Below are 55,449 nucleotides of genomic sequence, written 5' to 3' on the forward strand. Positions count from 1 at the left end.
GGCCGTGATCCACCGCTCCGCCACGTCCTCGCGGATGCCGAGCTGGGTGACCATGGCCACGGCCTCGCCGAGCGGCCGGGGCCCGTCGGTGAACAGCTGGCGCGTCTTCTCCCGCAACTCCTCGGCCCCGCCCGCGATCAGCCAGCCGTCGGCCTGCTCGTACCCGGTCAGCAGCGTGCGCACGAACCGCCAGGCGGGGATGCCCAGCGTGCGCAGCTCGGCGCGATGCCACGGCACCGCCGCCGCCAGGTCGTCGGCGGGCACCGCCGAGCCCAGCCGGCCGCGCAGCCAGGTGACGTGCGCGACCAGGGCGACCGCCTCCGGCCCGCCCAGCCAGGCCTCCACGTGGTCGCGCAGGTCGCGCTCGATCTGCCTGATCCGCTCCCTCGTCACCGAGAACCGCTGCGCCAGCTCGTCGAGCGTGGCCCGCTGCACCGCGTAGAGCCGGTCGCGCGCGATCGCCCGCTGCCGGTCGTCCAGCGCCGCGAACAGCCCGTCGACCAGGTCGGGCAGCGGTTTGTCGGGGCGGGCCGGCGTGGGTTCGGGCGCCGGTTCGAGCAGCCGCTCGAGCACCCCGCCGAACAGCTTCTGCACCACGTCCTTGCCCAGCGTCTCAGGTGTCCGCTCCGCCTCGGCCGGGTCGGAGAAACGCAGCAGCGGCAGGATGTCGCCGACTAGCAGATGGCCCCAGCAGGTGACAGCGAGATCGGCGAGACGGCCCGCCACGGCCTGCGTGCCCACGATGGTGCACGCGCGGTCGAGGGGGATCGCCTGCCACCAGGCCTCGGGCAGTTGGGGATCCTCCGCGATCGGTGCGATCTGCCCAGGGGAGGTCCAGCGCAGGGGTGGCGCGAGGTCACTCAGGCTGAGGTTCATTGACGTCCAACCGGCGAAGGGAAGATATCCGCAGTTCAGAGTATGTGATCAGAGCTACAGAAAGGGGCTACCTCTTCCCGAATGGGATATGTAGAGCATCGAGCGCGCCCTCGTGCACGCGACGTACAGCATGCCCCGCTCCCGCTGCAGAAGTCGTGCGCGGGCGCCGGGATCCACGGGTGGCGTCTCGGGCACGATACCCTCCGCCACGCCGATGAGGGCGACCCGCTCGAATTCGAGCCCCTTCAGGTTCTGGAACGTCGACACCCGGACATCGAGATCGGCCAGAGCCTGCCTGGCCGCGCGCACCAGTTGAGGCGTGCGGGCGCCCACCGCGATCTGCCCGGCGGGCACGCCCTCCTCCAGCCAGGACGCGATCGTCGTCGCCAGCCCGGCCAGCTCCGCCTCGGCCGAGTCGTAGACCCGGATCAGCGGCTGCTCGCCGTTGCGCGTCGCGCGGAAGCCGTACAGGCCGGACATGCCCTTGACCAGCCCGTCCGCCGGCCCGCCGCCGCGCAGCCGGACACCGAACGAGAGCAGCTCCTGCGGCAACCGGCGCGAGACCCACAGCGAGTGCAGGCTCGCGGGGATGCCCACCGCGCCGAGCGCCACGCGCGTGTCGGTCACGCGCTGGTGCGGGTCGCCCACGATGAACAGGTCGTCGTGCGTGCGCGGCACCGCCGCGCGCAGCAGCCGCCACTGCGCCGGGCTGATGTCCTGAGCCTCGTCCACGATGATGTGACGGTACGGCTTGCGTCCCGGCTCCACATCGTCGAGTAGATCTCCCGTGGTTCTCGAAAGCAGCCGGAGCGCCTCGTCGGTCAGCTCGGCCAGGGTCCGCGCCCCGGGGCCGACCAGCACGGGCCGCCGGCCCTCGGCGTGGGCCACGATCCGCAGGGCCAGCCGCTCGGCGTTGTCCACCTCGACCCGCTTGCGCACCGCCTCGTCGCCGAGCAACCGGTCGAGCCTGGCCGACAGCTCCTCGCCCAGGCTCTGCGAGTAGGTCACCAGCAGCACCGGCCCCTTGCCGTTCGCGGCCAGATGGGCGGCGCGGTGCAGCGCGAGGAGCGTCTTGCCGGTGCCCGCCCCGCCGATGACCAGCACGGGGTGGTCGTAGCGGGCGGCGCGGGCCAGCCGGTGCTGCGTCGGATACAGGAACACGCACCAGGCGGGCGAGTCCAGCACCCGCTCCAGCTCCAGCTTGTCGGCGACGAACACCGCCCGGTCCGGGCTGCGGCGCAGCGCCGCGTGGAAGTCGTCGCCGTCGATCGGGCCGGGCTCGCCGTCGTAGGGGCGGTAGCCGTCCAGCTCCCGCCACGCGTCGGAGAGCGACCCGCCGCGCGCCAGCACCGCGAGCGGCGCGTGCTGGGTGGGCGGGAGCAGCGGTTCGAGCGCCTCCACGTCGGCCTCGGTGGTGATGAGCCGCACCAGAGGCAGCGCCCGCACGTCGATGCCGAGGGCGAGCAGGTCGCCGTCACAGATCGGGTCGAACAGCCGCGAGGCGCCCGCCGACCTGCGCAGCGCCGGCTCCACCCGGTCCAGCGCCTCGGCGTCCCACTCCTCGACCACCCCGATCACCGGGTTGATCCCGTAGCGGTGGCGCCGCGCGTGCGACCAGGCCTCCGGGTCGGGCAGCACCGTGAGCAGCCAGTAGACGTCCCGATCGCGCACCACGACGCCGCGGAGCCCCTCGGCCAGCCGCAGGGTGGCGACCCGCGCGTCCCGGGCGCCCCTGACCCGCTCGGGGTGCGGGCCCCCGGTGACGTTGAGCAGGAAGCGGCGGAGTGCGACCACGGTGTCCCTGCGCACCGGCTGGGCCAGTGCGCTGAGCTCCCTGGGGAACTCCGGGCCGATCGCGAGCCGCGGCACGGCTCAGTCCAGCAGGACGAGCAGGTCGCGGTCACCGCGTTCGCGGAGCCTGGTGAGCAGGTCGGGCAGGGCGACCGGGCCGGTCATGCCGATCCTGGTGGCGATCACCCTGGCGGCCTGGTCCTTGGTGCCGCCCGGAGCCGTGTAGCCGACCAGCCGGAGCGCCTTGGTGATCTTCTCGGCGCTCTGCGCGGCGACCGGCAGGTGCCTGGCCCGCAGCACCCCCTCGTCCGACAGCGTGAGGAACAGGTGACCGCCCTCCTTCGCGCCCACGTCCACGAGCAGCCGCTCGATGGACTCGAGCACCGGCCTGCCGTGCCACGTCATGTTCAGCTCGCCGGCCGCGCTCCTGACCGTCCGGCTCTCGCCGGGGGACAGACCCAGGTACGCGGCGAACCCGGTCGGCAGCGCGCACTCGCCTCCGGCCAGCTGCTCGGCCGTGACGTCGATGCGCAGCCACCACCGCCCGTCCGGCTGGCGGAAGCAGCGCCGGGTCTGGGAGACGTCCTTCAACGGCTGGTACGGCTTCGCCGGCTCCTCGCTCGGCCCCCCGTTGCCCTCCACGGGCGTGGCCGGCGCGAACGCCTGGAACAGCGGCGCCGGAGGCGGTGCCCCGTTGGCCGGCACCGGCTGGCCGAACGCGGACGGCACATCAGGCCGCACCCCCGGCTCCTCCTCGGCCTGCGCGCGAGCCGGCAGAGCGGCCGGCGGGTTGGCAGGCGGGTTGGCAGGCAGCGTGGCCAGCACGAACTGCCAGGCCGGCACCTCCAGCGCGCGGATCTCCTTCGCGTGCCAGGACGCCGCCCCGATCAGCCGCTCCTTGGGCGCGGCCGGGCCGATCGACCTGCGCAGCTCGTCCAGATGCGCGCGGTACGGGGCCGCCTCGTCACTGGCCAGCCACTGGTCGAGGCGGGCCCTCAGCCGCGTCTCGGTCGCGGCGATCTCCGCGGGGGGCACGGCGAACAGCTTGGCCAGCTGGTCCACCGCCGACGGCTCGTCGGTGAACACCCGGTTCTGCGCCACGGCCCAGCTCTTGTCGTCCAGCCCGGCGAACGCCACCTCGATCAGCTCGGCCAGATCCCGCCCCGCCTCGCCGCCTCCACCGGCGCCCCCGGACTCCGCGCCGTCGGCGGCCTCCGGCTCGGGCGCCGAGCCTTCGGCCAGTTCCGCCCGACGCTCCTCGGCGTCCGCGTCCGCGACCATCCCGGGCGCGGCCTCGGCCGCCTCGTCCGCGAAGCGCTCGTCCTGTCGCAGTGCCTCGGCGGCCTCGTCCCCGGCGTCTTCGGCCGGTCGGTGTGCCCTGGCGGCTTCGTCTCCGGCGTCTTCGGCCGGTCGGTGTGCCCTGGCGGCTTCGTCTCTGGCGTCTTCGGCCGGTCGGTGTGCCTCGGCGGCTTCGTCTCTGGCGTCTTCGGCCGGTCGGTGTGCCTCGGCGGCTTCGTCTCCGGCGTCTTCGGCCGGTCGGTGTGCCCTGGCGGCTTCGTCTCTGGCGTCTTCGGCCGGCTCGTGTGGCTCGGCCGGTTCGTCGATGGGGGGTTCGGCTTGAAGCCGGGCCGCCGCTTCCGGTGAGACGGGCGCGCCGTCGGCGTGCGGCTCGGCGGGTTCGGCGGCGAGGTCGGCCGGGGAGGGCTCGTCGCCGAGGGTGCGGAACCGGGGGCGGAATACGTTGGCGAGCCCGTCTCCGGAGCCCTCGGCCAGAGCTGCCTCGCCGGACCCGTTCCCGAGGTCCTCGGGCGATCCGTCGATGCCCAGGGGGCGCTGCGGGGTCGCCGAGGGCGCGTCGGCGTCCACCGCGAGCTGCGGCTCGGAGGCGTCCTCGGCCAGGGGCTCGGCGTCGGCGTCGAGCACCGGCTGCGACTCGTCGGTGGCCGGTGCGAGTGCCACGATCTCGGCGTCGGGCGCCTCGGAGGCGCCGGACTCGGCGGGCGGCGGAGCAGCCGCGGCGGGGGAGGGCACGAGTCGTACCAGGACGGAGGAGAACAGCGTGGTGAGCACGGGGCGCGCCTGGATGAACGGCTGGTCGACCAGCTCCCTGCCGGTCAGGGCGAGCAGCCCGGCCCAGGAGCCCACCCGGTCGAGCGCGATCGCGACCTGCGGCTCGTCGGCCTCGTCCGGGTCGAGCACGTGCAGCGCGGGCAGGACGTCGCCGACGGAGGCGGCGGGCCAGTGCTCCAGCGTGATCTCCGTGAGGAGCTCGGCCAGCGACTCCGGCCCGATCGCGGCGAGGACGAGCGGCATGGGCAGGCTGCGCCACCAGGCCGGCGGGAGATCCGGCTGCCCGGTGAGGAGCGTGATCGTGGACGCGTCGCTCCACCTCAACGGTGGTACGAGGTCGCTCAGGCAGAAATTCATCCCGTTCCGTTCACCAGCCCCTCACTCCGCCGAAGCGGTGCAGCCATAATCTCGCCGCCCACGGAACAGACCATAGTCTGGCAAAACGGCCCCACGCATCATGGACCGACGCATCAACGCCGTACAGCGGCGAAGCGCAGACGTACGTAGTCGGCCATCCAGCCGGTCTCCCTGCGCAGCGCCGGCGCGGCCAGCTCGTTGACCCGCCGGAGCAGGGGTTCGACGATATCCGGCGGCAGCCCTTCGAGCACCGAGGAAGCGAACATGCGCACCCAGTCGGCGGCCCCGCCGGGGCACTCGTCGAGCGGGGTGGGCCGGTCGAAGTATTCGAGCAGCCGCACGACGAAGCCTTCCCGTTCCAGGCGCCTGGCGTACTCGGCGGGGGTGGGGAAGTACCACGGCAGGTCGGGCTCGCGCAGCCCGTATTCGCGCCAGGCCGTGAGCATGGCGGCGGTCAGCTCGGCGCAGTTGCCGGCCCCGCCCATCTCGGCCACGAACCTCCCGCCGGGCGTGAGCGCCTCGCGCACGCTGGCGATGACCGCGCCGGGGTCGCGGCTCATCCAGTGGAGGGCGGCGTTGGAGAAGACGGCGTCGTAGGCCTGGGCGACGGTGAAGTCGTGGCCGTCGCCGACGATGAAGTCGAGGCCGGGATACTGGGCGAGGGCCTTCTCGATCATGGCGGGGGAGCCGTCGATGCCGAGCACGCGGGCCCCGCGGGAGGCGAGCTGGGCGGTCTGCACGCCGGTGCCGCACCCGAGGTCGAGCACGCGCTCCCCTGGCCGCGGGTCCAGCAGGTCGACGAGCGGGGCGCCCTGGGCGGAGACGTAGCCGAAGCTGCCGTCGTAGGCGCGACTGCTCCACCGCTCCAAGCTCGGTGTGTCATAGCGCAAGACGATCAGCTCACATTCGTCAGACATCGGGCCCCCGTGGCCGTGCTGTCCATTCACTTTAGAGGCTGAAAGTCCCTATGACATACCAAGTCACATCGGTCTCATCCGCCGCTCTTTGTCCATTCCTTCTTCAGGTAGGACTTCCCGGCGTCCGTCTGCGGGATCGTGAGCAGGATGGGCGGCCCGGGGGCCACGGGCAGTCTGGCGGCCTGCTCGGTGTCGAGCGTGCGCCGCATGAGCATGGCCTCACCCCGGACGGGCCGGGCGAAGCCCTTCTGCAGGAGGTTCTGGCCCTCGTCGGAGAAGACGAACTCCTGCCAGAGCCGGGCCGCGGCGGGATGCGGCGCGTGCTTGCTGATCGCCTGGACGTGGTAGGCGCCGAGCGGCGCGTCCTTCGGGATCGTCACCTTCCACGCGTCGGGGTCCTGGGCGCTGCGGGCGGCGTTGAGGTGGTCCCAGCCGACGATCACGTTGGCCTTGGCCGGCTCGGTGAGCCGCCCCTCCCGCTTCAGCCTGCCGAACAGCTCCACCCCGCGCTGCGGGCGTGGCGTGCCGTGCAGCAAGGAGGCCGCCATCACGCCCTCGAAGGCGCCCATGGACCGCAGCGGGTCGCCGTCGAGCGCCACCACGTAACCGGGCTTGGCCAGGTCGGCGAAGGAGGCGGGCGCCGACACCCTGCGCGGGTCGTAGCCGATCGACATGTAACTGCCGTAGGCGGCGTACCAGGCCCCGGACGGGTCCTTGACGTCGTCGGGCAGGTCCTGCCAGCCCTGCACCTTGTAGGGGGCGAACTTGCCGGCGTTGGCCACCGCCACGTCCAGAGTCAGGTCGAACACGTCGGGCTTCAGCTGCCTGGCCGCGTCGATCTCGCGCTGGCTGCTGGCGGCCGGCTCGAGCTCGTTCACCTTGACGCCGTACTTCTCGGCGAAGGTGTCGATGATCCCGCCGTAGTTGACCCAGTCACGCGGCAGGGCGATGACGTTGAGCTCGCCCTCCTGCTTGGCGGCCTCGGCGAGTCGTTCCAGGCTGCCGAAGCCCTCCTTCATGGAATTGGCCTTGGCGTTGACCGGAGGCAACGGCTTGGACTCTGTGGTCGACGCGCCGCATCCGGCGCTGACGAGGATGGCTGCGGCAGCGGCGCAGGTACGTACGGTCACGCACTGAATACTTACTGTTACGAAGCCCCAGGTCGAGGAGGCGCGGCGGGAACGACTCGGGCCGCTACCAGCGACTCTTCGGGGATCTCCACCAGCGTGCCATCTCTTTTACGAACTTTCAGCACCCCGCCGTCCCATGCTTCGAGGATGCCCACCGCGTCGCGGAACCCCGCGGGATCGCGTCTGCGCGTGGTGATTCGCGTCCCGACGTCTGCTGCTGTGATGCTGATCACGAAGCGAGCGGCCACGAGTTTGCCACCCTCCGTTCCGGCCAGTTGGCAAGCACGGCAATACTAGGGCGTAGCAAACCGCGGTCAGAGACATGCCATGGTGGCGGAGAAGAAGGAGCTCGAGGTGACCTACGTCATCGCGCAGCCTTGCGTGGACGTCCTGGACAAGGCGTGCATCGAGGAGTGCCCCGTCGACTGCATCTACGAGGGCGAGCGCATGCTTTACATTCACCCCGACGAGTGTGTGGACTGCGGCGCGTGCGAGCCAGTTTGCCCCGTCGAGGCCATTTTCTACGAGGACGACCTTCCCGAGCAGTGGAAGGAGTACTACCGGGCCAACGTCGACTTCTTCGAGGACCTCGGCTCGCCCGGCGGCGCGTCCAAGGTCGGCAAGATCGAGAAGGACCACCCGGTGGTGGCGGCGCTGCCTCCGCAGGGCGAGGGCCACTAGTCGCACACGGAGTGGGCCGCCCCTCGGGGCCGCCCACCCGCGGGTCTTCCCGGCGCGACATCGGGAAGACGCGGTGGGCCGGTTCTTCCCCGCCCTCGCGTCCCGCCGCACACCGAGATCCTGGAGCCTCGTGAACACCCTGCCCGACTTCCCGTGGGACCGGCTGGAGCAGCACAAGGAACGTGCCGGCGCGCATCCCGACGGCATCGTCGACCTCTCGGTCGGCACCCCCGTTGACCCGGTGCCGCAGTTGGTCCAGAACACGCTGGCCGCGGCCGCGAACAGTCCCGGCTACCCGCTGACCCACGGCACCAAGGAGCTGCGGGAGGCCGCCGCGGGCTGGCTGCGCCGCAGGCACGACGTCACCGTCGACGCGAGCGACGTGCTGCCGCTGATCGGTTCCAAGGAGTTCGTCGCCTGGCTGCCGACCTATCTCGGCGCCAAGCGGGTCGTCTTCCCCGAGCTGGCCTATCCCACCTACGAGGTGGGAGCCCGGCTGTCCGGGGCGGCGCCGATGGCCTCCGACGGCCTGCTCGCGCTCGGCCCCCAGCACGTGGACCTGGTCTGGGTCAACTCCCCGGGCAATCCCACGGGCCGGGTGCTGCCACCCGAGCACCTGCGCAAGGTGGTGGCCTGGGCGCGCGAGCGCGGCACCGTCGTCGCCTCCGACGAGTGCTACATCGAGCTGGGCTGGGAGGAGCAGCCGGTCTCGATCCTGCATCCCGACGTCTGCGACGGCTCCCACGAGGGGCTGCTCGCGGTCCACTCGCTGTCAAAACGGTCCAACCTGGCCGGATACCGGGCGGCGTTCGTCACGGGCGATCCCGCTCTGGTGCGGCGGCTGCTGCATGTGCGCAAGCACGCGGGCATGCTGATGCCGGGCCCCGTGCAGGCCGCGATGACGGTCGCGCTGGGAGACGACGAGCACGTCGACGCGCAGCGCGAGCTCTACGCCGCCCGGCGCGCCCGGCTGCGTCCCGCGCTCGAACGGGCGGGCTGGCGGATCGACCATTCCACGGCAGGTCTGTACTTCTGGGCATCCAACGGAGAAAACGCCTGGGATCAGGTAAGCAAACTCTCCGAAATCGGTATTTTGGTCGCACCAGGTGATTTCTACGGACCGGCAGGTAAGCGACACATCCGCATAGCCATGACGGCCACTGACGAAAGGATCAGTGCGGCGGTGCGCCGCCTCCAGTAGGATCCCCCGTCATAGTCGGCTCGCAATTGCGGGCAAACATAAATTGATAAGGGCGTTTGCCGAGGCAGACCGTGAGTGGAGCGAGCTGATCGATGAGCATGACCTCCATGGTCGTACTCGGGCTGAGCATCGCCACCGTCCTCCTGCTGCTGGGAGCCTTCTTGGCCACCCTGCGACAGGACAGGAAGGACCGCACAGCCGCGCCGCCGGTTGAGGTCGCTCCCATCGAGACCCCGCTACCGGCGCCGGTGAGCGTGGCGGGGCATGCCGGGTCCGACTACGCCGATCCCCGGACCATCCAGGTCGGCGACCGGATTCACGTCCACGGCTCGCCCGCGCGCGTGCTGGGCGCGATGTTCATGTCGTGGCAGGGCCAGCAGTGGACCGAATACCTGCTGCGCGACCGCACCCGCCGCTTCCAGTGGCTGTCGGTCGAGGTGCGTCAGGGCCTCACCCAGGGCGATCCGCCGCACCTGGAGGTGCTCCTCTGGACCGAGGTGCCCACCCAGGGCATGGTGCCCGCCAAGAGCATGCTGATCATGGAGGGCGTCGAGTTCTTCCCGATCGAGCGGGGCACGGCCGCGTTCAGGTGCGAGGGCGACACGGGCACCCCCGAGCGCGGGCTGCTCGACTTCGCCGACTACCGCGCCTCCGACGGGCGGCTGCTCTCCTTCGAGCGGATCCAGGGCAGGTCGTGGACCGCCAGCTACGCCCGGCCGCTCCCGCCCGGCTCGATCGACATCGTCAGCCGCGCGTCCTAGGACAGCTCGACCCGCCGGTCGCCCGCCTTGCCGCCCGACCGCCAGCCCTCGACCTCCAGGTCGTTGGACCAGGTGGCCCCGCTGAACCCGACCCGGCTCAGGCCGTATTTCTGCGCGTGGGCCACCGACCACGCGGCGATCAGCCAGCCGCGCCTCTTGGTGGTGATGGTGGTGTCGCCGAGCGCCCGCGCCAACTGGCGGCGGGCCTCGCCGGTGCGCGCCACGGGCGCGGCGGTCTGCCCCTTGGCCGGTGGATACCAGCAGTGCACGGCCTTGGGGACCCGGCCGGTGAACGCCGCGGCCAGGATCTTGGCGTCGGTCTCGTGGGGGGCGTAGGCGTAGCCGCCGGCCGAGCGCTGCACCGCCTGCGCGGCCTCGGCCAGCGGGATGGTGCGGTAGTCCTTGACCTTGACCAGCGCGGCGAAGAACTTGTTCGTCGAGTAGACCGGGTCCATGATCTGTTTCTTCCGGCCCCATCCCTGCGACTCGCGCTGCTGGAACACGCCGACCGAGTCGCGGTCGCCGTGGTCGAGGTTGCGGAGCTTCGACTCCTGCAGCCCCGTCGCGTAGGCGATCACCACGGCCCGCTCGGGGAGCCTGCGCCGCGCCGCCACGGCCGCGATGGTGGCCGACACCTGCGCCTGCTCGAGGTCGAGGCCGAGCGCCCCGTCGGGGGTCCGCACGGCGCAGAAGGCCTCGGGCACGGCCAGCGGCTTGGCTTTCTTGAGCAGCGCGTACAGACCCACGGAGATCCCCACCGCGAGCACGAGAACGATGACCGCGATGGTGAAGACTCCGCGGGAGAAGCGCAGGCGCACCCTGAAAAACCTACCCGGCCAGATAGGCTCCGTGGCCATGAGTCACCAGAGCACCTCGTCACCGATCCCGCAGGCCGTCGACGCCCTGTGGGAGCGGCGCGCGGAGCTGTCGCCGAGCGACGCCGAGGCGCGTGCCGTGGTGGTCGGCGCGATCGACCTGCTCGACACCGGCAGGGCCCGGGTCGCCGAGGTGTCGGGCGGCGAGGTGGTCGTCGACGAGCGGGCCAAACGCGCGATCCTGCTCGCGTTCAAGGTGCTCGGCCTGGCCAGGTCACAGGTGGGCGACTTCCAGCACCACGACCGGCTGCCGCTCAAGACCACCTTCGACGGGGTGCGCGTGGTCCCGGGAGCCATCGCGCGCTGGGGCTCCTACGCGGCGCCCGGCGTGGTGCTGATGCCGTCGTTCACGAACATCGGGGCCTACGTCGGCGCGGGCACGATGGTCGACACCTGGGCCACGGTCGGCTCCTGCGCCCAGATCGGCAGCAACGTGCACCTGTCGGGTGGGGTGGGCATCGGCGGCGTGCTGGAGCCGCCCAACGCCGTGCCGGTGGTGGTGGAGGACGACGCGCTGATCGGCAGCCGCGCGATGATCGTCGAGGGCGCCCGGGTCGGGCGCGGCGCCGTGGTGGGCGCGGGCACGATCCTGTCGGCGACGATCCCGGTGATCGACGTGCTGACGGGCGAGGAGCTGACCCGCGGCCGGATCCCCGACTGGTGCGTGGCGGTCGGCGGCACCCGCCAGAAGGAGTTCCCCGGAGGCACGTTCGGCCTGCCCTGCGTGCTGGTGATCAAGCGCCTGGGTCCGGGGCAGCGGCACGACAAGGCGGCCCTCAACGAGGTGCTGCGCGAACACGGAGCGAATACCTGATGCTGGACCTGACACAGGACGTACGGTCGCTGACCGCGGCGATCGTGGACATCGAGTCGGTGAGCGGCGCCGAGAAGACGCTGGCCGACGAGATCGAGCGGGCACTCGGCGCGCTGCCGCACCTCGAGCTCGACAGGTCGGGCCAGACCATCGTGGCCCGCACCTCGCTGGGGCTCGGCGAGCGCGTGCTGATCGCCGGGCATCTCGACACCGTGCCCGTGGCCGCCAACCTGCCGAGCCGCGTCGAGGGCGACCGGCTCTACGGCTGCGGCACCTCCGACATGAAGGCGGGGGTGGCGGTCGCCCTCAGGCTGGCGGCCACCGTGCCCGCGCCCAACCGCGACGTAACCTTCCTGTTCTACGACTGTGAGGAGGTCGAGGCGGAGCGCAACGGGCTCACCCGGGTGAGCCGCGAGCACCCCGCCTGGCTGGCGGCCGACTTCGCGGTGCTCATGGAGCCGACCGACGGGGTGATCGAGGGGGGCTGCCAGGGCACGCTGCGGGCCGAGATCCTGGTGACGGGCAAGCGGGCGCACAGCGCCCGGTCGTGGCTCGGGGTCAACGCCATCCACGGCATCGAGCCGGTGCTGGCCAGGCTCAACGCCTACCAGGCGCGGCGGCCGGTGGTCGACGGGCTCGAATACCACGAGGGCCTCAACGCCGTGCGGGTCGACGGCGGCGTGGCGGGCAACGTGATCCCCGACGCGTGCGTGGTGACGGTCAACTACCGGTTCGCGCCGGACCTGTCGGTGGAGGAGGCGCGGGCGCACGTACGGGAGGTGTTCGACGGGTTCGGGGTCCGCTTCGTGGACGAGGCGCCCGCCGCCCGGCCCGGTCTCACGCATCCGGTCGCCGCCGCCTTCGCCGCGGCGGTGGGCGGCGTGCCCCGGGCGAAACTGGGCTGGACCGATGTGGCGAGGTTCTCCACCTTGGGGGTTCCGGCCGTCAACTACGGGCCGGGCGATCCGAACCTGGCGCATCAGCAGGGGGAGTACGTGTCGCTTTCCAAGATCGTGGAGAGCGAGCGGGCGATGCTCGACTGGCTCACAACATGAAAGTGGCTTTCCTCGCCGGCCATTTGGCGGGGAAAGCCACTTTCAGTCCCGAGCAGCACCCTCGGCAGTTAGACGCAGGGGGGTCGAAATTCGGTTCCTGCTTCTTTCAAGATTTTTTGCGACCTTGACACGAGGCGTCCACCTGCGGTTATACCTTCCATGATGTTCTGCGGGGGCTCACACCCGCCGACCCGCGCGGGGTGAGCGCACAGGGCGACAGGCGCCGCCGACGGCCCCCGGCCGAGACCCGGGAGCCCGGGAAGAGGACTAGCGTGATCCGCATGGAGAAGATACGTCGCGAACGCCGTCAGGGGCAGGCCGTGGTCCGTGGCGCGCTGGTCCCCGAATCCACCCACGATCAGCGGCTGCTCGACCGGCAGGGCCCCGCCGACTGGGTGCACATGGACCCGTGGCGGGTGCTGCGCATCCAGGCGGAGTTCGTGGAGGGGTTCGGGCAGCTCGCCGAGTTGCCCAGGGCGGTCACCGTCTTCGGCTCAGCGCGTTCGGGCAGAGACACCGCCGACTACGCGATGGGGGTCGCCCTCGGCAGGACCCTCGCCGAGGCCGGCTACGCCGTCATCACCGGCGGCGGCCCGGGCACCATGGAGGCGGCCAACCGGGGCGCGACCGAGGTCGACGGCGGCATCTCGGTGGGGCTCGGCATCGAGCTGCCGTTCGAGCAGCGCATGAACGACTACGTCGAGCTCGGCATCGAGTTCCGCTACTTCTTCGTACGCAAGACGATGTTCGTGAAGTACTCCTGCGGCTTCATCGCGCTGCCCGGCGGCTTCGGCACCCTCGACGAGCTGTTCGAGGCCCTCACGCTGGTGCAGACGCGCAAGGTCACGTCGTTCCCCGTGGTGCTGCTGGGCACGGAGTTCTGGGGCGGGCTGCTCGACTGGGTCAAGGGGCACCTGCTCGGCACCGGCAAGATCGCCGTCCACGACCTCGACCTGATCACCGTCACCGACGACGTGGAAGAGGCCGTACGCGTCATCGTCGACTCCGACCGCGCCCGCTCCAAGCAGCACCGGGAGGACCGGCAGGCCACCACGTCGCAGATCGCCGAACCACAATAGGCTGACGCTTTGTGAATGTCTGCGTCTACTGCGCCTCCAGCCAGAAAATCGACCCCAAGTACGTGACGCTGGCCACGGAGGTCGGCACCGAGCTCGCCGGGCGTGGCCACACCCTGGTGAGCGGCGGCGCCACCGTCTCCTGCATGGGCGCCGTCACCAAAGCGGCGAGAGCGGCGGGCGGCCACACCATCGGCGTCATCCCGCAGGTCCTGGTCGACGTCGAAATCGCCGACCGCGAGTCCGACGAGCTGATCGTCACCGCCGACATGCGCGAACGCAAAGGCGTCATGGACGCCCGCTCCGACGCCTTCCTCGTGCTGCCCGGCGGCATCGGCACGCTGGAGGAGCTCTTCGAGATCTGGACGGCCCGGGTTCTCGGCATCCACGACCGTCCCCTCGTCATCCTCGACCCCTGGGGCCTCTACACCCCGCTGCGCCGCCTCGTCGAGGGCATGTACGACGAGGGCTTCACCAGGGCCAACGTGTTCGACGCCATCGCCTGGACGACCACGGTGGAGGCCGCCTTCGCCCACCTGGAAGGCCGGCCGGCACCGGTCCGCCCCTCGGTGGAGGAGCTCAGCGAGGCCGTCGACTGACCCTTCAGGCGAGACCGCGACGGGTGAGGGCCGGGGGGCGGCGACCGGCGAGCGACTCGGTCATGTCCAGGGCGAGCCGTACTTGATCGGGATGTTCCGTGACGAACACCCGCGCACCATGCCAGCAGTAGATCGCGGCCGCCGCGAGCGCCGCGTCGAGCTGGGCGGGCAGTGTGACCAGCACGGTCGCGCCCGCCCGCGCCAGCGCGGCCGCCTCCGCCGGCGAGCCCGCCGGAGTCCAGGAGGGGTCCAAAGGCGCACCAGGCGCGACAAGTGCGGGACTCATGCCCCGATGGTATGAGTACGATGCCAATGTGCTGGTCATACTCGCCATCGCCGCGCTCGCCATCCTGGCCTGCGTCGTGCTGGTCTCCCTAGGCAGGGGCGGTGAGCTGACCGAGTTCCCGCCTGACGTGCCGCCTCTCGACCTGCCTGAGCCGGGTCAGCTGACAGCGGTCGACTTCATGGCGTTGCACCTGCCGGTCAACCTCGTCGGCTATCACACCCAGAGCGTCGACGAGACCCTGCGCCGGGCCGCCAGCGCGATCAGCGCCCGTGACACCAGGATCGCCGTCCTGGAGCAACGGGTCTCGGAGCTCCTGTCGAGCCGGCTGCACGCGCGCCAGGAGGTCTACGCGGCCCCTGGCGGCGGCCTGCGCACCGACCACGAGCCGGAGGCGCCCGCGGCGCCGATGCGACTGCCCGAGGCGGGCGACCCCATGCCGTCCTTCGATCCGGCCGCCCTCGCGCCGTTCGCCGCCGGCCCCGAGCGGCCGGCCCGCAACGGCGACGCGACCGCCACACCCGAGCCCACCTCCCCGTTCGCCCCCCCTGACACGTCGGCTGGTTTGTCGGGCGTCCCGGACGCCCCGGCTGGCCTGTCGGGCGTCCCGGCCGACAACGCGCCGCACGTCTCCGTCGGCCTGTCGGGCGTCCCGGCTGACGTGCCGGATTCTCCGGCCGACGAGGTGCCGGACGGCGCGGCTGGCCCGTGGGATACCCGAGTTGATGTGCCGGAGGCTCCGGCCGAGGGTGGTGTGCCCGATGTGAGCGGGTCTGGTGCGCGGAACGGCGACGCCGGTGATTCCCGGGGCGCCGTTCCGGGTGATGAGGCGTCGCGCGGCGAAGGGGACGAGCGGTCGTGACCGAGGTGGTCCGTTGTGCCTGGGCGGGCATGGCCGACCCGCTCTACCTCGCCTACCACGACGACGAGTGGGGCCGGCCGGTCCGGGGTGACGACCGCGTCTTCGAACGGGTGTCGCTGGAGGCGTTCCAGTCCGGGCTGTCGTGGCTCACGATCCTGCGCAAACGGGAGAACTTCCGCGCCGCCTTCGACGGGTTCTCGATCCCGAAGGTGGCCGCCTACACCGAGTACGACGTGGACAGACTCCTCGGCGACGCGGGGATCGTGCGCAACCGCGCCAAGGTGGAGGCGGCGATCAACAACGCGCGGGCCGCGCTCGACCTGCCCGGCGGGCTGTCCGAGCTGGTGTGGCGCCACGCCGACCCGGACGCGCCGGTGCCCAGGACGATGTCCGACATTCCCGCCGTCACCCCCGGCTCGGTGGCGCTGGCCAAGGAGCTGAAGAGGCGCGGGTTCAGGTTCGTCGGCCCCACCACGGCCTATGCGCTGATGCAGGCCATCGGCCTGGTCAACGACCACATCGAGGGATGCGTCGCGCGGGTCAGCGACTGAACTCCGTCACGAGGCGGCGCGCCGGGCACCGGGGTGACCGGCGCGGTGTGGCGGGCCCGTTGGACCTGCGGCATCGGGCCGGCTCCGGCCAAGGCGGCCGGGGCCGTCAGCGGCCGTGGAAAGCGGGGCGCTCCTTGGCCAGGAAAGCCTTGGTCGCGTCCTGGTGGTCGCGGGTGGCGACGCACTCGTCCTGCAGGTCGGCCTCGACGAGCAGGGTTTCGGGCAGCGAGTGCGACGCCGCGTACGCCAGCGCCCGCTTGGTGGCCGCGTAGGCCAGGGTGGGGCCCTGCGCCAGCCGTACCGTCAGCTCCTGGGCGGTCTTCAGCAGGTCGTCGGCGGGCACCACGCGGGTGACCAGGCCGAGTTCGAGGGCGCGAGAGGCGTCGAACGCCTCGCCGAGCAGCATCAGCTCGGCCGCCCGCCCGGCGCCCACGAGGCGCTGCAGGGTCCAGGAGGAGCCGGAGTCGGGAGCCAGGCCGATCCCCGCGAACGCCATCGCGAACTTGGCCTTCTCCGAGGCCACCCGCAGGTCGCAGGCGAAGGCCAGCGCGGCGCCCGCGCCGGCGGCGACGCCGTTGACGGCGGCCACCACCGGCTTGGCCATGGTGGTGATCAGCTCGACGATCGGGTTGTAGTGCTCGCGCACGGTGTTGGCCAGGCCGCGGCCGGACTCCAGGTTGGCGCCGTGCTCGCGTAGGTCCTGGCCGGCGCAGAAGGCCCGGCCCGAGCCCGTCAGCAGCACCGCCCGGACCTCTGGGTCATCCGCCGCACGGCGCAGCGCCTCCAGCAACGCGGCCTTCACCTCGGCCGTCAGCGAGTTCATCGCATCGGGCCGGTCGAGGGTGATGGTGGCGACGGCGTCGGTCACGTCATAGCGGATCACGATAACTCCCTGTCGACGAACGCGGCTGCGGCGGGCAGCAGGCGGGCGGCCTCCTGCTCGAAGTAGGATCTGGCCTTCTCCCCCGGCCAAGCGGGGGGCAACAGCTCGGGGGGCAGGCCGGGGTCGCGGAACAAGAAGTTGCGCCACCCGTGCACCAGTCTGCTCCTGGTCGCGAAGACCTGATCGGCGGGGGCCCCACGAGGGAGCGCCCCGATCAGCGTGACAGCCTCCGACAGCCAGTGCTCGTACGCCTCGCCGATGGCCGTCAGGTCCCACGCCCGGGCCACCAGCTCGTGAGAGTCGCCCTCCAGGGCCGCGTCGAACCTGTCGGCGCGCACCCCCTCGCTGTCGAGGAGGTTGTCCAGTTCGAGCGAGGAGCGCGGGCCGATCCAGGTGGTCTCCGACAGCGAGGCGTAACCGAGGAAGGTGAGGTCGGCCCTGAGCCGGTCTCTGCGCGGCCGGTCCCTCACGGGCTCGAGGACGATCAGGTGCCAGCGGCCGTGCCAGCTCGGTGTTCCGGCTCGGTAAATTCTCAGTGCGGCCTCGTCCAGCCGCCTGACGCACTTGGGAGTGAGCCCGTAGCCGGCGCCCTGCGGCAGCCTGACCGGCCGCAGCCAGCCCTGCCTGACCATCCGTGAGACGGCCGTTCGCACGGCTGGAGGGGCGATTTCCAGGGGCTTCATCAGGCGTACGAGAGCGGCCACGGACGCCTGCCCGCCACGCGTGCGCAGGTGGTCTCCGTAGAGGTCGAAGAGGGCGGCGCGAGCATGCACGAGGTCCAGTTTGGCCGCCTTGGCCACCATGGACAACGCATTCTGGGAGGAGATCGTTACCCATGAGGGCTCTCGATGCGGGAGAATAGGACATCACAGAAGACGTGAATGCGCCGCCCTCCCTAACGGGCGGTCGAAATCGCGGGCCGCGGGAGCCCAAGGCAGGAAGGGATGCACGCATGGCGGCGATGAAGCCGCGGACCGGCGATGGTCCGCTCGAGGTCACCAAGGAAGGGCGCGGCATAGTCATGCGGGTCCCTCTGGAGGGTGGCGGCCGGCTCGTCGTGGAGATTTCCGCCGACGAGGCAAAGGCGCTCGGTGAGGCGTTGAAGAACGTCGTCGGCTGAGAGCTCCCGAGACAACCTGACCCACGGCCCTGGCGTTCCGCGCCAGGGTCGCTGACGTTCGAGGAGAATGTTTCCGTGCCCATTGAGACCACTGCGTCGGTGGTCACCGACCTTCCCGCAGCCGCCGAGCTGCTGGCCGTCCCCTACTCTCATGACCTGACCCCTTCCCGCGCGCTCGACCTGCCGATGCCGGTGGCCGACCTGCTGGCGCACTACGAGGCCAAGGGCGAGCCGGGCGAGATCGTGGAGGTTCCCGTGGCGCGCCAGGGCGGCGTCGGCCGGGTGCTGCTCTACGGCGTCGGCGACGGCTCGCCGCACGCGCTGCGCAAGGCCGCGGCGGCCCTCACCCGCAAGGTCAAGGGGCGCGCGGAGCTGGTCGTGGTGGTGCCCGACGGCGACGCCGCCGCGTTCACGGAGGCCGCGCTGCTCGCCGCCTACTCCTTCCGCATCGGCGCGCCGGGCAAGGCGCCCGTCCGCGCGCTGAAGCTCGTCGGCGCCGACGAGCCGTCCGTACGTCGGGCCCGGAGCGTCGCCCAGGCCGTGGCGCTCGCCCGAGACCTGGCCAACACCCCCTCGTCCGTCAAGAACCCCGCCTGGCTCGCCGAGCGCGCCGCCGAGCAGGGGGTGCCCGCGCGGATCTGGGACGAGGAGCAGCTGCAGGCGGGCGGTTTCGGCGGCATCCTGGCCGTCGGCCGGGGATCGGTCAGCCCGCCCCGGCTCATCCAGCTCTCCTACACTCCGGCCGAGCCCGCCGACCGTCACGTGGTGCTCGTGGGCAAGGGCATCACGTTCGACTCGGGTGGCCTGTCGCTCAAGCCGACCGAGAACATGAAGACCCAGAAGACCGACATGGCGGGCGGCGCCGTGGTGATCGCCGTCCTGGGCGCGCTGGCCTCCCTGGGCGCGCCCGTACGAGTCACCGGCCTGATCGCCGCCGCCGAGAACATGCCCTCCGGCACCGCCCAGCGGCCCAGCGACGTCATCACGCACTACGGCGGGCGCACGGTCGAGGTGCTCAACACCGATGCCGAGGGCCGGCTGGTGCTGGCCGACGCGCTCGCCTACGCCGACGCCGAGCTCGACCCCGACATGGTCGTCGACGTCGCCACGCTCACCGGTGCCATCACCGTCGCGCTCGGCCGCAACGTCGGGGCCGTCTACTCCACCGACGACACCCTGGCCCGGCAGCTCGTGGACGCGGGGCAGGTCAGCGACGACCGGCTGTGGCGCATGCCACTGATCGACGACTACGCGCCGGCGCTGGAGTCGTCGCTCGCCGACCTGTCCAACGTCGAGGCCGGCTCCACCTTCGGGGCGGGGTCCATCACGGCGGCGCTGTTCCTGCGGGAGTTCGCGGGCAAGCGGCCGTGGGCCCACCTCGACATCGCGGGTGTGGGGCGCAGCACCGTCGACGAGGGCGTCCTCAGCAAGGGTGCGACCGGGTTCGGGGTGCGGGTGCTGCTGGAGTGGCTCACCCGGCCGTGACCGGCGGGCGTACGGGCCGCTAGTCGGCGATCTTGACGGCGGCGAGCAGGCCGTCGCCGAGCGGCATCAGCAGCGAGCGGAGCCGGTCGTCGCCCTGTACGAGCTTGCCCAGCTCGCGCAGGGCGACCGTGTCGGGGTCGCGCTGCGACGGGTCGGCGACGCGGTTGTGCCAGAGGACGTTGTCGAAGGCGACGATGCCGCCGACGCGCAGCAGCCGGACGGCCTCGGCCAGGTAGTCGGCGTACTCCTGCTTGGCCCCGTCGGCGAAGACCAGGTCGTAGCCGCCGTCGGAGAGCCTGGGCAGCACGTCGAGCGCGCGGCCCGCGATGAGCCGCACGCGACCCCCGGAGAACCCGGCCTCCGCGAACGCCTGCCTGGCCAGCCGCTGGTGCTCGGGCTCCACGTCGACGCTGGTCAGCGTGCCGTCGGGGCGCATGCCCCGGAGCAGCCAGAGGCCGGAGACGCCGCAGCCGGTGCCGATCTCGACGACGGACTTGGCGTTGACCGCCGTGGCCAGGAAGCAGAGCGCCGCCCCGCCTCCGGGAAGGATGGGCACGGCACCCATCTCCAGCCCGCGCTGCCGCGCCGCGTGCAGGATCTCATCCTCGTGATGGAACTGCTCCGCATAGGCCAGAGTGGCCTCTACCGGACTGGTCATCGGCCTCCTCCCCCCACTTTCGTGCGATTGGTCACCGGTCGCAGCCTAGGGGAGACACGCCGGGACGGGAACTCAGGAGCGCCCTCCGGCGTTGCAGGTTTAAACGGGCTTTGCCGGTCCGGAAGGCAGGCAGTACGCACGAAGGGACGAAACCAGGCACTATGGCGGTAGCGGTGGTCCCAGAGAGAGGAGTGCTGGTGGACGATAGCGACCACCAGGCCGATGCTCCCGTGTCTGATTGGACGCCTCCCACCTGGGAGGAAGTGGTGCGGATTCACTCCGCCCGTGTGTATCGACTGGCGTACCGGCTGACCGGCAATGTCCATGATGCCGAGGACCTCACCCAGGAGGTCTTCGTCCGGGTCTTCAGATCGCTGTCGAGTTACACGCCCGGCACGTTCGAGGGCTGGCTGCACCGGATCACCACCAATCTGTTCCTCGACATGGCGCGGCGCAAGCAACGCATCCGGTTCGAGGGGCTCGGCGACGACGCCGCCGAACGGCTGCGCGGTCGCGAGCCGTCACCGGCGCAGGCCTTCGACGACGCCCACTTCGAGCCTGACATCCAGGCCGCGCTCGACGCGCTCACGCCCGACTTCCGGGCCGCGATCGTGCTGTGCGACATCGAAGGCCTGTCGTACGAGGAGATCGCGGCCACGCTCGGCGTCAAGCTGGGCACTGTCCGGAGCCGTATCCATCGTGGTCGGGCGCAGTTGCGGGAGGCGCTCGATCACCGGGCACCCCGTAATTCACAACTCCCCCCGCCAGCATTCCCGTCGGGGACCCGTGGGGAGGAAGTCTGATATGTCGCATCTTGGAGAACGTGTATCCGCGCTTGTGGACGGTGAGCTCAACCACACCGAACGCGAGCGGGCCCTGGCCCATCTGACCTTCTGCGCTGAGTGCAGACGCGAGGTCGAGTCGATGCGGGCGCTGAAGTCGCGTCTGCGGTCGCTCGACGACATGGTCATGCCGGCCGACCTCACCATGTCACTGCTGCGGATGTCGGAGCCGGGTGGCCCGCTTCCGCCCCGGGAGCGGCCTTTCCCTACCCGGACGTTCGGCGGGGTGCCCATCCCGGGCCCCTACAGCATCGCCCCGCCGGACAACCGCCCGCGCAGAGACGCGACCAGCGGCGCTTCCGGCCCTGGCCGTGGGGCTAGGCGGCGGTCGACGTACGTCGCGGTCGGCGTGGTCTCCGCGGCCGTCGCGCTCGGCACCTTCTTCGCCGCCTCGGGAGTGGGGCAGGGCCATCCCACCCCGCCGGCCGAGCTCTTCAACCAGCACCGGCCCGCGACTCCGCAGGTCACCACGCCGCCGATGCCCACACCCTGACCTGGGGCCTGTTAGCTGGGATACTCAATTGGCGTAGTCGGCGGTGACGGGGGCATACGATCTGGGTTCGGGTTTTGTCAGGTGTACCCATTTTTCGGGGGCATCCTTGACAATTGCTTTACGACCCTCGTATGCCGATCGCGCCAGGATTGCGGTGTCCGAGCAAGGAGTGGTGAGAGTTAGATGACCGACGAGACGCGCCCCACCGAAGGACGCACACCGTCGGACTTCCCCGGCTCACAGGGGCGACCGGAGTTCCTGCCCGCTGATGAGCACCCGGAGCAGCCCGGTTGGGGAGCCGAGACGACCTCGTTCGGTCTCTGGAGCGATCCGTCAGGCCGTTCCGCCGGCACGGAGATCCCCGGGCCGCTCGGGCCGCCCGAGCGGCCCTACGGCGCCGCCTCCTACGGTGACGATCCGGGGGCTCGCGCGCCCTACGGCGACCCGTCCGGTCCGCAGCCCACCCAGGCTTCCTTCGGTGACCCGTCCGGCCCGCAACACGCTCAGGGGGGCTTCGGCGACCCGTCGGGCCCGCAGCCCACCCGCGCCTACGAGAGCCCCTTCTTCGGCACCTCGGCCGGCCCGCCCCCCTACGGTGGCGAAGTGCCTCCGCCACCCCCGCGCAGTGCGCTCGGGATGGGGCCGGGATGGGCGCCGCCTCCCGGGCCGCCGGGCGCGGCCACGGCCAGGCGCGGCCCGAGCGTCGGCCTGATGGTCGTCCTGGCGGTCGTCATCGCCCTGGTGGCCTCCACGCTCGGCAGCGTCGGCACCTACCTGCTGACCAGGTCCGGCAACGGCACCGACCCCTCCTACAGCCTCGGTCCCGCTCCCAGCGGCGCCGTCAACAGGGCCCCCGACTCGGTGGCCGGCGTGGCGTCGCGCGTGCTGCCCAGCGTCGTCTCGCTGGAGGTCGGCAACGGCAGCAACACCGAGGGCGCGACCGGCTCCGGCTTCCTGATCAAGAACGGGTACGTGGTCACCAACAACCACGTGGTCGCCATGGCCGCCAAGGGCGGCGAGATCCGGATCATGTTCAACAACCGCAAGACCACGACCGCCCGCATCGTGGGCCGCGACCCGGGCTCCGACCTGGCGGTGGTCAAGCCGGAGGAGACGTTCGGCACCCCCGAGATCACCCTCGGCAACTCCGACCAGGTGGTCGTCGGCGACCCGGTCATCGCGGTCGGCTCGCCCCTGGGCCTGTCCGGCACGGTCACCACGGGCATCGTCAGCTCCCTCAACCGCCCGGTCATCGCGGGCGACGAGAGCGGCACCTCCGCCGAGGAGCCCGCCTACATCAGCGCCATCCAGACCGACGCCGCCATCAACCCCGGCAACTCGGGTGGCCCGCTGGTCAACGGCAAGGGCGAGGTCGTGGGGGTCAACTCCGCGATCGCCACCCTGAGCCGTTCTCTCGGCAGCCAGAGCGGCAGCATCGGCCTCGGCTTCGCGATCCCGGTCAACCAGGCCCGCCGCGTCGCCGAGGAGCTCGTCACGACCGGCAAGGCCAAGCGCCCCAAGATCGGCATCGTCCTCGATCGCGACTACAAGGGCGAGGGCGTCCGCATCACCACGGACCGGGTCGACGGCAGGCAGCCGGTCGACGCCAACGGGCCGGCGGCCAAGGCGGGTCTCAAAGAGGGCGACATCCTGGTCGAGATCGACGGGCTCCGCCTGCAGGACGGCAACGAGCTCATCGCGCTGGTCCGCAGCAAGGCGCCCGGCTCCCAGATCACCGTCAAATACCTGCGCAACGGTGAGGAGCGCACCGCCACCCTCACCGTGACGGCCGACGACGAACCCGTCGCCACCCCGTCCTGATCCCCGGGCACCAGACCCGTCACCGGCCTGGACGGAGCCGCTCTGGTTTGGGATCGTCAGCGTGAGCGGGCGACCGACCTGTCCCGGCTAGCCCTTAGTCTGGGATTGACCCGGGGTCGTCCCCGGTGCGATTTCACTGCGGTAGGAGCTCACCGTGTTCGGACTCGGCTGGATGGAGATCGGGGCGCTGATCGTCATCGCGCTGCTCGTCTTCGGGCCGGATAAGCTGCCCCAGGTGGCGTCGCAGGCGGGCGAGACGCTGCGCAACCTACGCCGGATGGCCACCAACGCGCGCGAAGACCTGCGCGCGGGGCTGCCGCCGGAGTTCTCCAACTTCGACCCGGCCGACCTCAATCCGCGAAACTTCGTCCGCAAGCATCTCCTGGACGACGTGGAGAACGACTGGAACGGCAAGCCGCGCGAGCTGGAGCCGGCCACGGCGCCCCACACCGCGGTGGCGGAGCCGGTCGACGAGCTGGGCTACGGCGAGCTCCCGCCGTACGACTCGGAGGCGACCTGATCTCGGGCGGATCCTGACGAGCACGGCAGGTCGGGGAAGCACGGCGGGCCCGCTCGAGGACGAGCGGGCCCGATGCGCGCAGATGTCAGCAGGGTGTCAACGGTTGGGCGACAGGCCCAGCTGCATGCCCTTCATGCTGGAGGAACGCTTGCTGAGGGCCGCCGCGATCGAGCGGAGCTCGGCCGCGGCCGGAGTGTCGGGATCGGTCAGGACGAGAGGCTTGCCCTCGTCGCCGCCCTCGCGCAGCCGCAGGTCGATCGGGACCTGACCGAGCAGCGACACCCGGGAGCCGAGCGTGCGGGTGAGCGCGTCGGCGACCGTCTGGCCGCCGCCCTCGCCGAAGACCGAGATGCGCTCGTCGCAGTGGGGGCACGGCAGCCAGGCCATGTTCTCGATGACGCCGGCGATCTGCTGGTGGGTCTGGGCGGCGATCGAGCCCGCCCGCTCCGCGACCTCGGCGGCGGCCATCTGCGGCGTGGTCACCACGAGGATCTCGGCCGACGGGAGGCGCTGGGCCACCGAGATCGCGATGTCGCCGGTGCCAGGAGGCAGGTCGAGCAGGAGGATGTCGAGATCGCCCCAGTAGACGTCGGCGAGGAACTGGTGGAGCGCGCGGTCGAGCATGGGCCCGCGCCAGACCACCGCGTTGTTGCCCTCCGGCTTGAACATGCCGACCGAGATGACCTTGATGTCATGCGCCACCGGCGGCATGATCATGTCCTCGACCTTGGTCGGCCGGTCGGAGACGCCCAGCATGCGCGGGACGCTGTGGCCGTAGATGTCGGCGTCGACGATGCCGACCTTGAGGCCGCCTGCGGCCATGGCGACGGCCAGGTTGACCGTCACGGACGACTTGCCGACACCGCCCTTGCCGCTGGCGACCGCGAAGACGCGCGTCAGCGAGCCCGGCTGGTTGAAGGGGATCTCCTTCTCCGGCCCACGATCGCCGCGCAGCTTGGTCTGGAGCGTCTTGCGTTGCTCGGTGCTCATGACGTCGAGCTCGATCTCGACACCTGTGACACCGTCGAGGGCGACGATCGAGGCGGTGACGTCGCGGCGGATGGTGTCCTTCATCGGGCAGCCGGCCACGGTGAGGTAGACGCCGACGCGTACGGCACCGTCGGGAGCGATGTCGATGCTCTTGACCATGCCGAGATCGGTGATCGGGCGACGGATCTCGGGGTCGATGACGGTGGCGAGAGCTGCCGTCACCTGTTCCTGGGTTGGTGCCATCGAAGTCTCGGCACGAGGGGAGTGCCGTCCCTCCTTTGTCATATATGTAGGACAGGCGCTGCACGCCAGTGAGGATGCCCCTCCATGGTATGAACCAGTGCGCCGACACGGTTAATCCGTGCTGTTTAGGTGCCCGTGCAACGTTCTAAGGTTACTCCGTGACTCTTCTGCACGACGAGAGCCTCACCGTCGAGGAGTTGACGGTCTGGCGGCTGCTGCAGCGGGCCCAGCTGCGGATCACCCGCCATCTCGAGGCCGAGCTGCTCGTCGCCCATGACCTCCCTCTGGCCTCCTACGACGTGTTGCTGCAGCTCGCGGAGGCGCCCGAGCGGCGGCTGCGGATGAACGACCTGGCGGGCAGGGTGCTGCTCTCGCGCAGCGGCCTGACGAGGCTGATCGACCGGCTGCAGCGTGACGGGCTGGTGGTGCGCGAGGCGTGCGCGAGCGACGCGCGCGGCCTGTACGCCGTGCTGACCGACGCCGGAGCCGCCCGGCTGGCCCAGGCGACCCCCACCTACCTGCACGGGATCAGGAGCCAGTTCCTCGACCTGCTCGGCCCCGGCGAGATCGAGCGGATCCGCGCGATGCTGACCAGGCTGGCGGAGCTCGACCTCACCGACGCTCCCTGAGCTCCTCCAGCAGCCGCTGCACCTCCGAGTGGAGAAAGTCACGGGTGGCCACCTCGCTCAGGGCCATCCGCAGCCCGGCGATCTCGCGGGTCAGATACTCGATCTCCGCCTGGTTGCGATCGGCCGCGTCGCGGTCCTGCTCGTACTGCACGCGGTCTCTGTCGGCCTGCCGGTTCTGCGCCAGCAGGATGAGCGGCGCGGCGTAGGACGCCTGCAGCGACAGCATGAGCGTGAGGAAGATGAACGGATAGGGGTCGAACCGGAGGGGTGCGGGAACGAAGACGTTCCAGGCCCCCCACACCGCGACGAACACCGTCATGTAGACGAGGAACCTGGCCGTGCCGAGGAAGCGGGCGATCCGCTCGGCGAGGCGGCCGAACGCCTCCTGGTCGTAGTGCGGGCGCAGCGTGCGACGCAGCTCGCGAGGCTGGTCGAGGCGTTCGCCGGCCGTCACGGGTGCAGCCTTTCGCGCCAGTCTCTCGGCAGCATGTGGTCGAGCACGTCGTCGACGGTCACCGCGCCGACCAGCCGGCCCAGCTCGTCGACGACCGGAGCCGCCAGGAGGTTGTAGTTGGCCAGGTAGGAGGCCACGTCGGGGAGCCTGAGGTCGGGCTTGATCGGATCGATCGAGGGATCGATCGCGGCCCCGAGCAGTGTCGAGGGCGGATCGCGCAGCAGCCGCTGGAAGTGGCTCACGCCCAGGTAGGCCCCGGTCGGGGTTTCGGTGGGCGGTCGTGTCACGTAGACCTGGGCGGCGATCGCGGGTGTGAGGTCCTTGAGCCTGATGTGCGCGAGCGCCTCCGCGACGGTGGCGGTCGGCGGCAGGATCACGGGCTCGCTGGTCATCATGCCGCCGGCGGTGTCGGCGGGGTAGGTGAGCAGCCGCCGCACGGGGGCCGCCTCACCCGGCTCCATCAGCGCGAGCAGCCGGGCGGCCTCGTCGGCCGGAAGGTCGTGCAGCAGGTCGGCGGCGTCGTCGGGGTCCATCTCCTCGAGGACGTCGGCGGCCCGCTCGGGCTCCAGGGTGCTGAGGATGCCGATCTGGTCGCGGGGCGGCATCTCCTCCAGCACGTCGGCGAGCCGGTCGTCGTCGAGGGCGCGGGCGATCTCGAGGCGCCGCTTGCCGGGCAGCTCGTGCAGCGCACTGGCCATGTCGGCGGCGCGCATCGACTCGAAGGCGGCGATCAGCCCGGCCGCCCCCTGGTCCTTCTGCAGCACGTCGAAGCCGGACACCTCGTCCCAGTCGACGACCTTGGCGTCGCGCCGCCGCCTGCCGCGGTAGACGGCCACGCTGGTAATCTCCCAGGCTGAGGGCTTCGTCTCCTCCATCGCCACGTCATAGACGGTCATCTGCTGGCCGCCGACGGTCACGGTGAGGTCGAGCATCTCGCCGATGACGAGCGTCTCGCTGGCCCGTTTCTCAAACCTGCGGACGTTCAGCTTGCCGGTGAAGATGACCGCGCCGGCCTCGATGCCGCGCACCCGGGTGATGGGCAGGAAGACCCGGCGGCGTGGCTGCACCTCGACCACCATGCCGTGGACACTCGGCGGGCGGGAGCCGCGCAGGCCGACGACGACGTCCCTGATGCGGCCGATCTGGTCGCCCGCGGGGTCGAAGACCGAGGTCCCGGCCAGGCGGGCCGCGAAGATCTTCACGTGAGCAGGCTAACAGTGGCGAGGCATTGCGCCTGGAACACCCAGCGTGTCAGGATCAAACGTTTCAAACGGTGCTTACTCAGGATGGTGCTGCATGAGGAATGCGGGTCTCGCGATCGCGCTGGCCTCATCATGGTGTTTCGCCTTCTCCGGGCCCATGGCGAAATACCTCATCGCGGCCGGGCTGACCCCGATCGAGGCCGTCTGGTGCCGCATGGCGGGGGCCGGACTGCTGTTGCTCGCCGTTCTGGCCGTGTTGCGGCCGGCGGCGCTGCGGATCCCGCGCCCCCGGCTGCCGTTCTTCGCGATGTACGCGATCGTGGCCGTGGCCGGAGTGCAGTCACTGTACTTCGTGGCGATCACCCGGCTGCCGGTGGGGATCGTGCTGCTGCTGGAGTTCATGGCACCGGTCATGGTGGTCGTCTGGGTGCGGTTCGTCCGCGGCATCCGGCTGGCCCGGGCGGCCTACATCGGGGCCGTGGTGGCCGTGCTGGGGCTGGGCATCGTCGTGGAGGCCTGGGACGGGCTGCGCCTGGACGGGCTCGGCCTCCTGCTGGGCCTGGTGGCCGGGGCGTGCTGTGCCGGATATTTCCTGATGAGCGATAGCTTCGGCGACGACGTCGACCCGCTCGGCCTGATCGCCTGGGGCATGGCCGGAGCCGCCACCGTGCTCCTCCCGTTCGCCCGGCCCTGGGGCATCCCGTGGGAGTCGTTCACCGTCTCGGTCGCGCCCCAGGGCGGGATCACGCTGCCGGTGCTGGGGGCGTACCTGTGGATGGTGCTGATCGCCACCGTCACGGCGTACATCCTGGGCGTCAACGCGGTGCGGCGGCTCTCGGCGGCCGTGGGGGCCACGGTGGCGTCGCTGGAGGTCATCGGCGGCGCCGTGGTCGCGTGGGCGCTGGTGGGCGAGACGCTGGGCGCCTTCCAGATCATCGGCGGCCTGATCGTCCTGTCGGGGGCCCTGGTGGCGCAGACCGCCTCGACCCGCCGCTCCCCGGCGCCGGTGCTGGAGATGGCGGAGCCGGTGCGGGTGAGCTGAGACCCGCGGCCGCTCAGTTCGCGAGCGTTCAGGCCGCGGGGGTGAGCCGCAGCACTGTGGACTCCCGCGCCCACCGGTCGGTCAGGTGGACGCTGTCGGGGGCGTTGAGGCGCTCCTTGGCCAGCGCGGCGACGGCGTCGGGCTCGGCCGCCTGGTCGACCACCCGGACCACGGCCTCGAACTCGACCAGCCGGGCGCCGTTGTCCTTGCTGCGCAGCGTCACGCGCACCCGGTCGAGGGCGTCGAGCCCCGGCAGGACCTGTTCGCCGCCCCCGGTGACGAGGTAGATGCCGCCGTCGTACCAGGCGTGCCAGGCCAGGCGCGGACGGTCGAGCGTGAGCCAGAGGATGCCCGACTTCTTGGCGCCCTCCTCGATGGCCGCGGTGTTGTCGCTCACAGCAAGACTGTAACCCCGGCCCGGGTGCTTCGGAGCGCCCCCGTTAACGTGTGCGCATGCGCTCTCGTCGTTCTGTTCTCGCGGTGCCCGGCAGCAACCCCCGGTTCCTGGAGAAGGCCCAGACCCTGCCCGTCGACGAGGTCTTCCTCGATTTGGAGGACTCGGTCGCGCCGATGGCCAAGGAGGAGGCGCGCAAGAACGTCGTGACCGCGCTGCGCGAGGGCGACTGGACTGGCAAGACCCGCGTGGTCCGGGTCAACGATCTGACCACGCAGTGGACCTATCGCGACGTGATCGAGATCGTGGAGGGCGCGGGCGAGCACCTCGACTGCCTGATCCTGCCCAAGGTCCAGGACTCCACCGAGATCGTCTGGCTCGACACCCTGCTCACCCAGATCGAGAAGACGATGGGCTTCGAGGTCGGCCGCATCGGCATCGAGGCGCAGATCGAGAACGCCCGCGGCCTGGTCAACGTCGACGCCATCGCCGGGGCGTCGCGGCGGCTGGAGGCGCTGGTGTTCGGCCCCGCGGACTTCATGGCGTCGGTCAACATGCGCACCCTGGTGGTGGGGGAGCAGCCGCCCGGCTACACCGAGGGCGACGCCTACCACTACATCCTGATGCGGCTGCTCATGGCGGCCCGGATGCACGACCTCCAGGTCATCGACGGCCCCTACCTGCAGATCAAGGACGTCGAGGGCTTCAGACGGGTGGCCCGGCGAGCCGCCGCGCTCGGCTTCGACGGCAAGTGGGTGCTCCACCCGCTGCAGGTGGACGCGGCCAACGAGGTGTTCTCGCCCAGCCAGGAGGACTACGACCACGCCGAGCTCATCCTCGAGGCGTACGAGTACTACACGACGGTGGAGAAACGCGGCGCGGTCATGCTGGGCGACGAGATGATCGACGAGGCCTCACGCAAGATGGCGCTCGTCCTCGCGGCCAAGGGACGGGCCGCCGGGCTGGCCCGTACCAAGACCTTCAGCCCGGAGGGCTAGACCTTCAGGCCGATCGTGGTGAAGAACCAGAACGACGAGGTCAGCCAGAGCCCGACGAGCAGGGTGAACGTGAGCCCGCCCAGCACGGGCAGCGACCAGCCCGGCAGGCCGCGCTTGGGCAGGGCGAGCAGCTTGGCGGTCAGCAGCCCGTAGAAGAAGCAGCCGAGCAGCGAGTGGGCGAGCACCCGGGGCACGTCGTACTGCAGGCCCAGGGCGTACAGGCAGTGGAACGCGACCGGGATGGTGAGCAGGAAGGCCAGCCGGCCCGACCAGCGGTGCACGGCGGGCGGGATGGAGATCCCGAGCTTGCCCCACATCGACAGGGCGGAGATCACCTGGACGAACGCCAGCACGAAGGCGCCCGTGGTCAGCCAGGCCTTCATCGGCAGCGCGGCGGAGAAGCCCGCGGGGCCGACGGCGAACCCGGTGGGCGTGTGGACGCGTCCGTAGACGCCGAGCGCGACCATCACCAGGCCGCCGGCCAGTAACGGCACGGCCAGCGGGGTGAGGCTGCCGGACGGTTGCCGCGTGGTGGTGGTCATCGCATCTCCTGGATGAAGCCGTCGACGTCCTTGGGGTAGAGGGTGGCCTGGTCGATGGTCACGGGGGCGGTGGGCCGCTCGTTGTTCAGCTCGGGGACGTTCAGCTGCCTCTCGTCCACGAAGGCGGCGCCCACCTGCGTGAACCCGCCCTGCGGCCGGGCCAGCACGATCCAGCCGGCGCGGATCTTGGCGCCTCTGACCTGCGCGGTGGCCCGGTAGAGGCCGGAGGGCTTCTTGACTGTCGGGGCGTCGAAGTTCCACTTCTTGCCGCCGACCTTCAGCCAGCCCCTGGCCTTGCCGTCGCCGAGCGTGGCCCCGGCCTCGGCGTCGCCGAAGCCTTCGAGGCCGATCTTCCCGGCTCCGGCGGTGCCCTTGAACCAGGCCTCGGTCCTGCCGTCGCAGAAGTAGCCGATGGCCTTGCCGCCACGGATGGAGATCGCGATGAGGCCGCCGTTGCCCCTGACGCGGCCCGCGTAGTCGAGCTTCGTCACGGCCGTATCGGTCGGAGTGGGCTTGGCGCTCGCGGACGGCTCGGCCGCGGGCGCCGTCGCGTCGCCGGTGTTGTCCCCAGTGCTGTTCTCTGTGTCGTCGTTCTCTGTGTCGTTATCGGTGTTGCCGGTCGCGGTGTTCTCGGTGGCGTCGCCCGCGGTGTCGGAGGCGGCGGCGGTCGGGTCCGCCGCTGGTGTCGCGGTGGTGCTGGCGACACCGAGCCCGACGGCGAGCACTGCCCCGGCCGCCAGGGTGATGACAGGTCCCAGCCTTGACATTGGATTGCTCCCAGGGTCGAGATGTGTACCCCCCGAGCATCCGCCCGAATGGGCGGACCGTCTGTGAACTAATGCGCACCAGACGGACACAATGTAAAGATGCAGGAGAACCCAGGACCCCAGATCCCGTACGGTCCGCGGCCGCCGGAATGGCCCGCCGCCCATCCCTATCCGCCGGCGCCGCAGCCGACGCCCTGGTTCCTGCCGACGCCGCGAGGCGCCAGGTACGACCAGCTGGCCAGGACCCCTGACGCCCGCCTGTGGCGCCAGATCGTCGGCACGATCACCGTGGCCGGCGGATTCCTCCTGATCGGCGTGTTCGTGGTGGTCGCCGGCGCGGTGGTCGCGACGATGGCGGGAATCTCCGCGCCGATGCGGGTGGGCCGGTACTTCGGCGACCCGGTGTTCGAGATGGTGGTGTTGCTGCTGTCGATCGCGCTCGTCCTGCCCCTGGTCTTCGGTACGGCCGCGCTGGTCCAGCGCCGGCGGCCCGGAACCCTCTCCTCGGTCGCCGGGCGGTTGCGCTGGTCCTGGCTGCTGCGGTTCATCGCGCTGGGGGTGCTGGCCCTCGCGCTCGGGCAGGCGGCGCAGGTGGTCGCCCTCGTGCTGACGGGGGAGGAGGCCTCGGAGCTGTTCGGCTGGGTCGGCTGGTCCGCCTTCCTGCCCGCGCTCGTCGCCATCGTGCTGCTGGTGCCGTTCCAGGCGGCGACCGAGGAGTACCTCTTCCGCGGGTGGGTGTTGCAGGCGTTCGGGGCGCATCTGCGCAATCCGGTGTGGGGGATCCTGATCGGGGCCGGGATCTTCGCGTCGTTGCACGGATACACCTGGGTGGGCCTGATCGACGTGTTCGCCTTCGGGGTGGTCATGGGATGGCTCGCGGTACGGACCGGAGGGCTGGAGGCGGCGATCGCGCTGCACGTGGTCAACAACATGGTGGCCTTCGGGCTCAGCGCGGCGGCCGGAAAGCTGGAGGAGGCGTTGCAGCAGGGGGCGGTGCCGTGGCAGTCGCTGGCGGGGACCGTGGTGCAGCTGGGTGTCTTCACTGTTGGGGTGCTCTATCTGTCTAAAAAACGGTCTATCAGCACTATTTCGGGATAAATGGGGCCGAGGTCCCGGGAATCTCGCTAGAGAGGTCTCGCCATTCCGGCTCAGGCATGCTGGTCTGGATGCTGTGGGGTGGCGAGGATGGCGGAGGTGATCATCTCTGTTCGACGGGGTACGAGTAGACGCGTGCCGCAATTCCATGCTGTTGGCGCATGGAGGCTGAGAGAGGCACATGAAAATGAGCGAGCACCCCTGGAACGGTCCCAGCGGCCGCCAGATGCTCGGCCATTTGCCCGGTTGACCAGGTTGGACCCGCTCGACAAGCGCGACTAGGAGGTGCGCCGCGTGGCCTCCGGCCCCAGCGACCCGCCACGGCGACTGCCGGATGACGACGACCCGCGTTCCGAGGATTCACCTGCCTCGGATCCGCGCGCCCCGCGCTCGTCGCATTCCCCGCACGAGCCCCGGATCCGGCACTCGCCGCCCGGGCCCACGGACGACCGGGCCAGAGGCTTACCCCTGGCCTCTCCCTGGGGTCTGCCACCCTTCTCCTCACCCACTCCTGACGACTCACCTACTCCTGACGACTCACCCACATCTGGCGACTCACCCAGTCCTGACGACTCACCCAGTCCTGACGATTCACCCACCTCTGACGACGAGCCCCAGGAGCCTCCGAGGGGTCGCAGGCCCTACAGCTCCCCGACGGCCGAACCCGAGACCGACCAGCGGCGCCGCCCCCGGCGTCAGGTGAACCGCCCCGACAAACTGGTCGCCTCCGGTCCACCCCGCCCCCATCCCACCCCTCCCGACCGGCCACGGCCCGGCCATCCTGACGCTGATCAGTCCGAGGCCGGTCAGCCGGATGCCGTTCGGCCCTACATCGATCGGCCCGGACCGGAGCCGACCAGCCTGCCCCCTGGGGTGGTGCCCCGATCCTGGTTCGAACCGGAGGCCGGGTCCGAGCGGCAGGAGCCCGAAACGCCGCCCCGGCGAGGGACCGGGACACCTCCCTACGGCATCCCACGTCCCATTCCGGTGGCCCCGGAGATCGCGGCGGAGCCCGAGCACGTCGCCGGCGGGAAACCCGCCGAGGCCGAGCCGTCCCTCGCCGAGGACCCGGCGAGGCGGGCTCCTGAGGAGGCAGGGCCGATCCGGGAGACGCGTGCCGAGAGGGAGTCCGTACGTCCTGTGGAGGAGCCGGCGAGGCGGGCCCCTGAGGAGGAGGCGGGTCTCGAGGAGGAGTCCGTACGTCCGGCGGCGGAGCCCGAGCACGTCGCCGGGGAGGAGGAGCAGGCGGAGGAGGAGCGAACGGGGGAGGAGCCGGCCGGGGACGACGGCGCCGTGCGGCGGGTGGGGCGGCCGCCGGGGGGACGACCCACGCGGCCGGACCTGCTGGTCGCCACCGGACCCACCCGTCCCGGAGCCGCTGGCAGGCACCACAGGGGCCCGGCGCCGGCGGCCGTGCGGAGGGCGAGCCCCGTGGGGCGGCGCCGGGGCGGTGCGGCGCCGTTCGCCATCCTGCTGGCCCTGGCCCTGGTCGTCGCGGGCGGCGTGCTGGTCTGGCGATGGACCAGCCCCGAGGAGGCCGGGCTGAGGCTGGAGGCGGGCAGCGGGCAGTCCGGCGACGAGCTGTTCACGGTGCCGTCGGCCGGCGACGGCTCCGACCAGAAGCTCAACGACATGACCTCGGTGGGCCGCGCCGTGGTCGCCGTCGGCAGTGACACGACGAGCCCGACGCCGCGCCCGTTGTTCCTGTTCTCGCCCGACAGCGGCAAGACGTGGCAGCTGGGCCAGGTCACGGGCTCGACCACGCCGACCGTACAGCGGGTGGTGGGCGGTGACGGGCTCTGGCTGGCCAGCGGGGGCGACGGCCAGGGCGGCGAGCGCGGGCTGTGGACGAGCGCCGACGGTTTCAGCTGGACGGCCGTGGAGCAGGCCGGGATGTCGGCCTTCCACGCCGGCGACCTGATCTCCGACATCGCCAGGACCCGCTCAGGGTTCGTGGCGGTGGGCCGTACGACGCTGGATGACGGCAGCGCCGGCCCGGCGGCCTGGCAGTCGCCGGACGGGCGCGCCTGGCAGCGGGTGGAGACGCGCGGACTGGACGTACGGGAGCTGAAGGCGGTCGTCGCCAGGGGCGACACGGCGATCGCGGTCGGGCAGCCCGCGGAGGGCGACGGCTCGCGGGTCATCCGGTCGGCCGACGGCGGGCGCACCTGGCAGGCGACCGGCTTCCAGCTGCCCGAGGCGGCGCCGCGTCCGGGGTCGCTCGCCGTGCTGGCCAAGCAGTTCGTGCTCGTGCCGACCCGGCAGCGTACGGTCACCGGCGAGGTGCGCGTCTACTGCTCGCCGACGGGCGCCCAGTGGTCGCTGTGCGGCTCGATCGGCGGGCTCGGCGGCGAGAGCCCTGGCGTCGAGTCGGTGATCAGCCACCCGGCGGGCATCGCGGCGATCAACCAGGTGAACCTCGGCCGGTACTCGGTGCTGACCAGCACCGACGGCCGCACCTGGACCAAGCGCGCCGACCTCGGCAACCTGTCGGGGGCGACGCTGCGCGGGTTCACGATCACCGAGTCGGGCACCCTGTTCGCGGGCGGCGACCAGGCGGCCGCGGACGTGGACAACCAGCTCGTCCTGATGGCCGCGCCCGCGCGCGGAGACGCCTCCCGGGTGCGGCTCGCCGGCGTCGACGGCCTGTCGAGGATGGCCAGGGAGACCAACGGCCTGGCGCACCACGACGGCAGGTACGTGGCGGTCGGCTCCGCTTCGGGCGACGCGGGCATCTGGACCAGCCTGAACTGGCAGAGCTGGACGTCGATGAGCCTCGGCGGGCCGCGCCAGCAGATCCTCGACGACGTCGCGTACGGCCGGCGCGGGTGGCTGGCGGCCGGCAGCACGCAGACGGGCATCGGTGTCACCGAGCCGCTCCTGGTCTCCTCGCCGGACGGCCGCACCTGGAAGAGGATCGCCTCGTCGGGCGACCTCACCCTGCCGAAGGACCACCCCTACCTCGGTGTCCGCGTGGTGGCCGCGGGCCCCGAGGGCTACGTGCTCGCGGGAGAGGACAGCGGCTCCTCCGGTACGGCCGCCGCCCTCTGGTTCACCCCCGACCTGCGTAAATTCACCCGGTCGAGGAAACTGCCGCAGGGCGGGTCCGGCACCCGAATCCACGATCTGGCGGCCACGGCCTCGGGTTACGTGGCGGTGGGCGGGGCGGGCGACGGCGACCAGGAGAGCGGCGTCGTGTGGGTCTCGGAGGACGGCGTCAACTGGAAGGCCCGCAAGCGGGTCGCGCCGCCCGACGCCACGGCCGCGGGTCTGCGGCAGGTGGCGTCGTACCAGGACAAGCTCGTCGCCATCGGGTCGGCGCTGGCGCAGGGGTCGCGGCGGGTGTTCTCGGCGGTCTCGGACGACGACGGGGTCACCTGGCGCACGGCCTGGCTCCCCGCGGACCGGGCGGCGGCCGTGTACGACCTGGCGGCGGCCGACCAGGGCCTGGTCGCGGTCGGCTGGCACGGCTCGCCGGACGACGGCGACAGCGCGGCCTGGATCTCGCAGGACGGCCTGACCTGGAACCGCTCGGACCTGACGAAGGACCGCCTGGCGGGACAGGGCATGCAGTGGCTGGCGGCGGTCACGGTGTCGGGCTCGGAGGTGGTCGCGCTGGGCCGGAGCACCACCTACAGTGCCGACCACCTGATCCTGTGGACCTCCACCCTGACCTCCAGCCGCTGACGGCGATCTCACTCGGGAGGGAGCACGCCCCACTCCGTCAGGGCGTCAACGAGACCGCCGGTGAGCGGAAGCCCGGCCAGGTCGGCCGGGGAGCACCAGCGGGCGTCGGCGGCGTCGTCTCCGGCGGCGAGCGCGCCGCCCGTGACGGTGGCGTGGTAGTCGCGGATGTCGTATGTCACCCCGGCCGGCCCCGGACGCTCGACCGCGCCCGCGAAGGGGCCCACCTCGACGCGCAGGCCGGTCTCCTCCAAGACCTCGCGCTCCAGGGCGGCGTGGTCCGTCTCCTGGGGCTCCACCCGGCCGCCAGGAATGGACCAGAGCCCCTCGCCGGGCGGGTGGCCACGCCGGACGAGGAGGAGTCTGCCGGAGGCGTCGACGATGATGGCGCCGACACAATTTACATGCACATGGTCAAGATTACGACGAGATAACGAGATGTGGTCTTGACGGCGCGGTATTCCACGAAGCACCGTGGGTAGCTGTGAGAGCGGCTCCAACGTGTTCCCGCTGCTTTGGCCCGCTTCATGGGCCGAGCGCCTGGTCGAGTGCGTGGCGTTGTGACACGCATGGTGATGTCGTGCCCTACCAGCCGCCCTGGCCGCCGTCCACGGCGGCCGTCGAAGCGATGCGCAAAAGCGCGGTCGTGCCCGTCTGGTTGCCCTGGCCGCTGCCTTCCGGCTGGCTGGTGACCGGGTTCTCCGAGGCCGGTGACCAGCGCACCGGGGGTGTCGCCAGCGTGGTCGCGCTGTGCGGGCCGTCGATCAGCGCGGGCCCCGCCGACCTGCTGATCGTCGCCGAGGAGCCCGGCGTCGGCCTGGGCGCGGCGTTCGCGGGGGTGGACGGGCCCGACCCCGGTGAGGGCTTCGACTCAGGGCCGCCGAACGCCAAGATCGGGGTGCTGGGTCACCCCAGCCCGCTGTGGTGCGTCGAGGGTGCGCCCGACAGGGCCGTCTACGCGGGCGAGGCGCTGGGCAACTGGCTGTGGGCGATCGCCTGGCCCGCCGAGGCCGGTTGCCTCATCGCGCTCAGCGAGCTCAACCTGCTGGACCTGCGCGACCTCGACCTCGACCTGCCCTTCGGCGCCTTCTCGCCGAAGCTCGAGGACTAACCGGTACGACTCATCCGCAACTCATCCGCAACGCGATTCGCGCTGCCATCCAGACGAGCTAGAGTTCGGAGGCGTGACAGCGCGTATCGAACGAGTGGTGACCGAGGGTGCCGTCGACATCGACGGCACCGAACACAAGGTCGAGAACAACACCTGGATCGTGGGCGACGACGACGAGGTGATCGTCATCGACCCGGCGCGAGACGCCGCGAAGATCCTGGAGCAGGTCGGCGAGCGAGAGGTCCTCGCCGTCATCTGCACACACGGCCTGCCCGACCATGTCGGCGCGGCCATCGAGGTGGCCAGCAGGGACGAAGCCGTGGTCGCCCTGCACCCCAAGGACAAACCGCTCTGGCGGGAGACCTGGCGGGAGACCTGGCCCGACATCGACATGGAGGACGACGGCATCTTCGGCGTGGCCGACGTCCAGCTCGACGTCATGGAGACGCCCGGCATCACGCCCGGCGGCGTCTCGCTCTACTGCGAGGGGCTCGGCGCCGTGTTCACCGGCAAGTCGCTGCAGGCCGACGGCCCCGGCAAGCTCGGTGGCGAGTATCCGGCGCTGGCCGACCAGCTCACCTCGATCGGCGGCCGGCTGTTCACCCTGCCCCCCGACACCCGGGTGCTGGGCGTGCACGGCGAGGAGGTCACGGTCGGCGACCTGGAGCCACACTTCGACGCCTGGGTCTCGGGCTCGCTGACCCGCACCGAGACCGAGACCGAGGCCGAGGGGCCGCTCACCGACGGCACCAGGGTCGCGGGCATCAGGATCACGCCGGGCGACGACTAGGTGTACGACCAGTTACCGCTGGAAGGGATGCCGCGGCGGCTCTACTCGTGCACCCCGTCGCGGTTGAACACCTGGCTCGACTGCCGCCGCCGCTACCGGTTCACCTACCTCGACCGGCCGCAGCCGTCGAAGGGTCCGGCCTGGGCCCACAACAGCGTGGGCGCGAGCGTGCACAACGCGCTGGCCGGCTGGTGGCGGGAGCCGTACGAACGCCGGACCCCGCTGACGGCGGCCATCCTGCTGACCAACGGGTGGATCACCGAGGGTTTCCGGGACGCCGAGCAGTCCTCCCGGTGGCTCGGCCGGGCTCGTGACCTGGTCTCCGGCTACGTCGCCACGCTGGACCCGTCGGACGATCCGGTGGGGGTGGAGCGCACTGTCGCCACCCGCACCCAGGTCATCGCGGTCTCGGGGCGCATCGACCGGCTCGACCGCCGGGGCGACGAGCTGGTGGTGGTCGACTACAAGACCGGCCGGCGGCCGCTCACCCAGGACGACGCGCGCTCCTCGCTCGCGCTGGCCATCTACGCGATCGCGGCGTCCCGGATGATGCGCACGCAGTGCCGCGCGGTCGAGCTGCACCACCTGCCGACGGGCGAGGTCGTCGAATGGCGTCACACCGACGAGTCGCTCGGACGTCACCTGCGGCGCGCCGAGGAGATCGCGGCCGAGGCCGCCGACGCCGACGAGCGCTACCGCGCGGCGATGGGCGCGCCCGCCCGCGCCGCCCGCCCCTCCGGCGCGGCCGATCGCAGGCCGCTGGTGGGTCCCGCGCCCGTGCCGCCGGAGATCGACGCTCGGTTCGCCCCCAGCCCGGGGCCCATCTGCTCGTGGTGCGACTTTCGCCGCCACTGCCCGGAGGGGCTGGCCGCGGGGCCCGAACGTCATCCCTGGGACGGGCTCGCCGAGCTGCCGGAGTGAGCCTCAGGCGGCCGGCGCCGCCGGCCAGCGGCGGGGATCGGTCAGGCCCTTGAGCCCCTTGCTCACGTCGTAGCCCGCCGCGCCCAGCCGCTCCCGCGAGGCGTGCAGCATGTCCCTGGTGGCGGGCATGAACGCGCGGTCGTGCAGGTGCTCGGGCAGGGAGTTGAGGCCGAGCCTGAACGCCTTCAGCCCGGCCGTCACCGACGCCTGCGGCACCTCGGGCAGCACGCCGTACATCCGCCTGGCCCATTCGGGCAGCGTGTAGTAGCAGAGCGCGCCGAACGGGAAGTAGGCGGGCTTGCCCGGTGACAGCATCCGCAACTCCTGGGGCAGCCGCGGCCAGAGCAGGAACCGCACGGTCGAGGCGGCCTCCTCGGTGACGCGCAGGCTGGGCCGCATCCGCTTGAAGTAGGCGTCCATCTCCGCGCACGAGCCGGGCACGTCGTCGAGGTGCAGGCCGACGTAGGCGGCGCTGGTGCGCTGCTCGCGCAGGTAGCGGTCGGCCTGGCGCTCGGTGAGGCCGAGCCCGCCGCGCCTGGCCACCTCCAGATAGGACGCGACCTCCGCGCAGTGGATCCACAGCAGCAGCTCCGGATCGTCCACGCGGTGGACCCGGCCCGTGTCGGGGTCGGTGATGCGCAGCCGCCGGTGGATGCCGCGCACTCGCCTGCCGACCTCGTCGGCCTCCTCGGGACTGCCGAACGTCACCCTGCCCACGAAGTCGGCGGTGCGGCGCAGCCGGCCGAACGGGTCGTCCTGGAAGTTGGAGTTCTGCCAGACACCGCGCATGGCCAGCGGGTGCAGCGCCTGCAGCATGAGGCCGCGGACCCCGCCCACCCACATGGAGCGGTCGAGGTGGACCTGCCAGGTGGCGCTCTGCGGCGGCTGGACGACTATCTCTTCGATGCTCGCCATAGTAAGTAGATGATTACATGGAATTGGACCGCTTGTCCAAAGAGTGGCTCTCGGCGCCGTTCCAGAACCGCACCAGGGCCGCCGCGGTCGTCTCGGGCGCCTCCACGGCCGGGGAGTGGGCCGCGCCGGGCACGACCATGTAGTCGGAGCCCAGGGCCGCGGCCATCTCCGACTGCAGGTCGGCGGGCCAGCCGTCGTCGTGCTCGCCGTAGAGCACCAGCGTGGGCACCTCGATCTGGCGCAGCTCGTCGACGCGGTCGCGCATCGTCACCACCTGCTCGGACATGCTCGCCAAACCGACGGGCGAGCTGGCCAGCAGGCGCTTGTGGAGGAACGCGAGGATTTCGTCGGACACGTCGGCGGCCAGTGCCTCGGGCTCGAACCTGGTGTGCCAGACCTGCTCCAGCCCTTTGGCCGGGATCTCCTCCATGAGCCGGCGGGCGTGACGGGCCCGCTTGCCGACGATCGCGGCGGGCCCGGAGCTCATCAACGTGAACGAGGCGAACTTGGTGCGGCCGTCGATGACGGCCTCACGGGCCACGAGCGCGCCGAAGGAGTGTCCGACCAGGTGGATCGGCTCGCCGTCGCCGAGCTCCTGGGCCAGCAGGTCGATGTCGGCGCCGAGCGCGGCGCAGGAGTAGGCGGCCGGATCGTCGGGCCCCGGAGTCTCGTACTGGCCGCGCAGGTCGATCGCGACGACCCGGCGGCCGGACTGGGCCAGGGTCTGCAGGATCGCGAGGAAGTCTTCTTTGCTGCCGGTCAGGCCGGGCACCAGGAGCGCGGTCCAGCGTTCCACCACACCGCTCACCGGAAGCGCCTCGAGGGCCGCGAACGTGCCCTGTGGCGTGTCGATCCTCCGTGGCGCGACGCCAGGAGGCAGGCTGAGGAATCGCGGCGTACTCACGTGGGGCAACAATACCCAGAGGTCAGCGCTTCGACACCGGCAAACTCAGTACGCCGGTGCGACTTCTGGGGAGTTGTGACGAATGCGCAAAGTGGAGATTCGGTTCGCCACCTCGTGGGCCCACGTGGCGTCGGTGCTCGGCCCGCGGGGGCCTGCCCGGACTGCCGGCGCCTGTGGCTCGGGCGCCGGGACGGACTTCCGGCGGCTCGCCGATCCCGCCGATCCCGCCGATCCCGGCGAGATCCGGTGAGACCGGCGATCCCGGGCATGACCCGGCGAGACCCGAAGATCCGGCGATCCCGGCGAGATGAGGCTGACATGACGAGGGGGGGGGGGGGGGGGGGGGGGGGGGGGGGGGGGGGGCGGGGGGGGGGGGCCGTCGCCAGATCGGGTGACTGGAAGATCACCGCGAACGGGCTGGGTGGGATGATCCGCTCCGGCTCCTTGCGGGCCGGAGGCGGCGGCGTGGACAGGAAGCTGGGCTCGTGGCCCTGCTCCGGAGCCGCCACGCGATCCGCGACCTGCTCGCGGTCGTGCCGACGGTCCGGCTCACGGTCCGGCTCACGGTCCGGTGTCGTGCGGCGGTCGGTGACCAGCTGCGCGGACCGGTCGTGCGCGACCGGCTCGTGGTGCTGGACCGCCCGGTCGTCCGAGTGGCGCCCGGCGGACCGGCGAGCCGTGACCGGATGCGCGTCCGCCACCGGCTGTGCGTCCATGACCGGCTGTGCGTCCGCGACGGGTGCGCGGCCGAGGTCGGCGACCGGAGCGACCGCCGCGACGGTGGTGCGGCGGGTGCGACGCCGTGGCTCGGCGGCCACCGTCTCCACCTCGTCGGTGGAGATGATCGCGGGTGTCTCGTCGGCGTGGCGCGAGTGGTTGTCCACGGGCTCGACCTCCGGCGTCTCGGCGGGCGAGGTGCCCTCTTCGGTAAGCTTCCCGCCGCGGGTGCGACGGCGCTGGCGTGCTGTGCGGGGAGGACGCTCCTCGCGTTCCTCGCGACGGCGACCGCCGACGCGCGTGCGTGTCCGGCCGGTCTCACCGAGGTCCTCGATGCGCTCCGCCGACAGCCCCGCCCGTGAGCGGCTGGCATGCGGCAGGACGCCTTTGGTGCCCTCGGGGATGTTGAGCTCGGTGTAGACGTGCGGCGAGGTGGAGTAGGTCTCCTCAGGCTCGGCGAAGTCGAGCCCGAGCATCTGGTTGATCATCTTCCACCGCGTCAGCTCCTCCCACTCGACGAACGTGACCGCGATGCCCGTGCGGCCGGCTCGGCCGGTGCGGCCGATGCGGTGCACGTAGGCCTTGTCGTCTGCGGGGCAGTCGTAGTTGACCACGTGAGTGACGTCGTCGATGTCGATGCCTCGGGCCGCCACGTCGGTGGCCACCAGCACGTCGATCTTGCCGTTGCGGAACGCGCGCAGGGCCTGCTCGCGCTGGCCCTGGCCGAGGTCGCCGTGGACGGCCGCGACCGCGAAGCCGCGGGTGTCGAGCTGCTCGGCGACCATGTCGCAGGCCCGCTTGGTCTCACAGAAGACCATGGTGAGCCCGCGTCCTTCGGCCTGGAGCAGCCTGGCGACGATCTCGATCTTGTCCATCCGGTGGGCACGCCAGACGATCTGACGCACCTGCGGAGTGGTGTCGCCCTCGCCCTCACTGCCGTGCTCGGCTCGCACGTGGGTGGGACGGTTGAGGTATTTGCGCGACAGCGCGACGATCTCGCCCGGCATGGTGGCCGAGAACAGCATGGTCTGCCGCTGCTCGGGGATGAGCTTGAAGATTCGCTCGATGTCGGGCAGGAAGCCCAGGTCGAGCATGCGGTCGGCCTCGTCGAGCACCAGCGAGGTGATCTGGCTCAGGTCGAGGTGCTTCTGCTTGACCAGGTCGAGCAGCCGGCCGGGGGTGCCGACGATCACGTCGACGCCGGCCTTGAGCGCCTCGATCTGGGGCTCGTACGCCCGGCCGCCGTAGACGGTCAGAACTCGGGAGCCGAGCTTGCCCGCGGCGGTGACCAGGTCGCCGCTCACCTGGTGAGCGAGCTCGCGGGTCGGCACGACGACCAGCCCGCGTGGCTTCTTGCGGTTCTTGCGCGGCTTACCGATGCTTTGGAGCATGGCGATGCCGAACGCGTAGGTTTTGCCCGTGCCGGTGCGGGCTTGGCCGATCAGGTCCTGGCCGTCCAGGGCGAGCGGGAGCGCCATCTCCTGGATGGGGAACGGTGTGGTGATGCCCTCGGTCTCGAGGGCATCGGCGATTTCTGGTGTGACTCCGAGGTCTCGGAAAGTCGTCAGCGTGGCCTGCCTCAGTCTCAAATGAAGGCGGGCCTGCCGGGACCAACGGGCGAAAACAATCCCCGTGCCTGGGTCCTCGCGGTAGAGCCAGCCCTCTCGCGTCATCAGCGACCGCAGCCCGGGGAGCGGGGGTTATCGGGGAAATCCCCCGAATTAACACAGTGCGGTCGCACTTTCACAGATCAGTGTACTCGATACCACAACGCTGGCCGAGCTATCGGATGTTCCCGAAGATTCCGCGAAGTACGCTGCCTTCCATGAACGAGTCTCCTGGAGTCGTCGATCTGCTCGGTGTGCTGGCCTATGCCGAGCTCAGCGCCTACGCGCACATGACGGAGGACGCGGCCTCGCTGGCCCCCTCGCTGGCCGATCGGGCCGCGCTGAGCGAGCTGGCCGTGGCCGAATACGGACACTTCCGGCTGCTGCGTGACCGGCTGGCCGAGCTCGGGGCGGATCCCGAGGAGGCGATGTCGCCGTTCGTCGAGGCGCTGGACGCCTGGCACGCCCAGACCACGCCGGCCGACTGGCTGCAGGCACTGGTCAAAGCCTACGTGGGCGAGGGCATCGCGTTCGACTTCTACCGGGAGGCGGCCAAGCGGCTCGATGCGCCGATCGCCAAGCTGGTCGACGAGGTGCTGGCCGACGAGGGGCGTTCGGAGTTCGCGGTCGAACGGGTGCGGGCCGGGCTGGCGGCCGACCCGGTGGCCGGCGGGCGGCTGGCCCTGTGGGCCAGGCGGCTCGTGGGCGAGGCGCTCAGCCAGGGACAGCGGGTCGCGGCGGCCCGGCCCGAGCTGGCCCGGATGCTGGCCGAGGCGGAGGCCGACGACCAGGCGGAGATCTCGCGGATGTTCGCCAGGCTGACCGAGGAGCACGGCAAGCGGATGGCCGCCCTCGGGATCTGAGCACCGTCCACGGACGAGGGACCGGGGTCGCCCATCCAGCGGCGCGGAGGCACGAACGGCGGTAGCGTGCCAGGCATGAGGGCCTCGCGCCGCTATGACGGTTCGTTGACGAGATGTGGGCCGAATCGCTGGACTACGCGCGCCGTGCTGAGGAGGGGGAGCGCGAGCTGCCCCACGATCGGGCCAAGGCGCCACGACCTCCACAGGCGCCGGCGACCGCCGGGATGCGACCTCGGAAAGCCCGGCGAGTGCACCTGACCGGCGGGGGCGCGGCCGGGGTGGCCGCTCCCTGCCGCCGGTCGACGTCTAGAGGGTGCCGCCGAAGCCGACGGGCCTGGACTCGTCTTCGCCGATCTCGACGAAGCCGAGGGAGGCGACGGGCACCAGCACCCGCCTGCCCTTGCTGTCGGTGATGGCGAACACGCCTCGATCGGCGGCCAGCGACTTGCGGATCTCCTCCTCGACCTGCTCCGCCGAGAGGTCGGTCTCGACGACGAGCTCGCGGTGCACGGATCGTACGCCGATCTTGACTTCCATCATGCTCCCTTTCGTGCCTGTGGGGGGCGCGGCGGCCGCGGAGCTTGCGCTGGACGGCCGGTCGTACCATGGTCGCCGCTGGGTGGCCGGAAAGGGGCAGTTGATCGCCCCGAGCGAACGGGTTATGCCGTACGCGGAAAACCGCTGATGCCGCGCCAGGCGAGCCGGGCCATGAGCTGCTCGGCCGCGTCCTTGGGGATCGAACCGTGCGTGGTGACCCAGTAGCGGGCGCTCACCTCGGCCATGCCGACCAGGCCCACGCCGAGCAGATGGGCCTCGTCGCTGGCGCAGCCGGTGTCTTCCTGGATCACCGCGCTGACCATCTCCGCGCACTCGCTCAGGGACCGCTCCACCCGCTGGCGGACCGGCGCCACGTTGCGCAGGTCTGACTCGAAGACCAGGCGGAAGGCCTCGCCCTGGGTGGAGACGAAGTCGAAGAAGGCGCTGAACGTCGCCTGGACCCGCAGTTTGTTCTCGCTGGTGGAGGCCAGCGCCTCGCGGCAGCGGTTGACCATGTCGTCGACGTGGAGGTCGAGCAGCGCGAGATAGAGCTCCAGCTTGCCCGGAAAGTGCTGGTAGAGCACGGGCTTGCTGACGCCGGCCCGGTCGGCGATCTCGTCCATGGCGGCCGCGTGGTAGCCGTTCTCGACGAACACTTCCTGCGCGGCGCTGAGCAACTGCCGTCGGCGGGCGAGTCGGGGCAGCCGGGTGCCCCGGGGCTTGGCGTCCGGGGTAGCGGTCACGCGGTTCTCCAAGAGGTCTGGCGGCAGGCCGGATCAGCACATCCTACGTGTGGGACCTCAGCGATAGTCGTCATCGTCCAGCTCGACGACGCGCTCCTGGTCCGCCGTGTCGGCGGGGTCGGCCTCGAGCGGCAGCCGCCAGCGCGGCTCGTCGCCCTCGCCGGCCTCGCGGAGCTGCTCGGCGGCGTCGTCCTCCGGCGCCTCGACGGACAACCCTCTCTCGTCGAAGGGGCCGTCGTCCCCGCGTACGTCCATCTCCGACATGTGAAGTCCCCTTCCAAGGTGTGGACGGCACCAGCCTACGCCTGGGCGAAAAGATCACCGTGTTCTTCCACTCTGGCGAGTACGTCCGGGGCGGTGAACACCAGCTCGTCAGGGTGCTCGCAGCCCTCGACCTCCTTCCACAGCAGCGGTGTGGAGACCGTGGGACGCTGCCCGGCCCGCAGGGAGTAGGGGGCGACGGTGGTCTTGGCCGGGTTGTTCTGACTCCAGTCGATGAGCACCTTGCCGGGGCGGGCCTTCTTGGCCATCACGCTGACCACCTGTTCGGGGTGCTCCTTCTCCAGCAGCCGGGCGAGTCTCCTGGCGTACGCCGAGGGCTCCTCGTCGCGGTCCCAGGCGGTGTACAGCTGCATGCCCTTGTTGCCGCTGGTCTTCGGCCTGGCGGTGAGGCCGTCGGCGCGCAGCACCTCGCGCAGCACGACGGCCACGCGGCAGCACTCCACGATGGTCGCGGGCGCGCCCGGGTCGAGGTCGAACACGAGCGTGTCGGGCGGCAGCGCCTCGCCGCCGGCGGAGACCCGCCACTGCGGCACGTGCAGCTCCAGGGCCGCCAGGTTGGCGTAGTAGACGAGCGTGGGCAGGTCGTCGACGACGGCGTACTCGATGCTCTCGCGGTTCTTGGTGCTGCCCGGCACCGGGAGCCTGACCTTCCTGACCCACGCGGGGGTGTGCCGGGGGGCGTTCTTCTCGAAGAAGGAGCCGCCTTCGACGCCGTTGGGGTAGCGCTTGACGGTCAGCGGCCGGCCGGCGAGGTGCGGCAGCAGCACCGGCGCGACGCGGCTGTAGTAGTCGATGACCTCGGCCTTGGCGAAGCCGTCCGCCGGGTAGAGCACCTTGTCGAGGTTGCTCAGCACCAGCTCCCGCCCGTCGACCCTGACCGGGATTTTCGTGCTCATCCGCCGGGCTCCGGACGCTTCAAAGGACCACCTCCGAGGGGAGCTTGTCGGGGCGAAGGCCGCGCCACACGGGATGGCGGAGTCTCAGCTCGTCGGTCCACATCGTGTAGGCCACCTCCCCGACGAGATCGGGTCTAACCCAGCGGTTGCGCCAGGGGATGTCGTCGGCGAACGGGCTGCGCGGGATCTCCAGCGGGCGCAGCGTGGTGTACAGCTCGTCGAGCGTGGCGTCGGTGAAGCCGGTGCCCACGTGACCGACGTACATGAGCCCGTCGTCCGTGAAGACGCCCATGAGAAGCGACCCGATCCCGCCCGACCTGCGGCCCTTGCCGGGTTTCCAGCCGCCGATGACCACCTCCCTGGTGCTCAGGTTCTTCACCTTGACCCACCAGGGGGAGCGGATGCCCGACCGGTACGGAGAGTCGAGCCTCTTGGCGATCACGCCTTCCAGGCCCTGCGCGTGCGTGGCCGTGAGCAGGTCGGAATCTCCGGGAAAGTACGGCGGAGCACCGATGTCCAGCTCGTCCAGGAGGCTGCGCCGATCGCGGTAGGGCAGCTCGAACAGCGGCGTGCCCTCAAGGTAGAGCAGGTCGAACGGCATGTAGGTGATCGGGTACAGCTCCAGCATGGCCGGCTCGGGATCCGTCAGGTGCATCCGCCGCTGCAGCCGCTCGAAGCTGGGCCTGCCCCGCCTGTCGAGGGCGACCACCTCGCCGTCGAGGACGGCATTCTGCACCCCGAACCCCGAAATTTCGGGATACCTGCGGGTGTAGTCGGTCCCGTGCCGGCCGGTCACCCTCAGCCCGCCGCCGAGGTGAACGATCGCCCGGATGCCGTCCCACTTGACCTCCAGGCCGTATCTTTCCCGATCTGTGGGTAGTTGCCCAGGTACAGCCAGCATTGGTGCGATCGGGTATGGCATCGCTTGCCCCATGACGGGTATGTGCCCATTGGCGAGCTGCCCGCTACAGCTGAGGAGTGCCCATGCGCAGCATCTGGAAGGGTGCGATCTCCTTCGGGCTGGTCACGATCCCGGTCAAGCTGTTCTCCGCGACGGAGCAGAAGGACGTCAGCTTCCATCAGGTGCACCGCGACGACGGCGGCAGGATCCGCTACAAGCGCGTCTGCACCAAGGACGGCGAAGAGGTCCCCTACTCCGACATCGCCAAGGGCTACGAGCTGGCCACCGGCGAGATCGTGGTGCTGACCGACGAGGACTTCGAGGGCCTGCCGCTGAGCACCTCGCGCCGGATCGACGTGCTGCAGTTCGCCCCGGCCGACCAGATCGACCCGATCTACTTCGCCAAGTCCTACTACCTCGAACCCGACGCCCAGGGCGCGAAGCCGTACGTGCTGCTGCGCAACGCGCTGGAGAGCTCGGGGCAGGTCGCGGTCGTCAAGGTGGCGCTGCGCCAGCGCGAGTCGCTGGCCACGCTGCGGGTGCGCGACGGGGTGTTCGTGCTGGAGACCATGCTCTGGCCGGACGAGATCCGCCGGCCGGACTTCGAGTTCCTCGACGAGGACATCGAGGTGCGGCCCCAGGAGCTCAAGATGGCCGAGTCGCTGATCGCCACGATGGAGGCCGACTTCGACCCGACCGCCTACCACGACTCCTACCGCGAGGCGCTGCAGCAGGTGATCGAGGCGAAGGTGGCGGGCAAGGAGGTCATGGCCCCCGCGGAGGCCGAGGAGGAGGGCGGCCCGGCCGTCGACCTCATGGCGGCGTTGCGGGCCAGCGTGGAGGCCGCCAAGCGCGAACGCGCGGGCGAGCCCGCCAAGGGCGGGAAGGCGGCCAAGGCGAAGGACGTTGAGGAGAAGGCCGCTCCCAAGCGCAAGGCCCGCAAGTCGGCCTGACCGCGAGACCGTGCCCCCGGATCGGGAGCACGGTCTCGTCGTGTCGGTGCGGTCCCGTCATGACGGCGAAACAAAAGAATGCGCCTCCGGCGATAATTCGCCGGAGGCGCAGACTTTGTGACAACCGCTCCGTTGATGAACTCCCTTGAATGCTCCTCGGGTAATTCTGAGAACGCATTCTCGGGGACGGAGCCTACCCGTGGGGCCTTTTTCTGAATGCCTGTGTCCTGCGCAGTCTAATCGCACTGCCTTAGCGAACGATTCTCCTGGAGAACACAGGCACCCAGCTTCGAGCCCGCACTTCAGGTCGACCGGGATCCGGCCGCCTGTTCACTACTCGACCACCTGGACGCCCTCAGTGGAGCGTCGCCGGCGTCACGTACGACTACTGAACCGCCCCGGAGCTGGTGGGAGGGGTGTAGTAGTAGTACGGCGGGTAGTTCTTGTTGTCGGTCTCGCTCTCTTCGCTCTCGTTGTCGTTCCTGTTGTCGTTGTCGTTGTCGTTGTCGTTGTCGCCGCGGTTGAAGTTGCGAGCGCGGGCGTCAGCGTCAGCGTCGTTGTCGTTGTCGGTGTCAAGGTTGTTGTGGTTGAAGACCTTGACCTTGACCTTGAGCTTGCTGCGGTGGTGGCCGCCGCGGTGACCGCCCCAGCCGCCCCCGCAGTGCCGGCGCCAGCAGCCCGTGGTGAAGCTGGCGGTGGGCGTGGCGGTGGAGGCAGTCGTACCAGCGTTGGCGCTCGACGCGGTGGTCAGCGCGCCCAGGCTGATGACTCCGCCGGTCATGGCCGTGCCGACCGCAAGTCCCGCGATGAGACTCTTGAACTTGGGCATTGAATTCCCCCCTAAAGGATCGGTTGCCCCGTTCACGATATTCTCCGGACTGATCAGAAAATATCGCGGATGACAGTTAATGCGCCATCCGACCGTTTTCATTTCCGGCGGGAGGGCAATACAAACGGCCGTAGGGGTGTTTTACGATAGACTAACGCTCTCATTGCTATTGTTAACCTTTTATGAAATGAAATGGCATGATTTGTCCGTTTTCAAGGCGGTCGCCGGGGCGCGGTGAATCCACACCTCCCGTGCACGCTTTATCCGCATAAGTAGCAATAAAGGTGCATTTGTCCGATATGAGATAGTGTGGTAGACCGCGATGGATGTCGTGAGGCGAACGAGGAGGACGGATGGCAACAGAGCCGATCCCGCACTGGCCAGGACGCACAGTGGGCGCGGTGCACGTCAGATCGACCCCGGGCGGCGCGCCGGAGCAGGCCGTGTTCGTGCACGGCCTGGCGGGATCCGCCACCAACTGGACCGACCTGATGGACGAGCTCAAGGACGTCGTCACCGGCCACGCCATCGACCTGCCGGGCGCCGGTCACTCGCCCGCGGCCGCCGACGGCGACTACACCGTCGCGGGCCACGCCCGAGCCGTGATCGAGCTGATGGAGCACACCGGCCCGGCCCACCTGTTCGGCAACTCGCTGGGCGGCGCGGTCTCCGTCAAGGTCGCCGCGGACCGGCCCGACCTGGTCCGCTCGCTGACGCTCGTCTCGCCCGCGCTGCCCGACCTGCTGCCGAGGTACGGCCCGTTCCGCGTGGCCGCCGCCGCGACGCCGTGGCTGGGGGAGTGGGTGACCGACAGGCTCCGCCTGCTGTCCGCCGAGCAGCGCGTCAACGCCAGCCTCGCGATGGTCTGGGCCAACGTGAGCGCGGTCCACCCCGTACGCCTGAGCGAGGCGATCGAGGAACTGCGCCGGCGCGACGACCTGCCGTACGCCGTCCAGGCCATGCTCGGCTCGGCCCGGGGCATCGTGGCCGAATACTTCCGCCGCGGCGCGGACAACCTGTGGAGCCACGCGGCCAGGGTCCAGGCGCCCACCCTGATCATCCACGGCAGGCACGACCGGCTGGTCCGGCCCGCCATGGCCGCCAAGGCAGGCCGTACGTTCCGGCAGGTCAGGCTGGTGCTGCTGCCCAGGGCGGGACACGTGGCGATGATGGAGATGCCCGGCGTGGTGGCCTTCGAGGCGCGCCGCCTGATCGCTGAGACACGATTGGGGAATGCCCCGCTGGCCAGCTAGGTTTCACCCAGGGATAGGTCCCCCCTGAAACGGGAGCGTAGAAAGTGTCGTTGCCACCGCTGGTCGAACCAGCCGCCGAGCTGAGCGTTGACGAAGTGCGCCGCTACTCGCGGCACCTGATCATTCCCGATGTCGGGATGGCCGGGCAGAAGCGGCTGAAGAACGCCAAGGTGCTCTGCGTGGGCGCCGGCGGTCTCGGCTCGCCCGGGCTGCTCTACCTGGCGGCCGCCGGGGTCGGCACGCTCGGCATCATCGACTTCGACGTCGTCGACGAGTCCAACCTGCAGCGCCAGGTCATCCACGGCCAGTCCGACGTGGGCAGGCCCAAGGCCGAGAGCGCCGCCGCGTCGGTCCGCGAGATCAACCCGCTGATCGACGTCGTGGTCCACAACACGACGCTGACCACCGAGAACGTCATGGAGATCTTCTCCGGCTACGACCTCATCATCGACGGCACCGACAACTTCGCCACGCGCTACATGGTGAACGACGCCGCGGTGCTGCTCGGCAAGCCGTACGTCTGGGGCTCCATCTACCGTTTCGACGGCCAGGCGAGCGTGTTCTGGGCCGAGCACGGCCCCTGCTACCGCTGCCTCTACCCCGAGCCCCCGCCTCCCGGCATGGTGCCGTCGTGCGCCGAGGGCGGCGTGCTCGGCGTGCTGTGCGCCTCGATCGGCTCCATCCAGGTCAACGAGGCCATCAAGCTGCTCACCGGCATCGGGGAGCCGCTGGTCGGGCGGTTGATGATCTATGACGCCCTGGAGATGAAATACCGCGACCTCAAGGTCCGCAAGGACCCCGAGTGCGTGCTGTGCGGCAAGACCCCCTCGGTCACCGAGCTGCTCGAAGACTACGAGGCGTTCTGCGGAGCCATCTCCGACGAGGCCGCCGAGGCCGCCAGCGGCTCCACGATCACCGCGGCGGAGCTCAAGTCCATGCAGGACGACGGCGCCGACATCTTCCTCGTCGACGTCCGCGAGCCCAACGAGTACGAGATCGTCTCGATTCCCGGTGCCACGCTGATCCCCAAGGGCGAGTTCCTCAACGGTTCCGCGCTGGAGAAGCTGCCGCAGAACAAGCGGATCGTGCTGCACTGCAAGTCGGGCGCGCGCTCGGCCGAGGCTCTGGCGGTCGTCAAGAGCGCCGGATTCGCCGACGCGGTCCACGTCGGCGGCGGCGTGCTGAGCTGGGTCAAGACCGTCGACCCGAGCCTGCCGTCCTACTGAGTCCGATGCGGCCGGGCGCCCGGTTTCCGGGGATGTCGCCGGGTCGCCCGCATTAAGGTCGGTGCCGTGGACATCGCCCGCCCCTGGCCGACCCTGGTGGTGGCCTCCGTGCTGACGATGGTCTGCGCGGTGGCCGCCGGGGTCTCGGCCGGCGCGGCGGGCACCGAGCTCACCAGGGGGCCGACCAGGGCCGAGCTCCACGCCGCCGCCGAGCGGGAGGTGGCCGAGCGCTGGCGCACCTGGACCGCCGGGCGTGTCTTCCCGGCAGCCCTGCCCTACTCCGCGGAGCAGGGCGGTCGCGAGCGGGCCAGCAGGATCGGCATCTCGCCGCGCGCCGGCTGCGCCGGCGCGGTCGACTCCAAGGTGGCCACGGCGCTGCGCAGGGCCGGCTGCAGGGGCGTGCTGCGCGCCACCTACATCGACGCGTTACGCGGGGTGCTCGTCACCGTGGGCGTCGTCGCCCTGCCCGATGAGCTGAGCGCCGTGCGCGCCAAGGCCGCCTTCCCCGAGGGGGGCCGGCCCGTGCCCGGCCTGCGCCCGCTGGCCTTCAAGGACACGCTCTCCGACCGTTTCACCCCTTCCGTACGCCAGGCCGGTTCCGTCCGCCAGGCGGGCCCCTACCTCGTGCTGACCACGGCCGGACAGGTCGACGGGCGGCCCGCGCGGGCGGCCGGCGAGCAGCGACCGGCCATCTTCGCCTTCGCGAGCGAGATCTCCGAGCAGGTCCTGGCGGAGCTGAGCACGCCGCGGATGCCCGACTGCGGGGCCGAGGAGTGGCAGTGCTGAGGCGCGCGGCCGTGCTGGCGGTGGCCGGGGCGGTGCTGATGGCCGGCGACCCCGCCCTCGCCGACGAGGTGCGCGCGGGGCAGCAGCCGGTGATCGACACGCTGGCGCTGCCCGAGGCCTGGCGGACCAGCAAGGGCGAGGGCGTCCTCGTGGCCGTGCTCGACTCCGGCGTCGACCCGCACCACCGCGACCTGAACGGCTCGGTGACCGTGGGCAGGGACTTCACCGAGGGAGCCAACCCGCCGGGGGTGGCGCCGCGCCGCCTGCACGGCACCTACATGGCCTCGCTGATCGCCGGCCACGGCCATGGCCCCGGCGGCCGGCGCGGCGTGATCGGCGTCGCGCCCAAGGCCGAGCTGCTGTCGGTCCGGGTGATCCTGGAGGACGAGGAGCCGGGGTTCAGGGAGTTCAACTCCGCCGAGCGCTTCGAGGACGTGGTGGCCAGAGGCATCCGCTACGCGGTCGACCAGGGCGCCCATGTGATCAACATGTCGATCTCCAAGGAGCTGGCGACCAGGGAGGAGCGGGCCGCGATCCGCTACGCGATCTCCAAGGGGGTGGTGCTGGTGGCCGCCGCGGGAAACGACGGGGCCCGCCGGCCGGGCCGCGCCGGGGCCGCCCCCTATTCCTATCCGGCGGCCTTTCCCGGTGTGGTGTCGGTGGGGGCGACGGACCGGCGGCTGCGGCGGGCGACGTTCTCCAACTGGAACTCGTCGGTGCTGGTGTCCGCTCCCGGGGTCGACATCATGGGGGCCGGGCCCGGTGACGAGTACTGGGTGGGCAGGGGGACGTCGCAGGCCACCGCGCTGGTGTCCGGAGTGGCCGCCCTCATTAAGGCAAGATATCCGGATATGTCGCCCCCGCTGGTCGCGCAGGCCATGACCGCGAGCGCGACCGACCGGCCGCCCGGCGGTTACGACACGGGCACCGGGTTCGGCGTGGTCAACGCGGCCAAGGCGCTGACCGAGGCGGGCAGGCTGGCCGAGCACACCGAGACCGCGCGGGGCGGGCAGGCGCAGGATCCGGCGGCGCCGGTCGGCGGCGGGTCCGCGGGCGGCCCGATCAAGGTCGTGGTCAGGGACCAGACGCGGATCACGGTCTACGCCATGGTCGCCGTGGCGGCCGCCATGGGGTCGCTGGCATCCTTGATGTTGATATATGTCCTGGTCAGGCGCGTACGCCGCGCCCAGAGTCCCCAAGACGCATGATCCGCGCATCAAGGGGGACGAAATAGACACGAGCCGAGCCTGGGAACGAGGCGGTGGTGAAGTCACGTAGGTCCACCTCAGGGCTGCCACGCGGCACTGGAGCCACGCCGGGAGGGAGAAACCCGCTCGGGGCCCCAGCCGGCCGCCGCTCGCGCGTGCGCGCCTGGCCGGCGGCCACCTCCCGCCGCACCACGGCCGTCCGCGAACGCGAGGAGGCGGCGGCGCTCCGGCAGGGCGTGCGCTACCGCCGCTGGTTCGTGGCGCTCGTGGGAGCCGTGCTGGCCGTGTCGGCGGTCGTCGTGCTGATCGGCACCGTCGGGCTGTTCGCTGAGACCAGGTCGCGACCGCTGACCGGGGCCGAGCAGGCCCGCTACAAGCAGGAGGAGATCGCCCGGCGCTGGCAGGCCTGGCCCGCGACCGGAGTGTTCCCCGCAGAGGTGAAGTACGTCGGGCTCGACCGGGCCCAGCAGTACGCCCGGCGCGTCGGCATCGCCCCCGAGACCGAGTGCCGCGACGCCGTGGACACCTCGGTCGCCGGGATCCTCGACGACCACGGCTGCGTCGCCATGCTCCGCGCCACCTACATCGACCAGACGTCCACGTTCGTCTTCACGGTCGGCGTCGCCGTGCTGAAGGACGAGGACTCCAGGATCTCGGCCACCGAGCAGCTCAGCCAGGACGACCGGGTCGGCGTGCTGCCCGTCGCCTTCCCCGGCACGGTGACCGAGCGGTTCGGCAACACCCAGCGCCAGCGCACCGGCTGGGTCGGCGCGGGGCCGTACATCGTCTTCTCCACCGCGGGCTACGCCGACGGGCGCACGCGGGCCGCCATCCCGCCGGAGGAGATGCTCCACAGCGAGCTCTGGCCGGCCGCCAAGTCGATCGGCAACCAGATCGCCTACTTCTTGGCGGATCCGCCCAAGGTCCCGCCCTGCACCCAGGGGAACGTGTGCTGAGCGTCGTGCGCGCGCTGACCGCCGCGGCACTCCTGCTGCCCGCGCCCGCGGTGGACGAGCCGATACGCGAGCAGCAGCAGTGGGTCCTCGACGCGCTCAACGTCGAGCAGGCGTGGACGGTCACCAAGGGCGCGGGCGTCACCGTGGCCGTGATCGACAGCGGCGTCGACGCCGAGGTCAGGGAGCTGCGCGGCCGCGTGACCCTGGGCCCCGACATGAACTCGGCGTCGGTCGAGCGCAAGGTGGAGCCGGGCAGGCACGGCACCGCGATGGCCGCGCTCGTCGCCGGTTCCGGCGCCGGCGACGGGCTGATCGGCGTGGCGCCCGAGTCGCGCATCCTGTCGCTGCCGGTGGCCGTGACCGACGACCTGCCGGCCGACAGCCTCGACCCCCTGGAGGAGCCCGAGGAGACCACGCTGGAGAGCCCGCTGGCCCGCGCCCTGCGCTACGCCGCCAACCACGGCGCCAAGGTCGTCACCATGTCCATCGGCTCGTACGGGCCGGTCAAGTCCGAGCGCGAGGCGGTCTCCTACGCGCTGAGCAAGGGCGTGGTGCTGGTCGCCGCCGCGGGCAACGACGGGCAGACCGACTACGCCAAAGACAAGGGCACCTCCTACTGGAGCTTCCCCGCCGGATATCCCGGGGTCATCGGCGTGGCGGCCGTCGACAAGCAGGGCCGGCCCGCCGCGTTCAGCAGCGACAACCTGTCCGTGCTCGTCGCGGCCCCCGGAGTGGACGTGCCGGTCGTCAAGCGCACGGGCGGCTACGAGCCGGCCAAGGGCACCAGCCCGGCCGGCGCGCTGGTGGCCGGGGTGGCCGCGCTGATCAAGTCGCGCCATCCCGCCCTGCCGCCCGAACAGGTCGCGCAGGCGCTGATCGCCGGCGCCAGGGGGCGTCCGGCCGCCGGATACGACGACAAGACCGGCTTCGGCGTGGTCGACGCCGGCGCGGCCCTCAACGCCGCCGCGAATCTCGCGGGGGTCCGGTCCGAGGTGGCCGCGCCCGAGAACCTGCACTTCGGAGAGGGGAAAGACGCGCCGCCGCCGTCACGGCCAGGCCCCGATCCATGGCGCCTCTGGTTGTACGGCGGGGGCGTGCTGGTGGCGCTGGTCACGTTCTCCGGGGCCATCATCGTGCTCAATCAGCGTAAAGGTTAAAGATCCGCTAGGGTCGCGCGTCATGGGATACGAGCTCCGCGTGGTTCGGGAGGCACCGATCGCCTTCCCTGACCTCGCGAAGGCGATCTCGCCGGCCGGATTCGAGCTGCGCGGATCGCACGAAATCGTCGCC

At 71.0% G+C, this 55,449-nt stretch carries 58 protein-coding genes (2 of these 58 only partly in view); 32 read left to right on the plus strand and 26 right to left on the minus strand.

Features of this window, described 5'->3' with window-relative positions; all coding sequences use genetic code 11:
• The 5 genes from AB0C16_RS04015 to AB0C16_RS04035 all read right to left on the minus strand — a co-directional run.
• A protein-coding gene (locus AB0C16_RS04015; RefSeq protein ID WP_357678608.1) for a sigma factor-like helix-turn-helix DNA-binding protein crosses the window boundary here: on the minus strand, positions 1-876 show its 5' portion. It extends 963 nt beyond the left edge of the window; the window shows 876 of its 1,839 coding nt (coding positions 1-876); its start codon is at positions 874-876; its stop codon lies beyond the left edge, outside the window.
• A gap of 54 nt (positions 877-930) precedes the next feature.
• The gene (locus AB0C16_RS04020; protein ID WP_357678610.1) at positions 931-2,745 is read right to left on the minus strand and encodes a UvrD-helicase domain-containing protein; all 1,815 of its coding nucleotides are present in this window, start codon (positions 2,743-2,745) and stop codon (positions 931-933) included.
• Positions 2,746-2,748: 3 nt separating this feature from the next.
• Positions 2,749-5,061, minus strand: a complete 2,313-nt coding sequence (locus tag AB0C16_RS04025; RefSeq protein ID WP_357678612.1) for a hypothetical protein — start codon at positions 5,059-5,061, stop codon at positions 2,749-2,751.
• Between the two features lie 146 nt (positions 5,062-5,207).
• Positions 5,208-6,011, minus strand: coding sequence for a methyltransferase domain-containing protein (locus AB0C16_RS04030; protein ID WP_357678614.1), 804 nt, complete (start codon positions 6,009-6,011; stop codon positions 5,208-5,210).
• Positions 6,012-6,085: 74 nt separating this feature from the next.
• Positions 6,086-7,141: an ABC transporter substrate-binding protein gene (locus AB0C16_RS04035; RefSeq protein ID WP_357678616.1), complete on the minus strand. Its 1,056-nt coding sequence runs from the start codon at positions 7,139-7,141 to the stop codon at positions 6,086-6,088.
• Between the two features lie 354 nt (positions 7,142-7,495).
• Here AB0C16_RS04035 and fdxA point away from each other — a divergent pair, with 354 nt between their 5' ends.
• The 3 genes from fdxA (at position 7,496) to AB0C16_RS04050 (ending at position 9,784) form a co-directional block, all read left to right on the plus strand.
• A complete protein-coding gene (gene fdxA, locus AB0C16_RS04040) occupies positions 7,496-7,822 on the plus strand; it encodes a ferredoxin (protein ID WP_189124213.1) in 327 nt (108 codons plus the stop codon).
• A 130-nt stretch (positions 7,823-7,952) separates the two neighbouring features.
• A complete protein-coding gene (dapC, locus tag AB0C16_RS04045) occupies positions 7,953-9,023 on the plus strand; it encodes a succinyldiaminopimelate transaminase (protein WP_357678618.1) in 1,071 nt (356 codons plus the stop codon).
• A 92-nt stretch (positions 9,024-9,115) separates the two neighbouring features.
• Positions 9,116-9,784: a DUF4178 domain-containing protein gene (locus AB0C16_RS04050; RefSeq protein WP_357678619.1), complete on the plus strand. Its 669-nt coding sequence runs from the start codon at positions 9,116-9,118 to the stop codon at positions 9,782-9,784.
• On the opposite strand, the gene AB0C16_RS04055 is transcribed toward AB0C16_RS04050, so the two are convergent.
• The gene (locus AB0C16_RS04055) at positions 9,781-10,602 is read right to left on the minus strand and encodes a hypothetical protein (RefSeq protein WP_357678621.1); all 822 of its coding nucleotides are present in this window, start codon (positions 10,600-10,602) and stop codon (positions 9,781-9,783) included. The two genes, AB0C16_RS04050 and AB0C16_RS04055, sit on opposite strands and share 4 nt — an antisense overlap.
• A 37-nt stretch (positions 10,603-10,639) precedes the next feature.
• Here AB0C16_RS04055 and AB0C16_RS04060 point away from each other — a divergent pair, with 37 nt between their 5' ends.
• The 4 genes from AB0C16_RS04060 to AB0C16_RS04075 all read left to right on the plus strand — a co-directional run bounded on the left by AB0C16_RS04060 (position 10,640) and on the right by AB0C16_RS04075 (position 14,203).
• On the plus strand, positions 10,640-11,473 hold the full coding sequence (locus AB0C16_RS04060; protein WP_357678623.1) for a 2,3,4,5-tetrahydropyridine-2,6-dicarboxylate N-succinyltransferase: 834 nt from the start codon (positions 10,640-10,642) through the stop codon (positions 11,471-11,473).
• Positions 11,473-12,528, plus strand: a complete 1,056-nt coding sequence (gene dapE, locus AB0C16_RS04065; protein WP_357678625.1) for a succinyl-diaminopimelate desuccinylase — start codon at positions 11,473-11,475, stop codon at positions 12,526-12,528. The genes AB0C16_RS04060 and dapE overlap by 1 nt, the downstream gene beginning before the upstream one ends.
• A 281-nt stretch (positions 12,529-12,809) precedes the next feature.
• Positions 12,810-13,607 (plus strand): TIGR00730 family Rossman fold protein, encoded by a 798-nt coding sequence (locus AB0C16_RS04070; protein WP_357678627.1) that lies wholly within the window; start codon positions 12,810-12,812, stop codon positions 13,605-13,607.
• Positions 13,608-13,618: 11 nt separating this feature from the next.
• Positions 13,619-14,203, plus strand: coding sequence for a TIGR00730 family Rossman fold protein (locus tag AB0C16_RS04075; protein ID WP_357678629.1), 585 nt, complete (start codon positions 13,619-13,621; stop codon positions 14,201-14,203).
• Between the two features lie 4 nt (positions 14,204-14,207).
• Here AB0C16_RS04075 and AB0C16_RS04080 read toward each other — a convergent pair whose 3' ends face one another.
• Positions 14,208-14,489 carry a hypothetical protein gene (locus tag AB0C16_RS04080; RefSeq protein ID WP_357678631.1) on the minus strand — a complete coding sequence of 94 codons (282 nt, stop codon included), beginning with the start codon at positions 14,487-14,489 and terminating at the stop codon, positions 14,208-14,210.
• A 28-nt stretch (positions 14,490-14,517) separates the two neighbouring features.
• On the opposite strand from AB0C16_RS04080, the gene AB0C16_RS04085 reads away from it, so the two are divergent.
• Both AB0C16_RS04085 and AB0C16_RS04090 read left to right on the plus strand, forming a co-directional pair.
• Positions 14,518-15,348 carry a hypothetical protein gene (locus AB0C16_RS04085; RefSeq protein WP_357678633.1) on the plus strand — a complete coding sequence of 277 codons (831 nt, stop codon included), beginning with the start codon at positions 14,518-14,520 and terminating at the stop codon, positions 15,346-15,348.
• Positions 15,345-15,899 carry a DNA-3-methyladenine glycosylase I gene (locus tag AB0C16_RS04090; protein WP_357678635.1) on the plus strand — a complete coding sequence of 185 codons (555 nt, stop codon included), beginning with the start codon at positions 15,345-15,347 and terminating at the stop codon, positions 15,897-15,899. Before AB0C16_RS04085 ends, AB0C16_RS04090 begins: the two co-directional genes overlap by 4 nt.
• Positions 15,900-16,005: 106 nt before the next feature.
• Here AB0C16_RS04090 and AB0C16_RS04095 read toward each other — a convergent pair whose 3' ends face one another.
• Together AB0C16_RS04095 and AB0C16_RS04100 are read right to left on the minus strand one after the other, a co-directional pair.
• Positions 16,006-16,782 carry an enoyl-CoA hydratase-related protein gene (locus AB0C16_RS04095; protein ID WP_357678637.1) on the minus strand — a complete coding sequence of 259 codons (777 nt, stop codon included), beginning with the start codon at positions 16,780-16,782 and terminating at the stop codon, positions 16,006-16,008.
• Entirely contained in the window at positions 16,779-17,585 is an 807-nt protein-coding gene (locus tag AB0C16_RS04100; RefSeq protein ID WP_357678639.1) for a PaaX family transcriptional regulator C-terminal domain-containing protein, read from the minus strand. The genes AB0C16_RS04095 and AB0C16_RS04100 overlap by 4 nt, the downstream gene beginning before the upstream one ends.
• Positions 17,586-17,734: 149 nt before the next feature.
• Between AB0C16_RS04100 and AB0C16_RS04105 the strand changes: the two genes are divergently transcribed.
• Both AB0C16_RS04105 and AB0C16_RS04110 read left to right on the plus strand, forming a co-directional pair.
• A complete protein-coding gene (locus tag AB0C16_RS04105) occupies positions 17,735-17,902 on the plus strand; it encodes a DUF3117 domain-containing protein (RefSeq protein WP_020545024.1) in 168 nt (55 codons plus the stop codon).
• A gap of 75 nt (positions 17,903-17,977) precedes the next feature.
• The gene (locus tag AB0C16_RS04110; RefSeq protein ID WP_357678641.1) at positions 17,978-19,387 is read left to right on the plus strand and encodes a leucyl aminopeptidase; all 1,410 of its coding nucleotides are present in this window, start codon (positions 17,978-17,980) and stop codon (positions 19,385-19,387) included.
• A 19-nt stretch (positions 19,388-19,406) separates the two neighbouring features.
• On the opposite strand, the gene AB0C16_RS04115 is transcribed toward AB0C16_RS04110, so the two are convergent.
• A complete protein-coding gene (locus AB0C16_RS04115) occupies positions 19,407-20,045 on the minus strand; it encodes an O-methyltransferase (protein ID WP_357678643.1) in 639 nt (212 codons plus the stop codon).
• Between the two features lie 161 nt (positions 20,046-20,206).
• On the opposite strand from AB0C16_RS04115, the gene sigE reads away from it, so the two are divergent.
• The 4 genes from sigE (at position 20,207) to AB0C16_RS04135 (ending at position 23,721) form a co-directional block, all read left to right on the plus strand.
• Positions 20,207-20,848: an RNA polymerase sigma factor SigE gene (gene sigE, locus AB0C16_RS04120; protein WP_357678645.1), complete on the plus strand. Its 642-nt coding sequence runs from the start codon at positions 20,207-20,209 to the stop codon at positions 20,846-20,848.
• A 1-nt stretch (position 20,849) separates the two neighbouring features.
• Complete coding sequence (locus AB0C16_RS04125) at positions 20,850-21,380, plus strand: zf-HC2 domain-containing protein (protein WP_357678647.1); 531 nt, start codon at positions 20,850-20,852, stop codon at positions 21,378-21,380.
• Between the two features lie 183 nt (positions 21,381-21,563).
• Positions 21,564-23,201 (plus strand): trypsin-like peptidase domain-containing protein, encoded by a 1,638-nt coding sequence (locus AB0C16_RS04130; RefSeq protein ID WP_357678649.1) that lies wholly within the window; start codon positions 21,564-21,566, stop codon positions 23,199-23,201.
• A 154-nt stretch (positions 23,202-23,355) separates the two neighbouring features.
• On the plus strand, positions 23,356-23,721 hold the full coding sequence (locus AB0C16_RS04135) for a sec-independent translocase (RefSeq protein ID WP_357678651.1): 366 nt from the start codon (positions 23,356-23,358) through the stop codon (positions 23,719-23,721).
• 96 nt (positions 23,722-23,817) lie between these two features.
• Here AB0C16_RS04135 and AB0C16_RS04140 read toward each other — a convergent pair whose 3' ends face one another.
• Positions 23,818-24,954, minus strand: coding sequence for an Mrp/NBP35 family ATP-binding protein (locus AB0C16_RS04140; RefSeq protein ID WP_357678653.1), 1,137 nt, complete (start codon positions 24,952-24,954; stop codon positions 23,818-23,820).
• Positions 24,955-25,112: 158 nt separating this feature from the next.
• Here AB0C16_RS04140 and AB0C16_RS04145 point away from each other — a divergent pair, with 158 nt between their 5' ends.
• Positions 25,113-25,583, plus strand: coding sequence for a MarR family transcriptional regulator (locus AB0C16_RS04145; RefSeq protein WP_357678655.1), 471 nt, complete (start codon positions 25,113-25,115; stop codon positions 25,581-25,583).
• On the opposite strand, the gene AB0C16_RS04150 is transcribed toward AB0C16_RS04145, so the two are convergent.
• Positions 25,567-26,037, minus strand: a complete 471-nt coding sequence (locus AB0C16_RS04150; RefSeq protein ID WP_357678657.1) for a DUF1003 domain-containing protein — start codon at positions 26,035-26,037, stop codon at positions 25,567-25,569. The two genes, AB0C16_RS04145 and AB0C16_RS04150, sit on opposite strands and share 17 nt — an antisense overlap.
• On the minus strand, positions 26,034-27,239 hold the full coding sequence (locus AB0C16_RS04155) for a CBS domain-containing protein (protein WP_357678659.1): 1,206 nt from the start codon (positions 27,237-27,239) through the stop codon (positions 26,034-26,036). Before AB0C16_RS04155 ends, AB0C16_RS04150 begins: the two co-directional genes overlap by 4 nt.
• A gap of 94 nt (positions 27,240-27,333) precedes the next feature.
• On the opposite strand from AB0C16_RS04155, the gene AB0C16_RS04160 reads away from it, so the two are divergent.
• Positions 27,334-28,281, plus strand: coding sequence for an EamA family transporter (locus AB0C16_RS04160; protein WP_357678661.1), 948 nt, complete (start codon positions 27,334-27,336; stop codon positions 28,279-28,281).
• Positions 28,282-28,309: 28 nt separating this feature from the next.
• Here AB0C16_RS04160 and AB0C16_RS04165 read toward each other — a convergent pair whose 3' ends face one another.
• Positions 28,310-28,678: a hypothetical protein gene (locus tag AB0C16_RS04165; protein ID WP_357678663.1), complete on the minus strand. Its 369-nt coding sequence runs from the start codon at positions 28,676-28,678 to the stop codon at positions 28,310-28,312.
• Positions 28,679-28,734: 56 nt separating this feature from the next.
• Between AB0C16_RS04165 and AB0C16_RS04170 the strand changes: the two genes are divergently transcribed.
• Positions 28,735-29,673 carry a CoA ester lyase gene (locus AB0C16_RS04170; RefSeq protein WP_357678665.1) on the plus strand — a complete coding sequence of 313 codons (939 nt, stop codon included), beginning with the start codon at positions 28,735-28,737 and terminating at the stop codon, positions 29,671-29,673.
• On the opposite strand, the gene AB0C16_RS04175 is transcribed toward AB0C16_RS04170, so the two are convergent.
• Positions 29,670-30,215 (minus strand): DUF6529 family protein, encoded by a 546-nt coding sequence (locus tag AB0C16_RS04175; RefSeq protein WP_357678667.1) that lies wholly within the window; start codon positions 30,213-30,215, stop codon positions 29,670-29,672. The genes AB0C16_RS04170 and AB0C16_RS04175 overlap by 4 nt on opposite strands.
• Complete coding sequence (locus AB0C16_RS04180) at positions 30,212-30,982, minus strand: hypothetical protein (RefSeq protein ID WP_357678669.1); 771 nt, start codon at positions 30,980-30,982, stop codon at positions 30,212-30,214. The genes AB0C16_RS04175 and AB0C16_RS04180 overlap by 4 nt, the downstream gene beginning before the upstream one ends.
• Before the next feature lie 99 nt (positions 30,983-31,081).
• Between AB0C16_RS04180 and AB0C16_RS04185 the strand changes: the two genes are divergently transcribed.
• A complete protein-coding gene (locus AB0C16_RS04185; protein ID WP_357678670.1) occupies positions 31,082-32,080 on the plus strand; it encodes a CPBP family glutamic-type intramembrane protease in 999 nt (332 codons plus the stop codon).
• A 984-nt stretch (positions 32,081-33,064) separates the two neighbouring features.
• Complete coding sequence (locus AB0C16_RS04190; RefSeq protein ID WP_357678672.1) at positions 33,065-35,764, plus strand: hypothetical protein; 2,700 nt, start codon at positions 33,065-33,067, stop codon at positions 35,762-35,764.
• A gap of 8 nt (positions 35,765-35,772) precedes the next feature.
• On the opposite strand, the gene AB0C16_RS04195 is transcribed toward AB0C16_RS04190, so the two are convergent.
• On the minus strand, positions 35,773-36,171 hold the full coding sequence (locus AB0C16_RS04195) for an NUDIX domain-containing protein (RefSeq protein ID WP_357678674.1): 399 nt from the start codon (positions 36,169-36,171) through the stop codon (positions 35,773-35,775).
• A gap of 74 nt (positions 36,172-36,245) precedes the next feature.
• Between AB0C16_RS04195 and AB0C16_RS04200 the strand changes: the two genes are divergently transcribed.
• The 3 genes from AB0C16_RS04200 (at position 36,246) to AB0C16_RS04210 (ending at position 38,583) form a co-directional block, all read left to right on the plus strand.
• Positions 36,246-36,872, plus strand: a complete 627-nt coding sequence (locus tag AB0C16_RS04200) for a DUF6758 family protein (RefSeq protein ID WP_357678676.1) — start codon at positions 36,246-36,248, stop codon at positions 36,870-36,872.
• A gap of 73 nt (positions 36,873-36,945) precedes the next feature.
• Positions 36,946-37,662, plus strand: a complete 717-nt coding sequence (locus AB0C16_RS04205) for an MBL fold metallo-hydrolase (RefSeq protein WP_357678678.1) — start codon at positions 36,946-36,948, stop codon at positions 37,660-37,662.
• A complete protein-coding gene (locus AB0C16_RS04210) occupies positions 37,663-38,583 on the plus strand; it encodes a PD-(D/E)XK nuclease family protein (RefSeq protein WP_357678680.1) in 921 nt (306 codons plus the stop codon). It begins immediately after the preceding gene.
• A gap of 3 nt (positions 38,584-38,586) precedes the next feature.
• Here AB0C16_RS04210 and AB0C16_RS04215 read toward each other — a convergent pair whose 3' ends face one another.
• Genes AB0C16_RS04215 through AB0C16_RS04225 form a run of 3 tightly spaced genes read right to left on the minus strand, consistent with a single transcriptional unit; the run spans position 38,587 to position 42,597 of the window.
• Positions 38,587-39,498 (minus strand): oxygenase MpaB family protein, encoded by a 912-nt coding sequence (locus AB0C16_RS04215; protein WP_357678682.1) that lies wholly within the window; start codon positions 39,496-39,498, stop codon positions 38,587-38,589.
• 13 nt (positions 39,499-39,511) lie between these two features.
• A complete protein-coding gene (locus AB0C16_RS04220; protein WP_357678684.1) occupies positions 39,512-40,402 on the minus strand; it encodes an alpha/beta hydrolase in 891 nt (296 codons plus the stop codon).
• Entirely contained in the window at positions 40,399-42,597 is a 2,199-nt protein-coding gene (locus AB0C16_RS04225) for a DEAD/DEAH box helicase (RefSeq protein WP_357678686.1), read from the minus strand. The genes AB0C16_RS04220 and AB0C16_RS04225 overlap by 4 nt, the downstream gene beginning before the upstream one ends.
• A 347-nt stretch (positions 42,598-42,944) precedes the next feature.
• Between AB0C16_RS04225 and AB0C16_RS04230 the strand changes: the two genes are divergently transcribed.
• On the plus strand, positions 42,945-43,589 hold the full coding sequence (locus AB0C16_RS04230) for a ferritin-like fold-containing protein (RefSeq protein WP_357678688.1): 645 nt from the start codon (positions 42,945-42,947) through the stop codon (positions 43,587-43,589).
• Between the two features lie 306 nt (positions 43,590-43,895).
• Here the strand turns inward: AB0C16_RS04230 and AB0C16_RS04235 are convergent, their stop codons facing one another.
• The 5 genes from AB0C16_RS04235 to ligD (AB0C16_RS04255) form a co-directional block, all read right to left on the minus strand.
• Positions 43,896-44,129, minus strand: a complete 234-nt coding sequence (locus AB0C16_RS04235; RefSeq protein ID WP_357678690.1) for a DUF3107 domain-containing protein — start codon at positions 44,127-44,129, stop codon at positions 43,896-43,898.
• Between the two features lie 119 nt (positions 44,130-44,248).
• Positions 44,249-44,869 (minus strand): TetR/AcrR family transcriptional regulator, encoded by a 621-nt coding sequence (locus AB0C16_RS04240; RefSeq protein ID WP_357678691.1) that lies wholly within the window; start codon positions 44,867-44,869, stop codon positions 44,249-44,251.
• 57 nt (positions 44,870-44,926) lie between these two features.
• On the minus strand, positions 44,927-45,133 hold the full coding sequence (locus AB0C16_RS04245) for a hypothetical protein (protein WP_357678692.1): 207 nt from the start codon (positions 45,131-45,133) through the stop codon (positions 44,927-44,929).
• Positions 45,134-45,168: 35 nt separating this feature from the next.
• Positions 45,169-46,047: a non-homologous end-joining DNA ligase gene (ligD, locus tag AB0C16_RS04250; protein ID WP_357678694.1), complete on the minus strand. Its 879-nt coding sequence runs from the start codon at positions 46,045-46,047 to the stop codon at positions 45,169-45,171.
• 19 nt (positions 46,048-46,066) lie between these two features.
• Positions 46,067-46,948: a non-homologous end-joining DNA ligase gene (gene ligD / locus AB0C16_RS04255; RefSeq protein ID WP_357678695.1), complete on the minus strand. Its 882-nt coding sequence runs from the start codon at positions 46,946-46,948 to the stop codon at positions 46,067-46,069.
• 83 nt (positions 46,949-47,031) lie between these two features.
• Here ligD (AB0C16_RS04255) and AB0C16_RS04260 point away from each other — a divergent pair, with 83 nt between their 5' ends.
• On the plus strand, positions 47,032-47,901 hold the full coding sequence (locus AB0C16_RS04260) for a Ku protein (protein WP_357678697.1): 870 nt from the start codon (positions 47,032-47,034) through the stop codon (positions 47,899-47,901).
• Positions 47,902-48,286: 385 nt separating this feature from the next.
• On the opposite strand, the gene AB0C16_RS04265 is transcribed toward AB0C16_RS04260, so the two are convergent.
• On the minus strand, positions 48,287-48,730 hold the full coding sequence (locus AB0C16_RS04265; RefSeq protein ID WP_357678699.1) for a hypothetical protein: 444 nt from the start codon (positions 48,728-48,730) through the stop codon (positions 48,287-48,289).
• Between the two features lie 353 nt (positions 48,731-49,083).
• Here AB0C16_RS04265 and AB0C16_RS04270 point away from each other — a divergent pair, with 353 nt between their 5' ends.
• The 7 genes from AB0C16_RS04270 to AB0C16_RS04300 form a co-directional block, all read left to right on the plus strand.
• Positions 49,084-49,983 carry an alpha/beta hydrolase gene (locus AB0C16_RS04270; protein ID WP_357678701.1) on the plus strand — a complete coding sequence of 300 codons (900 nt, stop codon included), beginning with the start codon at positions 49,084-49,086 and terminating at the stop codon, positions 49,981-49,983.
• Positions 49,984-50,027: 44 nt separating this feature from the next.
• Positions 50,028-51,209 carry an adenylyltransferase/sulfurtransferase MoeZ gene (gene moeZ / locus AB0C16_RS04275; RefSeq protein WP_357678702.1) on the plus strand — a complete coding sequence of 394 codons (1,182 nt, stop codon included), beginning with the start codon at positions 50,028-50,030 and terminating at the stop codon, positions 51,207-51,209.
• A 66-nt stretch (positions 51,210-51,275) separates the two neighbouring features.
• Entirely contained in the window at positions 51,276-51,995 is a 720-nt protein-coding gene (locus AB0C16_RS04280; RefSeq protein ID WP_357678704.1) for a hypothetical protein, read from the plus strand.
• On the plus strand, positions 51,989-53,203 hold the full coding sequence (locus AB0C16_RS04285) for a S8 family serine peptidase (protein WP_357678706.1): 1,215 nt from the start codon (positions 51,989-51,991) through the stop codon (positions 53,201-53,203). Before AB0C16_RS04280 ends, AB0C16_RS04285 begins: the two co-directional genes overlap by 7 nt.
• A gap of 155 nt (positions 53,204-53,358) precedes the next feature.
• Positions 53,359-54,159, plus strand: a complete 801-nt coding sequence (locus AB0C16_RS04290; RefSeq protein WP_357678707.1) for a hypothetical protein — start codon at positions 53,359-53,361, stop codon at positions 54,157-54,159.
• Positions 54,153-55,316, plus strand: coding sequence for a S8 family serine peptidase (locus AB0C16_RS04295; RefSeq protein WP_357678709.1), 1,164 nt, complete (start codon positions 54,153-54,155; stop codon positions 55,314-55,316). The genes AB0C16_RS04290 and AB0C16_RS04295 overlap by 7 nt, the downstream gene beginning before the upstream one ends.
• 22 nt (positions 55,317-55,338) lie before the next feature.
• A protein-coding gene (locus AB0C16_RS04300) for a hypothetical protein (RefSeq protein WP_357678711.1) crosses the window boundary here: on the plus strand, positions 55,339-55,449 show its 5' end (the start). Its footprint extends 249 nt past the window's final position; 111 of the gene's 360 nt are visible here — the first part of the coding sequence; the start codon lies at positions 55,339-55,341; its stop codon lies beyond the right edge, outside the window.

This window comes from Nonomuraea sp. NPDC048916, assembly GCF_040649575.1.
Taxonomy (GTDB): domain Bacteria; phylum Actinomycetota; class Actinomycetes; order Streptosporangiales; family Streptosporangiaceae; genus Nonomuraea.

What these genes read in the sequence shown, in the direction of transcription:
- AB0C16_RS04070 (WP_357678627.1), top strand. Translation starts at nt 12,810, where the DNA reads ATGGAGAAGATACGTCGCGAACGCCGTCAGGGGCAGGCCGTGGTCCGT.
- AB0C16_RS04175 (WP_357678667.1), bottom strand. Translation starts at nt 30,215, where the DNA reads ATGACCACCACCACGCGGCAACCGTCCGGCAGCCTCACCCCGCTGGCC.
- AB0C16_RS04185 (WP_357678670.1), top strand. Translation starts at nt 31,082, where the DNA reads ATGCAGGAGAACCCAGGACCCCAGATCCCGTACGGTCCGCGGCCGCCG.
- AB0C16_RS04230 (WP_357678688.1), top strand. Translation starts at nt 42,945, where the DNA reads ATGAACGAGTCTCCTGGAGTCGTCGATCTGCTCGGTGTGCTGGCCTAT.
- AB0C16_RS04030 (WP_357678614.1), bottom strand. Translation starts at nt 6,011, where the DNA reads ATGTCTGACGAATGTGAGCTGATCGTCTTGCGCTATGACACACCGAGC.
- AB0C16_RS04180 (WP_357678669.1), bottom strand. Translation starts at nt 30,982, where the DNA reads ATGTCAAGGCTGGGACCTGTCATCACCCTGGCGGCCGGGGCAGTGCTC.
- dapE (WP_357678625.1), top strand. Translation starts at nt 11,473, where the DNA reads ATGCTGGACCTGACACAGGACGTACGGTCGCTGACCGCGGCGATCGTG.
- AB0C16_RS04115 (WP_357678643.1), bottom strand. Translation starts at nt 20,045, where the DNA reads ATGACCAGTCCGGTAGAGGCCACTCTGGCCTATGCGGAGCAGTTCCAT.
- sigE (WP_357678645.1), top strand. Translation starts at nt 20,207, where the DNA reads ATGGCGGTAGCGGTGGTCCCAGAGAGAGGAGTGCTGGTGGACGATAGC.
- ligD (WP_357678694.1), bottom strand. Translation starts at nt 46,047, where the DNA reads ATGAGCACGAAAATCCCGGTCAGGGTCGACGGGCGGGAGCTGGTGCTG.
- AB0C16_RS04060 (WP_357678623.1), top strand. Translation starts at nt 10,640, where the DNA reads ATGAGTCACCAGAGCACCTCGTCACCGATCCCGCAGGCCGTCGACGCC.
- AB0C16_RS04225 (WP_357678686.1), bottom strand. Translation starts at nt 42,597, where the DNA reads ATGGCGCTCCCGCTCGCCCTGGACGGCCAGGACCTGATCGGCCAAGCC.
- AB0C16_RS04125 (WP_357678647.1), top strand. Translation starts at nt 20,850, where the DNA reads ATGTCGCATCTTGGAGAACGTGTATCCGCGCTTGTGGACGGTGAGCTC.
- ligD (WP_357678695.1), bottom strand. Translation starts at nt 46,948, where the DNA reads ATGCTGGCTGTACCTGGGCAACTACCCACAGATCGGGAAAGATACGGC.
- AB0C16_RS04235 (WP_357678690.1), bottom strand. Translation starts at nt 44,129, where the DNA reads ATGATGGAAGTCAAGATCGGCGTACGATCCGTGCACCGCGAGCTCGTC.
- AB0C16_RS04245 (WP_357678692.1), bottom strand. Translation starts at nt 45,133, where the DNA reads ATGTCGGAGATGGACGTACGCGGGGACGACGGCCCCTTCGACGAGAGA.
- AB0C16_RS04100 (WP_357678639.1), bottom strand. Translation starts at nt 17,585, where the DNA reads ATGGTGGCCAAGGCGGCCAAACTGGACCTCGTGCATGCTCGCGCCGCC.
- AB0C16_RS04270 (WP_357678701.1), top strand. Translation starts at nt 49,084, where the DNA reads ATGGCAACAGAGCCGATCCCGCACTGGCCAGGACGCACAGTGGGCGCG.
- AB0C16_RS04215 (WP_357678682.1), bottom strand. Translation starts at nt 39,498, where the DNA reads ATGGCGAGCATCGAAGAGATAGTCGTCCAGCCGCCGCAGAGCGCCACC.
- AB0C16_RS04260 (WP_357678697.1), top strand. Translation starts at nt 47,032, where the DNA reads ATGCGCAGCATCTGGAAGGGTGCGATCTCCTTCGGGCTGGTCACGATC.
- AB0C16_RS04080 (WP_357678631.1), bottom strand. Translation starts at nt 14,489, where the DNA reads ATGAGTCCCGCACTTGTCGCGCCTGGTGCGCCTTTGGACCCCTCCTGG.
- AB0C16_RS04160 (WP_357678661.1), top strand. Translation starts at nt 27,334, where the DNA reads ATGAGGAATGCGGGTCTCGCGATCGCGCTGGCCTCATCATGGTGTTTC.
- AB0C16_RS04170 (WP_357678665.1), top strand. Translation starts at nt 28,735, where the DNA reads ATGCGCTCTCGTCGTTCTGTTCTCGCGGTGCCCGGCAGCAACCCCCGG.
- AB0C16_RS04130 (WP_357678649.1), top strand. Translation starts at nt 21,564, where the DNA reads ATGACCGACGAGACGCGCCCCACCGAAGGACGCACACCGTCGGACTTC.
- AB0C16_RS04140 (WP_357678653.1), bottom strand. Translation starts at nt 24,954, where the DNA reads ATGGCACCAACCCAGGAACAGGTGACGGCAGCTCTCGCCACCGTCATC.
- AB0C16_RS04105 (WP_020545024.1), top strand. Translation starts at nt 17,735, where the DNA reads ATGGCGGCGATGAAGCCGCGGACCGGCGATGGTCCGCTCGAGGTCACC.
- AB0C16_RS04265 (WP_357678699.1), bottom strand. Translation starts at nt 48,730, where the DNA reads ATGCCCAAGTTCAAGAGTCTCATCGCGGGACTTGCGGTCGGCACGGCC.
- AB0C16_RS04050 (WP_357678619.1), top strand. Translation starts at nt 9,116, where the DNA reads ATGAGCATGACCTCCATGGTCGTACTCGGGCTGAGCATCGCCACCGTC.